This is a genomic window from Halorubrum sp. SD41 (genome assembly GCF_058630335.1).
Genome location: NZ_JBZVGZ010000016.1, coordinates 1 through 54,431, shown reverse-complemented (window position 1 = coordinate 54,431; position 54,431 = coordinate 1). Strand labels below are relative to the sequence as shown.

Annotated in this window: 57 protein-coding genes and 1 tRNA gene (1 of these 58 running past the window's edge); 28 read left to right on the top strand and 30 right to left on the bottom strand. The window is 71.0% G+C overall.

Annotation, left to right across the window (positions count from 1 at the left end; translation table 11 throughout):
• On the top strand, positions 1-253 hold the end of the coding sequence (locus AC4NMM_RS09145) for a phosphoribosylaminoimidazolesuccinocarboxamide synthase (RefSeq protein ID WP_491924133.1). The gene continues 821 nt to the left of window position 1, outside the view; 253 of the gene's 1,074 nt are visible here — the last part of the coding sequence; its start codon lies off the left edge, out of view; it ends in the stop codon at positions 251-253.
• A 414-nt stretch (positions 254-667) separates the two neighbouring features.
• On the opposite strand, the gene AC4NMM_RS09140 is transcribed toward AC4NMM_RS09145, so the two are convergent.
• Positions 668-3,388 (bottom strand): AAA domain-containing protein, encoded by a 2,721-nt coding sequence (locus tag AC4NMM_RS09140; RefSeq protein ID WP_491924132.1) that lies wholly within the window; start codon positions 3,386-3,388, stop codon positions 668-670.
• A 136-nt stretch (positions 3,389-3,524) separates the two neighbouring features.
• Here AC4NMM_RS09140 and AC4NMM_RS09135 point away from each other — a divergent pair, with 136 nt between their 5' ends.
• Both AC4NMM_RS09135 and AC4NMM_RS09130 read left to right on the top strand, forming a co-directional pair.
• Positions 3,525-4,076 (top strand): hypothetical protein, encoded by a 552-nt coding sequence (locus AC4NMM_RS09135; protein WP_491924131.1) that lies wholly within the window; start codon positions 3,525-3,527, stop codon positions 4,074-4,076.
• A gap of 104 nt (positions 4,077-4,180) precedes the next feature.
• A complete protein-coding gene (locus AC4NMM_RS09130) occupies positions 4,181-4,348 on the top strand; it encodes a hypothetical protein (RefSeq protein WP_172863962.1) in 168 nt (55 codons plus the stop codon).
• A gap of 62 nt (positions 4,349-4,410) precedes the next feature.
• On the opposite strand, the gene AC4NMM_RS09125 is transcribed toward AC4NMM_RS09130, so the two are convergent.
• From AC4NMM_RS09125 to AC4NMM_RS09100, 6 genes are all read right to left on the bottom strand, one after another.
• A complete protein-coding gene (locus tag AC4NMM_RS09125; protein ID WP_096395197.1) occupies positions 4,411-4,809 on the bottom strand; it encodes a DUF7975 family protein in 399 nt (132 codons plus the stop codon).
• An 83-nt stretch (positions 4,810-4,892) separates the two neighbouring features.
• Positions 4,893-6,083: a DUF7118 family protein gene (locus AC4NMM_RS09120; protein ID WP_491924130.1), complete on the bottom strand. Its 1,191-nt coding sequence runs from the start codon at positions 6,081-6,083 to the stop codon at positions 4,893-4,895.
• A 3-nt stretch (positions 6,084-6,086) separates the two neighbouring features.
• Positions 6,087-6,470, bottom strand: a complete 384-nt coding sequence (gene hisI / locus AC4NMM_RS09115; protein WP_096395201.1) for a phosphoribosyl-AMP cyclohydrolase — start codon at positions 6,468-6,470, stop codon at positions 6,087-6,089.
• Between the two features lie 112 nt (positions 6,471-6,582).
• Positions 6,583-7,005, bottom strand: coding sequence for a GNAT family N-acetyltransferase (locus AC4NMM_RS09110; RefSeq protein ID WP_096395203.1), 423 nt, complete (start codon positions 7,003-7,005; stop codon positions 6,583-6,585).
• Complete coding sequence (locus tag AC4NMM_RS09105; protein ID WP_096395205.1) at positions 7,006-8,340, bottom strand: DUF92 domain-containing protein; 1,335 nt, start codon at positions 8,338-8,340, stop codon at positions 7,006-7,008. It abuts the gene before it with no gap.
• Positions 8,341-8,615: 275 nt separating this feature from the next.
• Entirely contained in the window at positions 8,616-9,395 is a 780-nt protein-coding gene (locus tag AC4NMM_RS09100; protein WP_491924129.1) for an HAD-IIA family hydrolase, read from the bottom strand.
• Positions 9,396-9,460: 65 nt separating this feature from the next.
• Between AC4NMM_RS09100 and AC4NMM_RS09095 the strand changes: the two genes are divergently transcribed.
• From AC4NMM_RS09095 to AC4NMM_RS09080, 4 genes are all read left to right on the top strand, one after another.
• Entirely contained in the window at positions 9,461-9,598 is a 138-nt protein-coding gene (locus AC4NMM_RS09095; RefSeq protein WP_491924128.1) for a hypothetical protein, read from the top strand.
• Between the two features lie 29 nt (positions 9,599-9,627).
• Positions 9,628-10,401, top strand: coding sequence for a GTP cyclohydrolase III (locus tag AC4NMM_RS09090; protein WP_096396261.1), 774 nt, complete (start codon positions 9,628-9,630; stop codon positions 10,399-10,401).
• A 107-nt stretch (positions 10,402-10,508) separates the two neighbouring features.
• Complete coding sequence (locus AC4NMM_RS09085; RefSeq protein WP_004596760.1) at positions 10,509-10,748, top strand: hypothetical protein; 240 nt, start codon at positions 10,509-10,511, stop codon at positions 10,746-10,748.
• A gap of 181 nt (positions 10,749-10,929) precedes the next feature.
• Positions 10,930-11,841 (top strand): 1,4-dihydroxy-2-naphthoyl-CoA synthase, encoded by a 912-nt coding sequence (locus AC4NMM_RS09080; protein WP_096395209.1) that lies wholly within the window; start codon positions 10,930-10,932, stop codon positions 11,839-11,841.
• Positions 11,842-11,915: 74 nt separating this feature from the next.
• On the opposite strand, the gene AC4NMM_RS09075 is transcribed toward AC4NMM_RS09080, so the two are convergent.
• Positions 11,916-14,309 (bottom strand): amino acid permease, encoded by a 2,394-nt coding sequence (locus AC4NMM_RS09075; protein ID WP_096396263.1) that lies wholly within the window; start codon positions 14,307-14,309, stop codon positions 11,916-11,918.
• A 240-nt stretch (positions 14,310-14,549) separates the two neighbouring features.
• Complete coding sequence (locus AC4NMM_RS09070; protein ID WP_491924127.1) at positions 14,550-16,841, bottom strand: nitric-oxide reductase large subunit; 2,292 nt, start codon at positions 16,839-16,841, stop codon at positions 14,550-14,552.
• Between the two features lie 146 nt (positions 16,842-16,987).
• On the opposite strand from AC4NMM_RS09070, the gene AC4NMM_RS09065 reads away from it, so the two are divergent.
• A complete protein-coding gene (locus tag AC4NMM_RS09065; protein ID WP_491924126.1) occupies positions 16,988-17,443 on the top strand; it encodes a MoaD/ThiS family protein in 456 nt (151 codons plus the stop codon).
• Positions 17,444-18,234: 791 nt separating this feature from the next.
• On the opposite strand, the gene AC4NMM_RS09060 is transcribed toward AC4NMM_RS09065, so the two are convergent.
• The 4 genes from AC4NMM_RS09060 to AC4NMM_RS09045 form a co-directional block, all read right to left on the bottom strand.
• Positions 18,235-18,319: transfer RNA gene (locus tag AC4NMM_RS09060), tRNA-Leu, on the bottom strand.
• Between the two features lie 46 nt (positions 18,320-18,365).
• Complete coding sequence (locus tag AC4NMM_RS09055) at positions 18,366-18,779, bottom strand: ferredoxin (protein WP_096395215.1); 414 nt, start codon at positions 18,777-18,779, stop codon at positions 18,366-18,368.
• Between the two features lie 79 nt (positions 18,780-18,858).
• Positions 18,859-19,098 carry a DUF7508 domain-containing protein gene (locus AC4NMM_RS09050; RefSeq protein WP_096395217.1) on the bottom strand — a complete coding sequence of 80 codons (240 nt, stop codon included), beginning with the start codon at positions 19,096-19,098 and terminating at the stop codon, positions 18,859-18,861.
• Positions 19,099-19,117: 19 nt separating this feature from the next.
• Complete coding sequence (locus tag AC4NMM_RS09045) at positions 19,118-19,576, bottom strand: DUF5796 family protein (RefSeq protein WP_017344187.1); 459 nt, start codon at positions 19,574-19,576, stop codon at positions 19,118-19,120.
• Between the two features lie 178 nt (positions 19,577-19,754).
• Here AC4NMM_RS09045 and AC4NMM_RS09040 point away from each other — a divergent pair, with 178 nt between their 5' ends.
• The 5 genes from AC4NMM_RS09040 to AC4NMM_RS09020 all read left to right on the top strand — a co-directional run bounded on the left by AC4NMM_RS09040 (position 19,755) and on the right by AC4NMM_RS09020 (position 23,617).
• Entirely contained in the window at positions 19,755-21,122 is a 1,368-nt protein-coding gene (locus AC4NMM_RS09040) for a hypothetical protein (RefSeq protein WP_096395219.1), read from the top strand.
• Positions 21,119-21,580, top strand: coding sequence for a hypothetical protein (locus AC4NMM_RS09035; protein ID WP_096395221.1), 462 nt, complete (start codon positions 21,119-21,121; stop codon positions 21,578-21,580). The genes AC4NMM_RS09040 and AC4NMM_RS09035 overlap by 4 nt, the downstream gene beginning before the upstream one ends.
• Positions 21,577-22,230 (top strand): hypothetical protein, encoded by a 654-nt coding sequence (locus AC4NMM_RS09030; RefSeq protein ID WP_491924125.1) that lies wholly within the window; start codon positions 21,577-21,579, stop codon positions 22,228-22,230. The genes AC4NMM_RS09035 and AC4NMM_RS09030 overlap by 4 nt, the downstream gene beginning before the upstream one ends.
• Positions 22,231-22,322: 92 nt before the next feature.
• Positions 22,323-23,282 (top strand): shikimate kinase, encoded by a 960-nt coding sequence (locus AC4NMM_RS09025; protein ID WP_096395225.1) that lies wholly within the window; start codon positions 22,323-22,325, stop codon positions 23,280-23,282.
• A 41-nt stretch (positions 23,283-23,323) separates the two neighbouring features.
• Complete coding sequence (locus tag AC4NMM_RS09020; RefSeq protein WP_096395227.1) at positions 23,324-23,617, top strand: chorismate mutase; 294 nt, start codon at positions 23,324-23,326, stop codon at positions 23,615-23,617.
• Here the strand turns inward: AC4NMM_RS09020 and AC4NMM_RS09015 are convergent.
• The 3 genes from AC4NMM_RS09015 to AC4NMM_RS09005 all read right to left on the bottom strand — a co-directional run bounded on the left by AC4NMM_RS09015 (position 23,614) and on the right by AC4NMM_RS09005 (position 25,154).
• Positions 23,614-23,967, bottom strand: coding sequence for a type II toxin-antitoxin system PemK/MazF family toxin (locus AC4NMM_RS09015; RefSeq protein ID WP_096395229.1), 354 nt, complete (start codon positions 23,965-23,967; stop codon positions 23,614-23,616). The genes AC4NMM_RS09020 and AC4NMM_RS09015 overlap by 4 nt on opposite strands.
• A gap of 121 nt (positions 23,968-24,088) precedes the next feature.
• Positions 24,089-24,676, bottom strand: a complete 588-nt coding sequence (locus AC4NMM_RS09010; protein WP_096395231.1) for a methyltransferase family protein — start codon at positions 24,674-24,676, stop codon at positions 24,089-24,091.
• Positions 24,677-24,761: 85 nt separating this feature from the next.
• A complete protein-coding gene (locus AC4NMM_RS09005) occupies positions 24,762-25,154 on the bottom strand; it encodes a CopG family ribbon-helix-helix protein (protein ID WP_096395233.1) in 393 nt (130 codons plus the stop codon).
• Positions 25,155-25,399: 245 nt separating this feature from the next.
• Here AC4NMM_RS09005 and AC4NMM_RS09000 point away from each other — a divergent pair, with 245 nt between their 5' ends.
• Positions 25,400-26,713: an MFS transporter gene (locus tag AC4NMM_RS09000; protein ID WP_491924124.1), complete on the top strand. Its 1,314-nt coding sequence runs from the start codon at positions 25,400-25,402 to the stop codon at positions 26,711-26,713.
• Between the two features lie 67 nt (positions 26,714-26,780).
• Positions 26,781-27,740, top strand: coding sequence for a D-2-hydroxyacid dehydrogenase (locus AC4NMM_RS08995; protein WP_491924123.1), 960 nt, complete (start codon positions 26,781-26,783; stop codon positions 27,738-27,740).
• Between the two features lie 40 nt (positions 27,741-27,780).
• Here the strand turns inward: AC4NMM_RS08995 and AC4NMM_RS08990 are convergent, their stop codons facing one another.
• The 3 genes from AC4NMM_RS08990 to AC4NMM_RS08980 form a co-directional block, all read right to left on the bottom strand.
• Positions 27,781-28,941: an acyl-CoA dehydrogenase family protein gene (locus AC4NMM_RS08990; RefSeq protein WP_491924122.1), complete on the bottom strand. Its 1,161-nt coding sequence runs from the start codon at positions 28,939-28,941 to the stop codon at positions 27,781-27,783.
• A 97-nt stretch (positions 28,942-29,038) separates the two neighbouring features.
• Complete coding sequence (locus AC4NMM_RS08985; RefSeq protein WP_491924121.1) at positions 29,039-30,259, bottom strand: mandelate racemase/muconate lactonizing enzyme family protein; 1,221 nt, start codon at positions 30,257-30,259, stop codon at positions 29,039-29,041.
• Positions 30,256-31,365, bottom strand: coding sequence for a mandelate racemase/muconate lactonizing enzyme family protein (locus AC4NMM_RS08980; RefSeq protein ID WP_096395241.1), 1,110 nt, complete (start codon positions 31,363-31,365; stop codon positions 30,256-30,258). Before AC4NMM_RS08980 ends, AC4NMM_RS08985 begins: the two co-directional genes overlap by 4 nt.
• Positions 31,366-31,538: 173 nt before the next feature.
• On the opposite strand from AC4NMM_RS08980, the gene AC4NMM_RS08975 reads away from it, so the two are divergent.
• From AC4NMM_RS08975 to AC4NMM_RS08940, 8 genes are all read left to right on the top strand, one after another.
• Complete coding sequence (locus AC4NMM_RS08975) at positions 31,539-32,858, top strand: nickel pincer cofactor-dependent isomerase, group 22 (RefSeq protein ID WP_491924120.1); 1,320 nt, start codon at positions 31,539-31,541, stop codon at positions 32,856-32,858.
• Between the two features lie 118 nt (positions 32,859-32,976).
• A complete protein-coding gene (locus AC4NMM_RS08970; protein WP_096395245.1) occupies positions 32,977-33,765 on the top strand; it encodes an SDR family oxidoreductase in 789 nt (262 codons plus the stop codon).
• Entirely contained in the window at positions 33,762-34,109 is a 348-nt protein-coding gene (locus AC4NMM_RS08965) for a cupin domain-containing protein (protein WP_017344206.1), read from the top strand. The genes AC4NMM_RS08970 and AC4NMM_RS08965 overlap by 4 nt, the downstream gene beginning before the upstream one ends.
• A gap of 45 nt (positions 34,110-34,154) precedes the next feature.
• Positions 34,155-34,976 carry a fumarylacetoacetate hydrolase family protein gene (locus tag AC4NMM_RS08960; protein ID WP_096395247.1) on the top strand — a complete coding sequence of 274 codons (822 nt, stop codon included), beginning with the start codon at positions 34,155-34,157 and terminating at the stop codon, positions 34,974-34,976.
• 56 nt (positions 34,977-35,032) lie between these two features.
• Positions 35,033-35,461, top strand: coding sequence for a universal stress protein (locus AC4NMM_RS08955; RefSeq protein ID WP_491924119.1), 429 nt, complete (start codon positions 35,033-35,035; stop codon positions 35,459-35,461).
• 143 nt (positions 35,462-35,604) lie between these two features.
• On the top strand, positions 35,605-36,744 hold the full coding sequence (locus AC4NMM_RS08950; protein ID WP_491924118.1) for a TAXI family TRAP transporter solute-binding subunit: 1,140 nt from the start codon (positions 35,605-35,607) through the stop codon (positions 36,742-36,744).
• A gap of 80 nt (positions 36,745-36,824) precedes the next feature.
• Positions 36,825-38,816: a TRAP transporter permease gene (locus AC4NMM_RS08945; RefSeq protein ID WP_491924117.1), complete on the top strand. Its 1,992-nt coding sequence runs from the start codon at positions 36,825-36,827 to the stop codon at positions 38,814-38,816.
• On the top strand, positions 38,813-39,055 hold the full coding sequence (locus tag AC4NMM_RS08940) for a hypothetical protein (protein WP_096395255.1): 243 nt from the start codon (positions 38,813-38,815) through the stop codon (positions 39,053-39,055). Before AC4NMM_RS08945 ends, AC4NMM_RS08940 begins: the two co-directional genes overlap by 4 nt.
• Here AC4NMM_RS08940 and AC4NMM_RS08935 read toward each other — a convergent pair.
• From AC4NMM_RS08935 to AC4NMM_RS08925, 3 genes are all read right to left on the bottom strand, one after another.
• Positions 39,025-39,258 carry a hypothetical protein gene (locus AC4NMM_RS08935; RefSeq protein ID WP_394338331.1) on the bottom strand — a complete coding sequence of 78 codons (234 nt, stop codon included), beginning with the start codon at positions 39,256-39,258 and terminating at the stop codon, positions 39,025-39,027. The two genes, AC4NMM_RS08940 and AC4NMM_RS08935, sit on opposite strands and share 31 nt — an antisense overlap.
• A gap of 269 nt (positions 39,259-39,527) precedes the next feature.
• The gene (locus AC4NMM_RS08930; protein ID WP_096395257.1) at positions 39,528-40,445 is read right to left on the bottom strand and encodes a hypothetical protein; all 918 of its coding nucleotides are present in this window, start codon (positions 40,443-40,445) and stop codon (positions 39,528-39,530) included.
• 129 nt (positions 40,446-40,574) lie between these two features.
• Positions 40,575-41,444 carry a CheF family chemotaxis protein gene (locus AC4NMM_RS08925; RefSeq protein ID WP_491924116.1) on the bottom strand — a complete coding sequence of 290 codons (870 nt, stop codon included), beginning with the start codon at positions 41,442-41,444 and terminating at the stop codon, positions 40,575-40,577.
• A gap of 240 nt (positions 41,445-41,684) precedes the next feature.
• Here AC4NMM_RS08925 and fer point away from each other — a divergent pair, with 240 nt between their 5' ends.
• From fer to AC4NMM_RS08910, 3 genes are all read left to right on the top strand, one after another.
• Positions 41,685-42,074 (top strand): ferredoxin Fer, encoded by a 390-nt coding sequence (fer, locus tag AC4NMM_RS08920; RefSeq protein WP_004596710.1) that lies wholly within the window; start codon positions 41,685-41,687, stop codon positions 42,072-42,074.
• Between the two features lie 219 nt (positions 42,075-42,293).
• On the top strand, positions 42,294-42,695 hold the full coding sequence (locus AC4NMM_RS08915; protein ID WP_096395261.1) for an Htur_1727 family rSAM-partnered candidate RiPP: 402 nt from the start codon (positions 42,294-42,296) through the stop codon (positions 42,693-42,695).
• On the top strand, positions 42,692-43,927 hold the full coding sequence (locus AC4NMM_RS08910; RefSeq protein WP_491924115.1) for a TIGR04347 family pseudo-SAM/SPASM protein: 1,236 nt from the start codon (positions 42,692-42,694) through the stop codon (positions 43,925-43,927). Before AC4NMM_RS08915 ends, AC4NMM_RS08910 begins: the two co-directional genes overlap by 4 nt.
• A 32-nt stretch (positions 43,928-43,959) precedes the next feature.
• On the opposite strand, the gene AC4NMM_RS08905 is transcribed toward AC4NMM_RS08910, so the two are convergent.
• The 3 genes from AC4NMM_RS08905 to AC4NMM_RS08895 form a co-directional block, all read right to left on the bottom strand.
• Complete coding sequence (locus AC4NMM_RS08905) at positions 43,960-44,127, bottom strand: hypothetical protein (RefSeq protein ID WP_491924114.1); 168 nt, start codon at positions 44,125-44,127, stop codon at positions 43,960-43,962.
• A 72-nt stretch (positions 44,128-44,199) separates the two neighbouring features.
• Positions 44,200-44,850, bottom strand: coding sequence for a helix-turn-helix domain-containing protein (locus tag AC4NMM_RS08900; RefSeq protein WP_491924144.1), 651 nt, complete (start codon positions 44,848-44,850; stop codon positions 44,200-44,202).
• 55 nt (positions 44,851-44,905) lie between these two features.
• Positions 44,906-45,955, bottom strand: a complete 1,050-nt coding sequence (locus AC4NMM_RS08895; protein ID WP_491924113.1) for a disk-shape morphogenesis protein volactin — start codon at positions 45,953-45,955, stop codon at positions 44,906-44,908.
• A 168-nt stretch (positions 45,956-46,123) separates the two neighbouring features.
• On the opposite strand from AC4NMM_RS08895, the gene AC4NMM_RS08890 reads away from it, so the two are divergent.
• Positions 46,124-46,957 carry a geranylgeranylglycerol-phosphate geranylgeranyltransferase gene (locus tag AC4NMM_RS08890; protein ID WP_491924112.1) on the top strand — a complete coding sequence of 278 codons (834 nt, stop codon included), beginning with the start codon at positions 46,124-46,126 and terminating at the stop codon, positions 46,955-46,957.
• 120 nt (positions 46,958-47,077) lie between these two features.
• Here the strand turns inward: AC4NMM_RS08890 and yciH are convergent, their stop codons facing one another.
• The 5 genes from yciH to AC4NMM_RS08865 form a co-directional block, all read right to left on the bottom strand.
• The gene (gene yciH / locus AC4NMM_RS08885; protein WP_004596695.1) at positions 47,078-47,371 is read right to left on the bottom strand and encodes a stress response translation initiation inhibitor YciH; all 294 of its coding nucleotides are present in this window, start codon (positions 47,369-47,371) and stop codon (positions 47,078-47,080) included.
• 53 nt (positions 47,372-47,424) lie between these two features.
• Entirely contained in the window at positions 47,425-49,713 is a 2,289-nt protein-coding gene (locus AC4NMM_RS08880; RefSeq protein WP_096395269.1) for a transglutaminase TgpA family protein, read from the bottom strand.
• On the bottom strand, positions 49,710-50,891 hold the full coding sequence (locus tag AC4NMM_RS08875; protein WP_491924111.1) for a DUF58 domain-containing protein: 1,182 nt from the start codon (positions 50,889-50,891) through the stop codon (positions 49,710-49,712). The genes AC4NMM_RS08880 and AC4NMM_RS08875 overlap by 4 nt, the downstream gene beginning before the upstream one ends.
• A gap of 30 nt (positions 50,892-50,921) precedes the next feature.
• On the bottom strand, positions 50,922-51,968 hold the full coding sequence (locus AC4NMM_RS08870; RefSeq protein WP_491924110.1) for an AAA family ATPase: 1,047 nt from the start codon (positions 51,966-51,968) through the stop codon (positions 50,922-50,924).
• Positions 51,969-52,168: 200 nt separating this feature from the next.
• Positions 52,169-53,542, bottom strand: coding sequence for a dihydroorotase (locus AC4NMM_RS08865; protein ID WP_491924109.1), 1,374 nt, complete (start codon positions 53,540-53,542; stop codon positions 52,169-52,171).
• 155 nt (positions 53,543-53,697) lie between these two features.
• Between AC4NMM_RS08865 and AC4NMM_RS08860 the strand changes: the two genes are divergently transcribed.
• Positions 53,698-54,180 (top strand): DUF8162 family protein, encoded by a 483-nt coding sequence (locus AC4NMM_RS08860; RefSeq protein WP_096395277.1) that lies wholly within the window; start codon positions 53,698-53,700, stop codon positions 54,178-54,180.
• Positions 54,181-54,431 lie beyond the last annotated feature (251 nt).

Sequence of the window (54,431 nt, the reverse complement as noted above, 5' to 3'; positions counted from 1 at the left end):
GGTCGTCCGCCAGTGGTACAAGGCGAACGATCCCGACTGGGTCGAGGCCGTGAAGACGGCGAAGGAGTCGGTCGCGGGCCGCGACATCGACGACTGGCGCGAGCTCTGCGACGAGTCGCCCGACCCGCTGCCGCCCGCGGTCGTCGACGCCGTCTCCGACCTGTACGCCGCCGGGACGAACGCCTACACCGGCCGCGAGTGGTTCGACGTCCCCGATGTCGAGGCGGCGCTGGATTCGGTCGACGATTTATAAGGGAACGCGACCGCTGACACCGCGGCGAACGCCGCCAACGCTCCCGTCGCTCATTTATAAATGGCTGATGGTGGATCGACGGCGAACACCTCCAAAGCCCCAGCCGCGAGGCGGGCGCACGCTCGCTGCGGTCCTCGGTCGGTCGCTCGCTTCGCTCGCTCCCGCCCTGCGGTCCTTGCGTCGCCTGCGCCCGCCTCGCGACTGCCCCTTTGAGTCCCACCCGACCGCGACCGCACCGCACCTCACACCTCCCCAGCCTCGTCAGTCGCCTCCGCTTCGCTCCGGCGACTGACTCCCTCGCGCGGTGCTGCTCGGCCGCGGGGCGGCCTCGCAGGCACGCGCCACCGCACCTACGGTTTATAAATGAACAACGCCGTCGCTCACCGGTCTGAACGAGTCGAGACGACGACCCCGTCAGCGCCGCGCCCAGTCGAGCATCCGCGCGTAGAAGGGGTCGGAGCCGAGCGCGTCGGCGTCGCCGACGATCGTCAGCTGCTTTTTCGCCCGGGTGAGCGCGACGTTCACGCGGCGGTGGTCCTCGAAGATGGGGCCGTCGAGGTCGCCGGTCGCCACGAAGGAAACGAGGACCACCTCCTTCGAGGAGCCCTGGAAGCGGTCGACGGTGTCGACGGTCACGTCCGTCCGGCGACCGATCTCCGCGACCTGCGCGCGGAACGGGGCGATCACGCCGATGTCGTCCGGGCCGACGCCCGCGGTGACGTAGGCGTCGACGACCGCCGCGACGCGCTCGGCCTCGCGGACGTTCCGGTTGCCGTCGCGCTCGCCGTCGGGGTCGACGAACCCCACGCCCCCGGTCAGCTCCGGCGCGAGCGCGTCCGGGTCGACGCCGAGGTCCGCGAGCGTCTGCCCGGCCACCTCGGGGGTCGCGGGGCGGAGCGCGCCGTCGTAGAACTCCGCGGAGGCGAACGCCTGGATGCGCTGACTCATCCGGTACTGGCGGTCGAGCATGACGCTCGCGTCCGGGTACGTCTCGATGAGCCGCTGGAAGAGGGAGGTCTGGAGGTCGTTCTCCGCGCGGACGACCGGCGGGAGCTGCTCGTGGTCGCCGACGAGCACGAACCGGTCGGCGCGGTTGATCGCGGCGTGGGTCCCCGGCTCCGTGAGCTGCGAGGCCTCGTCGACGAGGGCCACGTCGAACTCGCACTCGCGCATGACGCGGGAGCCGCAGGCCGCGGTCGTGGCGGCGACGACCGGCGCGTCCCGCAGCTCGGCGGCCTTCGCGTTCGGCTCGCCGCGCTGAACGAGCCGCACGTCCTGCATGTCGCCGCGGACGCCGGTCTCGGTGCCGACCCGCAGTACGTCGTCGAACCCCTGATCGCGCAGGGCTTCGAGCGCGTTGTCGACCGCGCGGTTCGTGAACGCCGACAGCAGCACGCGGTTCCCCTCCGCCACCAGCGCCCGGATCGTCCGCGCGATGGTGTACGTCTTCCCGGTGCCCGGCGGCCCGTGAATCAGCGCGCAGTCCTCGGCGTCGACCGCGAGCTCGACCGCCTCGTTCTGGGCCGCGTTGTTGCCGATGTACGCGTCGGGCGCGTCCGGGTCGTCGGTCCCGGGGCTGCCAGGGGGACGCTCGCTCCGCGCCCGGAACTCGGGCTCTCGCCGGCCGAAGATCACGTCCTTGCGGTCGGACTCGCCCTTCAGGACCGCGTCGTGGAGCGCGGTGAGCGAGCGGTCGACGGAGATCTCGGAGGGGTAGACGTCGAGCCGGCGCACCTCGACCGGCTCGTCCGTCTCGACGACGACCTCGTCTTTCCCGAGTTCGGTGATCCGTCCGAGCTCCGCGTGCCCCGAGACCGGGTCGCCGTCGCTCGCGAGCGCCACGTCGCCCTCGCGGAGCTTCGAGACGGCGTCGCCCGGCTTCCGGGCGCTGAGCTCCCACCGGGCGTCGTCGATCTCCGTCTGCGCGACGGGCTCTAAGTCGATCAGCGCGCGGTCGTCGGCCGCCCGCTCCTCGGGGGTCTGCTCCCACAGCTTCCGGTACTCGGCGTGGGTCTCCCGGCGCTCCTCTTCGAGCGCGGTGTAGAAGCGGTCGAAGTAGTCGCGCTCCGCGTCGGGCACCGGCGTCCCGACCTGTCCCGCCTTCGACTCCTGATCGAGGCGGCCGGAGACGACCATACACGTGTCCTGCTCGAAGCAGTAGCTACACGTCGCGTCCGCCTCGTACCCCGTCGGGACGGTGGGGCGCTCGCCGCGGTCGTTGAGCGCGCGCCACTCCATCGCGGCGAGGGCGTTGCGCTCGCGCACGACGAACTCCAGGAAGCCGCGCCCGACGGTGAACTCCTTGGCGGGCGCGAGGTCGCCCGACTCCTCGTTGCGGTCGAGGGCGGTGTTCTTCGTGTACAGCAGGGTGCCGATGTCGGGGTCGACGCCGCGCTCGTCGAGCATCAGCGCGTAGCAGGCGGCCTGGACTTTGTCGTGGAACCGCGGCTCGCGCTTGGTGTTCTTCCCGGTCTTCAGCTCGACCGGGGTGCCGCGCCGGAGCGCGTCCGCGCGCCCTTTTAAACCGAAGGTGGGCGAGATGAGGGTGAACTCCGACCGCCACGTGTCCTCGTCGCTCAGGGTTCCCTGCGCGAGCCACCCTTCGACGGCGGCGGCGTTGCGGCGCACCTCGTCTTCCACCTCCTCCGTCTCGTAGCCGAGGAGGCCGAGTTCGAGCCCCGCCTCGGCGACGCGGTCCTTGACGGACTCCTCCAGCTCCATCCCCCGGAGCAGGTCTCCGAACACCTCGTGGACGATGGTCCCCTTGACGACCGGGTAGTTGAGCGGGATCCCCGAGAGCTTATTTAAATAGTACATCCGCGGGCACTGGACCCACGACCGGATCCCGGTCACGTCGACGAGAAAGTCGGGCTGGAGGACGACCCACGACTCGTCGGTCGTCGCGTACCCCGTCTCGCCGCGGTACTCCTCTTCCTCGGGGTCGGTGACGAGCAGCTCCATCCCCGGCTCCGCGTGCTCGGCCGTCTCCGTCCACTTCCCCCACAGCGTCACGTCGACCGGGTCGCCCGCGCCGCGGTCGGGCCGGACCCGCAGCTCTCGGAGGTCGCGCTCGCCGTACGACGTCGACACCGTCCGCGCCTCCCCGACGGAGACGATCGGCCCGCGAACGTTCACGTCCCCGCTCGGCGGCGGCACCGAAAAACGCTGTCGGTGGGGGCGGTCGGCCGTCGCCCCCGCGCACGACTCCGTCCGCCCCGATCCGCCGCCACCGACACGCTCTTGCGCTCGCGCGACCGACGAGTCGACCGACATGCGCGTACGAGACTGGGACGACATCCTCGCGGACGTCGCGAGCGACTCGACCGACCCCGACGGCTGGCGCGCGGTCGCCGGCTCCCGCGAGGGCGGGCTCGGCGAGGACCTCTACTTCGGCCACCCGAGCGTCGGCCTCTACCACCTGAAGACGTACGCGAAGAACCCCCGCGACCTCCGCGGCGTCGGCGCACAGGTCGCCCGCAAGGTCGACGACGACCTCGACCCGCTCCTCCCGGACGCCGACAGCGACGGGCGGTTCGCGGTTCGGTCGGCGCCCGAAGACGAGGAGCACGCCGAGGAGATGGCCACCCGGCTCACGGAGACGCTGAAGGTCCACGCCGAGGCGCCCACCGACCCGGACCACCTCTTCGAGGACGTGATGGAGGCGGTCGAGTCGCCCGCGTTCGGTCCGATGGAGTACGAGTTCGACGGCCGGCCGGACGAGCTGGACGAGCTCTCCGAGGCCTTCGAGGCGGCCGAGGAGCTGCTCACGAGCGAGCTCGACGACCTTATCGAAGACGACGACATCGACCGCGGCTTCCACTGACTCCCGGGCGACCGCCGCAACCGACCCGACCGCTCGGCCCGTACGGACCGAGTCGCGCCGAACGCCGGCGAACCGGTTTTGTCGCTCCGCCGTCAACACCGGGTATGGGACTCAAAGAAGACACGGCGAACGGCGTAATATCGCTCGGCATCGGCGTCGCGGTCACCTGGCTCACCGCCGGCGACGGCGACCACGACACGGCGGACCTCCTCGTCGCGGTCGCGATCAGCTCGTTCCTCTCGGGCTTCTTCACGAGCTACTTCGCGAAGTGACGCGCGGAGCGGCGCCGCGTGGACCGTCGCCGGCGGTCCCGTGACGGCGCTCTCAGTTCTCCTCAGATCGCTGTCACCCAGGCGCGGTACTCTTCGTCGAGCTCGTACACCTCGCGGAACGCGCGCTCGATGAACCCCGCGACGCGGTTCGCGTCCGACCGCGCGGTGACGACGGCGTTCGTCCCCTCCGCCTCCTCCGGGCTGACGAGCTCGTCGATCCGGAACTCGGGAAACTCGGAGAGCAGGTCCTTCAGGCGGTCTAACTCCTCGTCGGTACAGTCCATGATGAGCTCCGTCCCCGCGAGCTGGATCCACGGGGGCACCTCGCCGCCCTCGGTGTCGTCGCTGTCGGGGTCGACGTCGACGGTCATCACGTCACCGGAGCGCGCGCGGTGCGCGGCCGCGGCGTCGGCGAACAGCTTCAGCCGCTCCGCTTCCGTCGCGGCGTCGAATCTGGTCATACCACCGCTCGGCCGCGACGGGGCTTAAAAATCCGCACTCCGGGCCGGCGCGGCGTCCCGCCACCGACCGCGTCGAGTGGAACCTACTCTCGCTCCGTTTCCGCCAGCACGTCGTCGACGAGCGAGCGCGTCCGCTCGGCCTCGGCGAGGCGCCCGTCGGCCTCGCCGCGCTCGATCAGGGCGAGGTCGTCGCCGTCGAGCTCGTGGCGGACCTCCGCGGCCCGGCGGAGCCGCTCGTACTCGTCGCTCCGCGCGAGCTCCCGGACGGAGCGCAGGGTCGCGACGACCTCGTCGTCCGCGATCCGACCGACTAGGGGAACCAGCTCGTCGATCTCGTAGGCGAGCTCGTCGCCCGGCTTCGGCGGCCAGTCGAGCGTCAGCGGCTCGCCGTCGAGCCGTTCGAGGTACGTCCGGTGGACCGCGACCGCGGTGCGGAGCGCCCCCGGGTCGTCGACGTAGTGCTCCAGCTTGGAGTTCGTGTAGTCGGCGTACTCCAGCAGCGTCGCGGGCGGCTCCTCGCCGGCCGCGTGCGTCTCGACGTACTCCGCGAGGTCGGTCGGCGGCACGTCGACGTCGACGAACGGGGTCGCGTCCGCGCGGTCGAGGAAGTCGAACACCTCGCGGGCGGACGCCGACTTGAAGAACTCGCGGAACGCCTCCCGGACCGACTCGTCGTACGCCTCGATCGGGTCGCGGAGGCGGTCGAGGTCGGCGTCGAGGTCGGCGTCGGCCATCTCCGCGACCTCGCGGAGCTCGTCGAGCCGCGAGTCGAGGCGTTTGCGGGCCTCGCGGGCGTCCTTCCGGGCCGCCCGGTAGTCGTCGACCGCGTCGTCGTGCGCCTCAAGCAGGTCGACGAACTCCCCGGCCGGCTCCAGCGCCTCGCGGGCGGCCGCGAAGTCCGACTCCGAGAGCCGGCGCTTGTCGACCGCCTCGTCGGCCGCCTCGAAGGCGTCGGCGGCCGGGAGGTCGTCGTCGACGTCGGCCGCGTCGTCGAACTCGCCCCGGAACCGGACGTACGACTCGAAGTCGCCGGAGCCGACCGCGTCCTCCTCGTACCGATCGAGGATCCGGTGGGCGCGGCGGTAGGCGTCGGCCGTCGCCTCGACGCGGTCGCGCCCGTAGCCGTCGATCCGCTCCTCGATACGCCGGAGCTCGTCGTAGCGCTCGCGGAGCCGCGCGGCCGCCTCGCCCGCCTCGGCGACGGGGTCGTCCGCGGCGTCCGCTCCGCGCCCCTCGTCGCCTCGCCGCGCCGTCCCGCCGGCACCCTCGGCCATCGGTCAGTACACCTCGTCCGGGTCGAAGACGCGCTCACCGACGTGTTCGCCGTCTATCGTCCGGTGGAAACACGACCGGTGGCCGGTGTGACAGGCGCCGCCCGCCTGGTCGACGAGGTACAGGAGGGTGTCGGCGTCGCAGTCGACCCGGACCTCACGGACCGACTGGGTGTGGCCGGAGGTGCCTCCCTTGTGCCATAGCTCCTCGCGGGACCGGGAGTAGTAGTGGGCCTCGCCGGTCTCGCGGGTCCGCGAGAGCGCCTCGGGCGAGACGTACGCGAGCATCAGCACCTCGCCGGAGTCGGCGTCCTGGGCGACCGCCGGGACCAGCCCGTCCTCGCCGAAGTCGACGTCGATCGGCTCGGCCTCCGCGTCGGCGTCACTCATGCCTGTCCGGAGGCGTGGCGCTCGAATAGTCCTTGTGTCTGCGGTCACCGCGCGGGAGCGCCTGCCGCGAGCCGCCTCGGGCGCGCTACCCGTCGCGGGCGCCTCGGGTGCGCTATCCCAGCCGCAGGACGAGCGCGTCGCCGTCGGCGTACGCGTCCGGCCGCCGCTCGACGACCTCGAAGCCGAGCGATTCGTAGAGGGAGAGCGCCGCGTCGTTGTCCGGGTGCGCCTGGAGCGTTACCGGGCCGTCGGCGTCGGCGATGGCCGCGCGGAGGAGCCCGCGAGCGCGCCCCTCCCGGCGGAAGGGGGGCGCGACGACGAGTTCGGCGAGGTGAACGCCCGGTCGGTTCGGCGCGTCCACCGGGAGCAGGTAGCCGACGACGCGGCCGTCGGCGACGCTCACGCGGGCGGCGCCCACCGCGAGCCCGTACTCCAACAGGTCAGGGCTCGGCTGCCGGAGGTGCGACTGGAGCTCGCGGATCCGGTCGGCGTCGGCGGTCCGTCCCTGGCGGACTCGGGGGTCTCCGCCCGCCATTCACACCACCGCCCAGCACGCGACAGCGACGACCGCGCCGCCGAGCGTCGCGAGGAAGTTCACGGCCTGATTGCCGACCCGGTCGCCCTCGATCAGAGCGCCGAGGAGGCTGTCGACGGTCATCCCGGCGACGCCCGCGGCGACGACGGCCCCGCCCGCGGCGACGCCGCCCGCGGCGACCGGGTCGAGCACCGGCGCCCCGCCGGCGGCGAGGGCGCCGACGAGGAGGGCGCCGGAGAGGCCCGCCAGCTCGCCCTGCCAGGTGATCGCGCCGTCGGTGCCGGGCTCGACGCGGCGGAGCGTCGTCACCAGCCGCGGCCCGTCGTAGAGGCCGCCGATCTCCGAGGAGAGCGTGTCGGCCATCGCGGTCGCCGTCGCGCCCGCGAACGCGAACCCGAAGGGGGCGGCCGGGACGGCGAGGTGCGGCGCGGCCGCGTAGCCGACCACGGCCGCGAGCGCGACCGCGGAGTTCGCCAGCACGTTGCCGGTGCCGCGGGCCCCCTCGTTCTCCTGGGCGACCCCCCGGGCCGCCTTCTCGTCGAACCGGTACTTCGAGGCGAGGCCGCCGACCGCGTAGAAGGACATGAGGGTGAGGAACCAGCCGACGCCGCCGAGGACGACGGCGAGCAGCGCCGAGACGACGCCGGTGAGCATCCCCGCCACCGAGGCGGTGCCGATGGCGAAGGAGACGTAGCCGAGCGCGCCGGTCACCGCGAGGCCGGCGACGATGAGCGGGGCGTCGACGGTCGGCTCTAAAGCGAGGAACCCCCACGTCGCGAACGCGACGAGGATCGTCGTGATGTGCGCGTCCCGGGAGAACACGAGCGAGCGGACCAACGCCGCCGTCAGCGCGGCCGCCGCGGCGAGGAAGACGAGGAGGGGAACCGTCTCCGCGTCGACGGGGGCGCCGGTCTGGAGCCGCACCCCGACCTGTCCGGCGAGGGCGGCGGCCGTCCCGGCGGCGACGTAGCCGGCGACGAGCGGGAACTCGTCGGTCGTTCGGCGGGAGACGAGCGACCGACCGAGGCGACCGACGCCGACGGCGAGCGCCGCGGCCGCGAACGCCTCGTACGGCAGCGGCGCGCGCGGCAGCGAGGCGAACAGCGCGAGGCCCGCGCCGGCGAGCGCGAAGGAGACGAACCCGTAGAGGCGCTCTTCCTCGCGGTCGCCGGGCAGCGCGAGCGTCTCGAACCACTCCCCGTCGCGGACGCCGAAGAAGGCCGCGCCGGCGACGGCGAAGAAGGGGACGGCGGCGGCGGTCTCGAGCGACGGCGCGAGGACCGCGAGCGCGGCCACCGCGGCGAAGACGCTCGCGCGTCGGAGCCTCCGTATCACACCCTCGGCTACCCCCGACGACCACTTAACGGTCCCGACAGCCGTCGGGCGGTCGCTCGCGGACCGAAGCGGCCGCGACGCCGCTCTCAGTACCGGTACTCGTTGAACCGGACCGCGTGTCCCTCCAGCACGCGGACGGACTCCTCCGGGTCCTCCTCGTCGTCGCCGGTCCGGTCCTCGTGTGAGTCAAGCACTCCCATACGCGAGCCGAGCGGTCGCTCCCACATAACTGTTACCCACGCGGCGGAGGTTGTCGGCGGCGGTCGCGGCGCGGCTCAGCCGATGACGCGGTCGATCTCGCCGAGATGGTCGATCACGTGATCCGGTTCGATCTCCGAGGCCGCGAGGTCGTCGTCGTCGGTGACGCCCGAGCGGACGAGGACGGTCGTCATCCCGGCGCGCTCGCCGAGCGCGACGTCCGTGTCGAGCCGATCGCCGACGACGAGACACTCCTCGGCGGGGTAGGGGAGCCGCTCGCGCACCATCTCGATCGCGGTGTCCGAGGGCTTGCCGAGGACGGCGTCGGGCTCGCGCTCGGCGACGCCCGCGATCGCGTTGATCACGGCGCCGGACCCGGGTACGTCGCGCTCGGGCGCCGGGATCACTACGTCCGGATCGGTGCCGATGAACGGGATGTCGCGCTCTAAGGCCCACAGCGCGGTACAGAGGTCGTCGTAGTCGAACTCGTGGTCGATGGAGGCGACCAGGGCGTCGGCGGCGTCGACGTCGTCGGTCGTCGAGAGCCCGGCCTCTGCGAACTGGTCGAGCAGTCCCGGGGCGGCGATACAGAGCAGGTCGTCGTCAGCGTGGTGCGCTCGGAGGTACCGCGTCGTCACGCTGCCCGCGGTGAAGACGCGGTCGGCGTCGACGTCGTACCCCGCCGCGCCGAGGCGGTCGACGTACGCCGGCGGCGCCTTCGTCGGGTTGTTCGAGACGAACAGGGGCTCGATTCCGGCCTCGCGGAGCCACCGGTACCCCGCCGGGGCGCCCGGGATCGGATCGTCGCCGCGCACGACCGTGCCGTCGACGTCGATGACGGCGCCGCTGTATATCATACCTCGAATGCGGGCGCCACGGCCGTAGGGGTTGCGCCCGGGCTCGGGGACGGAGCGAGGACGGGATGACCGGGCGGGTCGAGGACGGGATGGCCGGGCGGGTCGAGGACGGGATGGCCGGGCGGGTCGAGGACGGGATGACCGGGTGGGTCGAGGATCACGAACCCGGTACCGGTTCCACCTTCGGTATAACGGAAGGGTAAAGCGGCAGCGTTCCGTATCGATGTTCACTGTGACGACGACTCAGGTGACCCTCGTCCAGATCGACAACTACGGGCCGTGGACGACGACGCCGGAGCCGCGCCGAGAGATGGACCTCCAGACGCTCCAGTCGCGGCTGTTCGCCGACGTCGCCCAGTTCCTCGGCCACCGCGACGCCTACGTCTTCTTCACCCGCTTCGACAACATGATCGCGGTGACGAACGGCGTCGACGGCGCGGCCCACGCGACCCTTCAGGAGTCGATCGGCAACCGCTACCCGGTCAGCGTGAGCCTCGGGACCGCCGTCGCCGAGCGCCCCGTGGACGCGCTCGAAGCGGCGAACCGGCGGCTTCAGACGGAGGGGAGCGCCCAAGACGAGAGTCGGACCGAGGTGCTCGCCGGGGAGTACCTCTCGGAGACGGACCGGTCGGACCTCCAGGTCGCGCACTTCGACGTGGTCAACGCGACCGGCAAGTACACCGACCGCCTCAACGAGTTCGACACGTTCATCAACATCGAACGGGCGTACGGCTCGCTGATGCGCCACCTCCGCGAGGCGCACGGCGCCCTCTCCTTCTTCGTCGGCGGCGACAACGTCGTGGCCGTCTGCCCCGACCTCCCCGAGTCGGCGTTCTCGTCGGCGGTCGCCCACGTCGCGGACGACGTCGACATCGAGCTTCAGGTCGGCGTCGGCCGCGGTGCCTCCGCCCACGAGGCCGGCTTCGCGGCCAAACACGCGCTCGAAGACTGTCGCCACGACGGGACGAGCGTCGAGCTGTTCGGCGCGCCCGCGGTCAGCGATTAGCCGGACCGGCCGCGGAGTCGGTCCGTTTCGCGGTGCCGAACGGCAGAATCAAATCTGATAATTTCGGTGCGGGGTTTTTATACACCCGCCGGGAACCCCCGGTTAGCATGTCAGAGGAGATAGTGTTCGTCTGTACGGCGGACGGCTGTGACGAGGGCCCGTGGGAGGGCTCGCACGACGCGATGGCACACTGCTCCGAGCATCCGGACCACGGCTACACCGGGATGCCGCGGTCGGAGATCGACCCGACCCGCGAGGTCATCCCCGCGACCGCGACGCGGAAGCGCGACAACCGCAATCTCCAGCACAAGGGGCACCCGAAGGGTGCGTACGCGCAGAACGACTGACGAGTCCCGACGGGCGAGCCGCGACTCCGGCGTCCGTCCCAGACGCTGGGAGCGGCTTCCCGTCCTCTCTGCGGGGCGCCACGAGGAGTCGCCCCGCTGAGCCGCGTTCTCCTCCCGCTCCGAGTGCCGATCCGGCACCGATCCGACGCCGTTTATGAGCGGGCCGGACGTAGGAGCCGGCATGGTCTCGGAGATCTTCGATCCCGACGCGTGGGAACCCGTCACCGACGAGTTCGACGACATCACCTACCACCGCGCCGTCGACGTCCCCGCGGTCCGGATCGCCTTCGACCGGCCCGCGGTCCGCAACGCGTTCCGGCCCGGCACGGTCGACGAGCTGTACGCCGCGCTCGATCACGCGCGCAAGCAGGCCGACGTGGGGACCGTCCTCCTCACCGGCAACGGCCCCTCCGAGAAGGACGGCGGCTGGGCGTTCTGCTCCGGCGGCGACCAGTCGGTCCGTGGCGGCTCCGGCTACGAGTACCGCGACGACGACGAGGCGGGCGACGACGACGACGACCTCGTCCGCGAGGCGCGCGCGGGTCGGCTCCACATCCTCGAAGTGCAGCGGCTGATCCGCTTCATGCCCAAGCCCGTCGTCGCGGTCGTCCCCGGCTGGGCGGTCGGCGGCGGCCACTCGCTGCACGTCGTCTGCGACATGACCCTCGCCAGCGAGGAGCACGGGAAGTTCCTCCAGACCGACCCCGACGTGGGCTCGTTCGACGGCGGGTTCGGCTCCGCGTATCTCGCGAAGCAGATCGGCCAGAAGAAGGCCCGCGAGGTGTTCTTCCGCGGGAAGACCTACTCCGCCGAGGAGGCCGCCGACATGGGGATGGTCAACGAGGTGATTCCGCACGAGGAGTTAGAGGACGTGGCGCTGGAGTGGGCCGACGAGATGACCCGGAAGTCGCCGACCGCGATGCGGATGCTGAAGTACGCGTTCAACATGGCCGACGACGGGATGGTCGGCCAGCAGGTGTTCGCCGGCGAGGCCACCCGGCTCGCGTACATGACCGAGGAGGCCCAGGAGGGCCGCGACGCGTTCTTAGAGGGCCGCGAACCGGAGTTCCGCGACTACCCTTGGCACTACTGACGGCAGAGCGGAGGAGTCACTGTTACTGACGGCAGAGCGGAGGAGTCACTGTTACTGACGGCCGAGCGGAGGAGTCACTGTTCGAGCGGGCTTCGGTCGGGCGTCGCCCCGCGACGCCGAGCCAGCCGTCGCAGGAACCGATAGACCGGGAAGAGGTAGTCCTCGAACCGCTCGTAGACGCCGCTCCGGCTCGCGTAGACGATCACCGGGACGTCCGCCGCCCGCGCGGTCCGAATCACCGCGTCGGGCGTGCTCCCGAACACCCACTGGCGGAACCGCCGGTCGCGCGACGCCCCGATCACGAGGAGCCCGCCGGCCTCGGCGGCCGTGTCGACGAGGCCGTCGGCGATCGTCCCGGCCTCGACGCTCATGACGCGGAGGTCCTCGACGCCGTTCAGCTCGGACACGGTCGTCGCCGGGTCCTCCGGCGGCTCCTCGCCCGCGGGGTCGACCGTGATGACGTTCACGTTCGTTCCCTGTCGGCCCAGCACTCGAACGACCGACAGCGCGGCGCGGTGGTGCGGGCCGCCGCCGGCGCCCACGTTCACCGTCTCGACCGTCTCGCCCTCGTACCCGCTCGTGAAGACGACGTCGCACGGCGCGCCGTACTCGACCTCTCTGGTGATCTCCTCGCTCTCCTCGGGGTACCCCATCAAGATCAGGTCGGATCCCTGGTTCCGGGCGGTGTTGTTGATGTCGAACGCGATGTTCCGGCAGGTGTGGGCGGTCACCGTGTACTCCACGGGGTGGTCGTCGGCCGCCAGCTCCTCCGTGATGCGGTCCGCTCGGTCGGTGGCGATGTCGCTGACGACCTCGTGAGGCGTCTGCTCCGGGATCTGCGTCACCGTGAGGACCGTGACCGCCACGTCCCGGTCGCTGCCGGACGCGAGTACGTCCGCCAGTTGGAGGTACTTCGCGGCGTTCTCCGGCCGCGCGACCGGGATCAACACCCGGAACGGCCCCGACTCACCTTCGCCGGCCGCCGTCCCGCCGGAGGCGACGGTCTCGTCGGGCGCCAACTCGTCGGATGTCGCCTCGTCGGGTGCCGGCTCGTCGGATGCCGCCTCGTCGGGCGCCGCCGCGGTGTCGGACCCCGGAACCTCCTGAATGAGGTCTTCGACCGCGGGGGCGCCGCCCCAGACGAGGTAGGCGACGACCAGCAGCCCCGACAGCAGCAGTCCGATCGCGACGCCCCGCCTCGGGAGGTTGTACACCAGCCCGAGGTTCGCGGCGACCCCGACCAGCGGCACGAGGGGGACGCCCGGAACCCGGAAGCCGCGTTCGACGTCCTCGAACCGCCGCCGATGGACGATGAGCGCGACGTTGACGACCGCGAGCGGGAGCAGCAGGTTCAGCGTCGCGAATCCGGTGAGCGCGTTGAGCCCGAGGTCGATACCCGCCAGCCCGTCCTCGGCGGGGAACACCGCGATGAACGCGACGATCAGCGCGACGATCACCCCCGTCGCGGTGGCCACGCTCCAGAACGGCGTGCTGTACTCCGGATGGATGCGGGCGAACGGCCGCGGGGCCTGCCCCTGCCGGCCCATCAGCGACCCGATCGACGACGCCGCGAGGATCGACGCGTTCGACGCGGACACCATCGAGAAGACCGCTCCCGCGACGATCAGCGACTGCCCGACGGGGCCGAGGAAGCCCTCAGCGACCCGTCCCATGGCCGTCTCGCCCTCCCGCGCGATCACCTCCGGCGGCACCGGCGAGTTGGTCATCGCGATGATCACCAGCGCGTACAGGACGGTGACCGTGACGATGCTCGCCGCGATGGCCCGCGGGACGGTCTTGCGGGGTTCGATTATCTCCCCGGCGCTCGCCGCGATCGCCGAGAACCCGAAGAAGGTGATGAACGCCAGCGCCGCGACCGAGAGGATGCCGACGACGTCCGTCGAGAACTGCGCCGCGAAGGTGCCCACGGCGGCCGTGGGGCCGCGGAACGCGAACGCCCCGGCGATGAACGCGAAGAGCACGGCGACCTTCGCGCCCGAGACGAGGAGCTGGAAGGTTCCGGACTCCTCCGTCCCCCGGCTGTTCAGGACGCCGAGGAGGACCGCCGCGGCCACGCCCGCGGTCCCGTGCGGCAGCCAACCGAGCGACTCGGGGATGATGAACCGGACGAACCACTCGTCCATCGTCGCGAGGTAGAAGGCCGTCGTCCCGGTGTAGCCGAGGAACAGCGACGCCCCGATCCCGTACGTGAGGAGGTCCCGGCCCTCGAACGTCCGGGAGGCGAACAGGTAGCCGCCGCCGTTCTCCGAGTAGATCGAGGCGAACTCCGAGTAGGCGGCGGCCGTGATCCCGGCGATCACCGCGGCGATGACGAAGGAGATCACGGCGCTCGACCCGATCCGGGCGACGGCGGCGCCCGAAAGCGAGAAGATCCCCGCCGCGATCATCGTTCCGAGCCCGATCGCGAAGGCGATCTTGAAATCGAGCGTTCGAGTGTGCTCTACCACGACGACCACTCCCGTGACGATGAGTTGCTGTTCATGATCCCGATCCGCGAGAGGAGCGCCCGGCGGTCCCTCCCGACGCCGTTCAGTCTGCCGTCCCGTAAACTACGGTCTCTGTTAAACCCCAGTGGTCTCGGCGCAGACCCGATCCACGGGCGCCGACGGTCGTCGGACTCGACCGGCGTCGACGGACGCTGGACCCGACCGACGCGCCGGCCGCCGGCTCGGACCGACGCCGACGGATCAGTCGTCGTCGCCGACGATCCCCTCCGCGACCGCCATGTCGTCGACGGTGGGGTCGTCCTCGGACGCCCGCAGGACGAACCGCTTCCGGATCAGGTCGGCGACGTAGATCGCGGTCCCGGCGATGATCAGCGTGTCGCCGGGGAGCCGCGCCCAGAACAGCGTCTGGACGATGTCCCGCTCGTAGAACGCGAGGCTGCGGGCCGCGGCGTAGCTCTCCGTGAACGCGACGTCGAGCTGGAGGAAGCCGACCGGGAGGACGGAGACGAACACCATCAGCGCGAGCCCGACGTTCCAACACCAGAACGACGCCCGGAGCCACGAGCCGTCCCAGCGCTCGGGGTCGATCGACAGCTGGAGCATGTACGTCACCATGCCGAGCGCGAGGAAGCCGAACGCGCCGAACATCGCGGCGTGCGCGTGGCCGACGGTGAGGTACGTCCCGTGCTCGTAGTAGTTGATAAGCGGGAGGTTGATGAAGAAGCCGAGCACCCCCGCGCCGACGAAGTTCCAGATCCCGCTGGCGACGATGAACATGAACGGCAGTTTGTACGGGAACCCGCCGCTCTCCGTCATCGCGCGGTACTGGCCGATCGCCTCGTAGAGGATGAAGATCAGCGGCAGCAGCTCCAGCGTCGAGAAGACGCTGCCGATCGGCACCCAGTAGTCGGGCAGCCCGATCCACCAGTAGTGGTGCGAGACGCCGATGACGCCGGTGCCCATCACGAGGAGGGCCTGTAGCATCACCGCCTTCTCCGCGCTGCGTCGCGTGAGGAGGTTCATCGACACCAGCGTCAGCCCGATGATGGCGACGATGAAGAACTCGAAGGCGCCCTCGACCCACATGTGGACGACCCACCAGCGCCAGAACTCCGTGACGGCGATGTTCGTCGAGGGCGTGAACATGAACCCGGCGACGAACAGCAGCGTGATCGAGCCGCCGGCGTAGAGGATCATGTGCGCGAGCCCGTAGGCCGGCTCGCGGTCGAGCAGCGGCTTGAGCCCGCGGATCGCGAGAATCGCCCAGAGGACGAACCCGGCGAGCAGGCCGGCCTGCCACACCTTCCCGACTTCGAGGTACTCTAACCCCTCGTTGCCGAGCAGCCACCAGAGCTCGCCCGGGAGGTAGCCGTTCGCGCCGAGCCAGATGCCGCCCATCCCGCCGACCACGACGACGACGAGCGCGCCCAGCAGGACGCTCACGTACGTCCCCTGCCGCTTCGGCTCGTGGCCGGTGAGCAGCGGCGGGAGGAACAGCCCGGCGCCGAGCCACGTCGACGCGATCCAGAGGATGCCGAGGTCGATGTGCCACGTCTTCGCGATGGAGAAGGGGAGAATCTGGAGGATGTGTATCCCGAAGATCCGTTCGATCCCGAAGAAGCCGGCCCGCTCGATGTAGAAGTGCGCGAGCAGGCCGCCGAGCAACACCTGCGCCATGAACAGCCCCGCGGCGACGGGGACGAACCGGAGCGCGGCGCGCTGGCTCGGGAAGACGCTCACGTCGCCGGGCTCGGGCACCGAGATCCCCGCCGCGGACGGCTCGGGGAGCTTCACCGATTTATAAAGGAGGATCGCGGCGCCCGCGGCGCCGACGAGCAGCACCATGGCGATCACGCTCCAGATCATCGCCGAGCCGGTCGCGTCGTTGCCGGCGCCGGGCGCGTACGGCCACTCGTTGGTGTACGAGTGGTCGGCGTTCGGCCGGTCGGTGTGCGAGAACCACGCGGTCCACAGCGCGAAGTCGGCGAAGTCCTCGGCCTCCTCCTCCGAGCCGATCATCCCGACCGGGACGCCCCGGTCGTGGTCGCCCTCGTGGTAGCGCTCGACGTACGTCTCGCGCACCCGCTCGTGGGCGTACAGCTCCGCGGCGGAGTACTCCACGACGTCGCCGCCGTCGTGCGACTGGTCGAGCTCGTCGCGCACCAAGGCGTCGACGCGCGACTGCTCTCCCGAGTCGAGGGCGTCGTACGCCGCGCCGTACTCGGCGTCGGCGTAGTACTCGCGCATGTGCCGGGTCTTCAGCTCCAGCGTCTCGGCGGTGTAGTCCTCGCCGTAGTACGCGCCGTTACCGAGTATCGACCCGTGGTTCATCAGCCCGTACTGTTGGAACGCCTCCTTCCCGTCTTGGACCTCGGCCCCCGTGACGACCGTCTCGCCGTCGGGACCGACGACCTCGTCGGGTATCGGCGGCGCCTCCTGATACGCGAACCACGCCCCGGCGCCCATCACGACCAGGTTGAGCAGGAACGCCGCGACGATCACCTTCGCGATCGTCTTTCTCGTGAGTCGCATGTGCGAACGTCCCGTCGAGACGTCCTATGCGTTTAGCGGCAACATGTTCGGTCGAATTCCCGCCGCTCGGAAGCGCTCCAGTCGGGCGGGCTCTCGCGAACATGTTCGTCCCCCGGCTTACCCGGAACGGTGCCGTACGTACGCGCATGGCCCGATCCAGCGAGATGGCCGAGCCGTCCCCGGCCGAAGCGGAGACCGAGGCGAGCCCGGACGACTCGGAGGCGACCGCGACCGAGGCGGAGACGACCGTCACCGTCCGGTGTACCGGTCACGTGCGCACGGAGCTCGACGTGTACGAGTTCGAGTACACGTTCGAAGGCGACACGCTCCGCGCATTCCTCGACGAACTGTTCGAGGACTACCCGCAGCTCCAGGACATGCTGATCGCGGAGTCGGAGTCCGACGCGACCCACAGCGGCTGGGCGCCGACGCCGGAGGAGCTGCCGGGCACGTGGTCGAAGAACCCCGTCGGCGAGCAGACCATCGCGTACGCCCGGATCCTCGTCAACGGCCACTTCAACGAGAACGAGAACGGCTTCGACACGAAACTGGAGGAGGGCGACCGCGTCGCCTTGGTCTACCCGTTCATGTTCTGCTGTTGAACGCGGTATCGGGGCCGCGGCGAACGCCGCCGCCGACTCGGGCGCTATTTATAAACGACAGACCGCTGATCGGCAGTGAACGCCACCAACGCCTCTATCGCTTATTTATAAACAACTCACCGTAGCCCGACAGCGGGCATCGCTATCGTGCGGATCGTTCATTTATAAACGGCCGGGTACGGATCGACGGCGAACACCGCCAGGGACTCAACGACCTGCTTATAAATAATCGAGCGAAGATCGACCGCGAACACCTCCAAAGCCCCAGTCGCGAGGGGGGCGCACGCTCGCTGCGGTCCTCGGTCGCTCACTCCGTTCGCTCCCTGTGGTCCTTGCGTCACCTGCGCCCCCCTCGCGACTGCCCCTTTGAGTCCCGCCCCCCTCCGCTCGCCTCCTCCCCCCTCCCCAACCTCGTCGCTGGCGGCGGGCGCCGCCAGCGACTCCCTCGCGCGGGCTCCTCGCGGCCGCCTTCGGCGGCCACTCGGAGGCACGCGCCGACCGCACCGCGGTCTATTTATAAGCAATCGTCGTCGCTCGCGGACTGCTCGCCACAGGAGTGCGGGGAAGGGATTCGAACCTCACTCACTCCGCTCGCTGCGCTCGCTCACCTCCCGCTCCCTGATTCGAATCCCTTCTGTGCCCAGTGCTGTCGCTCACGTATTGTTCGCGACAGCAATGCGGGGGAAGGGATTCGAACCTCACTCACTCCGCTCGCTGCGCTCGCTCCGTTCCCTGGTTCGAATCCCTTCCAATCCGAGACGCGGCGCTCACGGTGTGTGAGCGCCGCGACATGCGGGGGAAGGGATTCGAACCCTCGAACCTCTACAGGAGCGGATCTTAAGTCCGCCGCTTTTGGCCAGGCTCAGCCACCCCCGCGCGGATTCGGCTACCGGCGGCGGGGTGAAACCCCTTTCGGAAATCCCTACCAGTCGACCGAGAGCGTCCCGTCGCCGTGCGGGTCCGGCGCTATCTCCTCGTCCGTCCGGCGGTCGACGACGTGGATCACGCCCGCGTCCTTCTTGGCGGGGCACGCCTCGGCCGCGCGGACGTTCTCCTCGAGGTCCTCCTCGCCGATGTAGTACGCCTCCGGCTTCGCCATGCCGCTCACGACGTCCATCACCCAGTTGTCCGCGACCTCCGCGCACTTCCCCGCCCCGAAGCACTTGTTCGCCTCGAAGACGATCTTGTACGGCTTCTCCTCGACCGGCGGTCCCTCGCCGCCGATGTCGCTGGCGCGGAGCACCTCGTCGCCGCCGTCGGTCACGCCCCCGTTGTCCTCGGTCGCGGCCCTGTCGTCCTCGGTCGCGGCCTCGCCGCCGTCGGCCTCGTCGCTCATGTCGCCTCCTCGGCGGTCGCGGGACTTTCGTCTGTCGGTCGTTCCCGCTCGCTCGGGACGACCGGGGCGGACGAGTCGGTCACTCCTCGACGTGGTCCGCGAGCAGTCGCTCGGCGTGATCGACCGAGTCGGCCAGCTCCCAGCGCACCTTCGCGGCGTCGCCGTACGCGAGCGCCTCCTTCAGCTCGTCGCGGAGGACGCCCGCGCCGAACCCCACCGTTTCGCCGTCGGCGTCGCCGAGCTCGTACAGCGCGTACCGCTCCGGGGCGCTCCCGACCGTCGAGCGGTCGAGGTCGCGCCAGGGTTTCGCGAGGCTCATTTCCGTGACTGCGGCGCGGTCACCGGTGCGCGTCGAGGCCGTCTTCGGGACCCTCGACGATCTCGTAGCTCCCCTCGGTCCAGCCGTCCTCGACGAAGACGAACACGCGCCCGCCGGCGACCTCCGGGTCGGCGACGACCTCGTTGCGCTGGCCGTCCCGGCCGACGATCACGCCGGGGAACACCTCGTCGCGCTCGCCGTCCTCGACGATGACGCGGCCGACGCCGGACTCCTCGAGGATCTCGTCGTCGGTCTTGTAGTCGTTCACGTACGTCATCACGCCCTCCGTCTCCGTGGGGTCGGTGACGAGGACGTGGGTCTCCTTGCCGGGGCCGGCGGTCACCGATCCCTCGGCCGACTCGGGGACGCCCCGGTAGAGGGTCGTCCGGCCGTCGAGGTACTCGACGACGACGCCCTCCTCGCGGAGGTCGACGCCGATCGACGTCGGCGGCACGTCGCTGCGCGTTGGCGCGGACATACGCGACGCTCGGAGTGCCGGCCTCAAAAGGGACGCGCTCGGCCGTCGCGCCGGAGTGCGCCGGAACGCGCCGGACAGCGCCCGCAGACGGCCCGACCGAAGGAGTGCGTGACGGGGCGGCCTCAGCCGCGAGAATCGGCGTACCACATTTAAGTTCCTGCCGCGGGGAGTGCGTGTCATGCAACGGACGCGACGGACGCTTCTGGGCGTCGGCGCCGCCCTCGTCGGGACCGCCGGGTGTCTCGGCGTCGAGGGCGTCGAGTATCCCGACGCCCCGGAGGGGGCCGACGCGCCGGGCGACGGGGACGACCCCGGCGGCGACCCGCCCGAGGACGGCCCTCCCGACGACCCGCCCGAGCAGGCCGACGGCGACCCGCCGACGACGAACGCCGCGCTCGCGGACGCGACTCGCGCGGTCGTCGACGACGCGGTGTGGTTCGCGACCGAGTACCCGGACGCGGTCGCGACCTACCGCGACGCGATAGCCGACGCGGTCTCGACGGTCCGGTCGGTCCGCCGGACCGTCGACGAGGAGGCGGAAATCACGGCCGAACAGGTCGACGCGGTCGCGGCCGCCGGCGAGACCGCGGCCGACCGCGCGGCCGAGGCCCTCGAACCGCACTTCTCGCCCGGCCCCCGGATCCGCGCCCGGATCGACCGACACGTCGCGGTCCTGCGGGAGTTCGCGCCCCGCGGCGACGTCGACCGCGCGCTGGAGGAACTCGACCGGATGCGGACCGACCTCGCCAGCATTGGCACCTCCATCTACGTCGAGGAAGAGTTCTCTCGGAACCCGATTCACAACCGGTTGTTCCGCCGGCTGTTGGCGCCGCTGCCGCCGGACGACCCCGAGCGCGGACGCGTCACGACCGGAACGCTCGTCGAACTCGCGGTCGCGAGCCGCGGCTTCTCGACGTTCGCGCACCGGCCGTACGACCGCGACGGGGTCGACCGCGACCGGATCCCGCGGATCTACGGCGACGCGTTCGGCCCCGAGCGTCAGCGGGAACTACGGGCCCGGCTCGGCCCGATCCCCCGGCCGGAAGACCGCGTCGAGGAGCTGTTCGTCGCGTTCGCCGACCGCCCGCCGCTGGGGAACCGCCGCCGGGAAGCGTTCGAGGGCTGGGCCCGCGAACTCGACGGCGTCCCGGTCCACGTCCAGCGGTACCCTGACGCCGAGACCGCACAGGCGCGGCTGTCCGCGGCCCTCGACGAGGGCGCGACGGAAGGTCGCGCGCCGATCGACCCCGAGGCGACCCTCGCCGGCTCCGACTTTGGCGGGAATTCGTCCGACGACGGGAACGGGTCCGAGACGGACGGCGGAGCGACGCCCGAAACCGACGCCGGCCCGACCGCCTGGCACCGGTTCTACCACCGCGAGGCGGAGGGCGAGCGGTACGGCTTCGACGAGCACGCCGGCGTCCAGTACGGCTACGTCGTCCGGGCGGGCGAGTTCCTGCTCGCGACCGGCTTCTCCGGCGACGCGTGGGAGGAGCGGGTCGGCTGGCACGGCCGACTACGGCACGGGTGGGTGACCGGCGCGTGAACGCGAACGCGATCGGCCTCGTGGCCGCGGCGTTCGCCCTGGTCGGCGTCGGCGTCGGAATCGTCGCCGCGGCCGCGACGGGCTGGGCGGAGGCGGCGCTGGCGACCGCCGCGACCGGCGAGACCGCGCGGTTCGGGCCGGTGTTCGTCGCGCAGTCGTACCTCGCGGCGACCGCGACCGTCCTCGTCTCCGCCGTCCCGCTGGCCGGCGTCCTCGGCGTCCTCGTCGGCTCGCGGGCCCGCGGCGTCGTCGCCGCGGCGACGACTTGCGGGCTCGGGACCGGCCTCGGCGCGCTGGCGTACGGGCTGATCGCGGTCACGGTGATCGTCGTCTCGCAGGGCGACGCCGCCGCGCAGGCGCACGGGCTCGCGGACGCGGCCCTGCCGACGCTCGCGACGGCGTTCGTCGCCGGCGCCGTCGGCGCGTCGACCGGTGTCCTCGGGACGGTGATGCGATGACCCCCGACCGCGGCGGGCGGGACCCCGCCGACAGCGAGCGACCCGACGGGCGGATCCGACGCGCGTCGCGGCGAGGCGTCCTCGCGGCCGGCGCCGCCGGGCTACTGGCCGGCTGCCTCGTCACCTCGGAGGAGGAGGGCTCCGACGCCCGACAGGCGGGCGACGGCGCGAGCGGTAACGACACGGACGGCGACGGCGCGAGCGGTAACGACACGGACGGCGACGACGCAGACGGCGACGGCGGTGGGGAGTCCGACGGCGACGCGGGCGGCGGCGAAACGACCCCCGACGAGGTCGAGCCGGACGGATCGGGGCTCGTCGTCACCGACGCGACGGTCCTGGGAGTGAGCGACGGCGGGGGACGCACGACCGTCCGGGCTCGCTTGACCGTCGAGAACGCGGGACGGTTCGAGTACGGTGTCGTCGAGTTCCGCGTCGACGCGTACGCGACCCCGGCGGGATCGGACGAGCGCGGGGCGGTCGGGTTCGACTACGTCACGCGGCGGTTCACGGGCGACGACCGGTTCGACGGCTCGCGGCCCCGACGGTTCACCGTCGAGATCACGTTCCCGAGCCGACGGACCGGCGTCCGGCCCGAACCGGACCGGTACGCAGTCGACGCGGCGGTCAGGCGCGCCGAGCCGATCTGAGGCGGTGCGGCGGCCGCGATCGGTGTGAGTTCCCGGCAGAGAGACTCGCCGTGATCGCTACCTCTTTGTCCGCGCTCGCGAGCCGTGAACCCATGGAGGGACGGGCGGCGGCGCTCGGCGCCGGGACGGTGTTGAACGCGCTCGCGACCGGGACGGGCGCGGCGTTCGGCATCGACGTCGAGACGCGCGCGACGGTCGAACTCGACCCCGCGGCCGACGGCGTCGACGGGGAGATCGCCGAGGACGCCGACGCAGACACCGCCCTGATCGAGCGCTGCGTCGCGCTCGCGACGGAGCGCTGGGGCGACGGCGAGGGGGGCCGCGTCCGGACCGACAGCGACGTGCCGCTGGCGGCCGGCCTCAAGAGCTCCAGCGCGGCCGCCAACGCGACCGTCCTCGCGACCTGCGACGCGCTCGGGCTCGCGGTCGGCGACGGCGGCCGCGCAACTGACGACGCGGTCGGCGACGACGGCCGCGCAACTGACGACGCGGTCGGCGACGACCCAGACGACCCCGCGGTCGACGTCACCCGTTTGGCGGCCTGCCGGCTCGGCGTGCGGGCGGCCCGCGAGACCGGCGTCACGGTCACGGGCGCGTTCGACGACGCGACCGCGTCGATGCTCGGCGGCGTCACCGTCACCGACAACGCCGCGGACGAACTGCGCGTTCGCGAGCCCGTCGACTGGAACGCCCTCGTCTGGACGCCACCGGAACGGGCCTACTCGGCCGACGCCGACGTGGCGCGCTGCGAGGCCGTGGCGCCGATGGCCGACCTCGTCGCCGACCTCGCGCTCGACGGGCGGTACGGCGAGGCGATGACCGTGAACGGGCTCGCCTTCTCGGCCGCGCTCGGCTTCGACGCCGACCCCGCCGTCGAGGCGATGCCGCACGCCACCGCGGTGTCGCTGTCAGGGACCGGCCCGAGCGTCGTCGCCGTCGCCGACCCCGCCGACCCCGAGGCCGACCTCGACGCGGTCGCCGACGCGTGGGGCGACCGCCCCGGAACGCTGCGACGAACGACGACCAGGAACGACGGCGCGGCCGTCGAGTAAGCACCCGCTGGCACACCACCCACCGACCCCATCACCTACCAATGAGCGACACACCCAACACCGAGGACCGAAGCCTCGACGAACTGCGACGCGAAATCGAGGACATCGACCGCGAGATCGTCGAACTGATCGCTCGCCGCACCTACGTCGCAGACACGGTCGCGGCCGTGAAAGACGAACGCGACCTCCCGACGACTGACGAGGGCCAAGAGGAGCGCGTGATGGAGCGCGCCGGCGAGAACGCCGAGCGCTTCGACGTGGACGCCAACCTCGTGAAGGCCATCTTCCGGCTGCTGATCGAACTGAACAAGGTCGAACAGCGGGAGAACCGCTAAAGCTCTCGCAGCCCGAGGCTGTATCTGAGCGCCTCGTCGACTTCCTCCATACGGGACGCCGGCACGGAGCCGATGTTGTCCCTGATCCGGCGTCGGATCGACACCGTCCGAACCTGACTACAGAGCGCGACCGACTCCTCCCGGAGCGGCGACTCCGCCTCCTCGACCAGCACTTCGAACGGATACAGATCGTCGCCTCGCGCGGCGGTGAAGGGTACGGCGATGGTCGTCGGTGCGTTCTCGTTCCCGACGTCGTTCTGGACGACGAGACACGGTCGCGTCCCGCGCTGCTCGGACACCTCCGTGGGGTCGAGGTCGACGATGACGACGTCGCCGCGGCGAACCTCCATCGGATTACCACTCCGGAGCGTCGTCGAGGTACTCGTTCGCCTCGCGAGACGCCTCGGCCATCTCCTCGGCGAGCGCTTCCGACTCATCGGTGCGCCTCGGCGCGTCGGATCGCGTCCGAGGTCAGTCGTCGTCGTTGAGCGCGCGTGCGAACGTCCTGACCCCGACGAATCGGGGGACGCGCTCGCAGTAGGCCTCGTAGGCGTCGCCGTAGGTGTCGCGGAGCCAGGCCTCTTCGGCGAGCACTTGGAGGACGCCGAAGACGGCGACCGCGACGGCGAGTGCCCCGACGAGCGGGGAATTTGCGAGGACGGCGTACGCCGCGAACAGGAGGCCGTAGCCGACGTTCTGGGGGTTGCGGGTGTACCGGTAGAGGCCGTCTGTCCGGAGTTCGTCCTCGCGGCCCTCGGTCGCGTCCTCGCCGAGATCGACGGCGGACTTGCTGAGGACGGCGAACGCGATCAGAATCCCGACGGCGCCGACGGCGAGACGCCACGGGGCGGCGAGCGGGCCGGCGTTCCAGTCGAGGACGCCGGTCGCGAACACCGTGGGCAGCAGCGGGCGGCTGAGCGCGAGGTAGACGCAGCGCTTCCGGTCGTCGTCGCCGGCGGGCCAGGGCCGACGCTCGGGCGCGAGCAGAGAGACGACCATCAGCGTCGAGAGCCCGAAGAGGCAGCCCGCCGCGACGGCGAACGCGACGACTTCGAACACCGAACCAAGTTGGATAGACGACAGACATCAATCTGTCGGCCGGATCCGTTCCGCGTCGAGACGCGTTCGTCCGGAAACTCCGGAGTCAGTCGCCGTCGCGGATCAGCATCACCTTCACTCTGCGAACGGCGTCGAAGTCCCGGAGTCGGTACGTCAGTTCGCGGACGCGCTCGGCGTCCCCGCGGCAGAACAGCGATTCGAGACACCACTCGCCCTGGTGGGTGTGGCTCGTGTTGAGGATCACGTCCTGGTACTCGTGTTGGGTGCCGTGGAGCTCTCGGATCACCTCGTGGTGGCGGTAGTCGAAGCCGACGAGCGCGACGACCTCGCCGTCGATGTCCTCGAGCCGCGAGTGCGACTCGACGAACTCCTGCATCGCCTCCCGGACCGCCCGCGACCGGTTCTCGATCCCCTCGTCTCGCCACGCTCGGTCGAACTCCTCGATCAGCCCTTCTGGGACGTTGAAACTCGTTCGCATCACCTCGGCGTCGAACCCGCGGCCACAAGAGTGTCGTCGTGACGATTCCACCGGTTCGGTACTACCGCCCACTGAGCGGTCCCGTCCCGACCGTCGAGCGACGACGCTCTCAATCGACCTGTTCGGGCCGCTCGCCGGCGCCGTCCCGCTCGGCGCGGTCCACGGCGTCGGATCGGGCCGTCGCCGGCGCGCTGCCCCCTTCGCCGACACGTAGATTTACCACGGGCGACGGCGTGCGGCCGGTCGTGGCATCGCTCTCGTCGTTCGCGGGTGCCGACTCGGGGATCGTCCGAGAGCGACCCTTCCAGCTGCTGTTGCTCATCAACGTCCTGCCGCCGCTCGGCACCGCACTCCTCTCGCCGGTGCTCGGCAGCCTCGTCGAGCCGCTCGGCGCCTCGACGGCGAACATCGGCCTCATGATGTCGGCGTTCACCGCGCCGTCGATATTCGTGATCCCGATCGCCGGCGTCGTCTCCGACCGGTACGGCCGGCGGCCCGTCCTGCTGTTCGGGCTGGTCTGGTTCGGGCTCACCGGCACCGCCATCGCCTTCGTCTCGACGTTCGGCGCGGCGCTCGCCTTGCGCGCGCTCCAAGGGATCGGCTTCGCCGCGCTCACGCCGATCATCATCACCAGCCTCGGCGACCTGTACGCGGGCACGAAGGAGGCGACCGCCCAGGGACTCCGGTTCACGGGCTCGGGGCTCTCCCAGACGGCGTTCCCGCTCGCCGCGGGGGTGCTCGTCGGGATGGCGTGGCAGTACCCGTTCCTGCTGTACGCCGTCGCCTTCCCGATCGCCGCCGTCGTCTACGTCCACTTCGAGGAGCCGCTCGACCAGTCCGGCGGGATGGGAGGCGACGCGGGTGAGGAGGGCGGCGAGGCGGGTGAGGAGGCGGACGAGGCGGGTGAGGAGGGCGGCGAGGCGGGAGTCCGGACACAGCTCGCCGACATGCGCGGGCTCGTCGCGCAGCGCCGCGCGTGGACCATGGTCGTCGCCCGCGGGAGCGCGAACGTCGCGTGGTTCGGCTTCCTCACCTACAACTCGATCCTCGTCGTCGACGTGCTCGGTTACACCCCGGCGGAGGCGGGGGCGCTCGCGGCGCTCGCGAGCCTCACGTACGCGCTCGCGGCGACGCAGGCGGGCCGGATCGCCGACGCCTTCGACGATCGGCTCTACCCGCTCGTGGCGACGAACCTGTCGATGGGCGCCGGACTCGCGCTCGCCTTCCTCGCTCGGTCGCTCTCGGTCGCCGCCGTCGGCGTCGCCCTCATGGGGATCGGGTTCGGGCTCGTGCTCTCCATCTACCGGAGCGTCATCACGGCCCTCCCGCCCCCGGCCCTCCGCGGCGGGCTCGTGAGCCTCGGCGAGGGGAGCGGACGCGCGGCCGCGACGGCGACTCCGATCGTCATGGGCGTCGCCGTCGCGCTGGCGACCCGTCCGCTCGGGTTCGAGACGGCCGTCCGCGCGGTCGGCGTCGGCGCCGGCGTCGTCGGCGCCGGCGTCGGGATCGGCTGTCTGCTCCTGATGAGCGCGTCGCCGCCGATCCGGACCGAGGGGTAGGGCGGTCCGCCCGCTTCGATGGCCGCGACCCCCGAGAGCTTTGTCGGCCGGCCGCGACGCGGCGACCATGTCCGCCATCGACGTCGCCGTCCTCGACCACGACGCGCACGGCATCCCAGCGGCCGACTACGCGGAGCTACTCGCCCGGCGGCTCCCCGACCGCGAGGTGCGCCTCGCGGCGACGCCGGACGAACACGAGCGCTACCTCCGCGCGGCGACGGTCGTCGCGGGGAAATACATCGACGCCTCCGCGGTCGCGGCCGCCGAGAACCTCCGGCTGTTCGCGTGTAACTCCGCCGGCGTCGACCACCTCCCGCTGGACGCGCTCGCCGAGCGCGGCGTCGCGGTGACGAACGCCTCTGGCGTCCACGGCCCGAACGTCGCCGAACACGTGCTCGGCTGGGTGCTGACGTTCGCCCGCCGGCTCGACGAGGGGCGCCGCCGCCAGCGACGCCGGGAGTGGCGCCGCTTCCAGTCGTCCACCGAGCTCGCCGGCAGCTCGGTCACGGTCGTCGGCCTCGGCGCCATCGGCGAGGCGATCGTCGCCCGCTTGGAGGGGTTCGACGTCGAGACGATCGGCGTCCGCTACTCGCCGGAGAAGGGCGGCCCGACCGACGAGGTGGTCGGCTACGACGACCTCCCGGACGTGCTGCCGGGGACGGACGTGCTCGTCCTCGCCTGTCCCCTGACGGAGACGACTGAGGGGCTGGTGGGTGCTGCGGAGCTCGACGCGCTGCCGACCGACGCGGTCGTCGTCAACGTGGCGCGCGGTGCGGTGATCGACACGCCGGCGCTCGTGGCCTCGCTGCGGTCGAACGCCCTCCACGGGGCCGCCTTAGACGTCACCGACCCGGAGCCGCTCCCGAGCGATCACGACCTGTGGGGGTTCGAGAACGTCTTCCTGACTCCCCACGTCGCGGGCCACACGCCGCGCTACTGGGAGCGGCGCGCGGAGGTCCTCGTCGAGAACCTCGAACGGATCGCCGAGACCGGCGCGTACGAGGGGCTGCGGAATCGGGTGGCGTGAAAAGCGGTTCGGACGGCCCGTCGAAAACGCGGAGCGAGCGCTACTGGTACGCCTGGATCCCGGTGAGGTCCTCGCCGAGGATCAGGGTGTGGATGTCGTGGGTGCCCTCGTAGGTGTACACCGTCTCCATGTTCGTCATGTGGCGCATCGGCGAGTAGTCGGCCGTGATCCCGTTGCCGCCGAGCATCTCGCGGGCGATCCGCGACTGGTCGCGGGCGGTGCGGACGTTGTTGCGCTTGGCCATCGAGACGTGTTGCGGCCGCATCTCGCCCGCCTCCTTGAGGTCGGCGAGCCGGTGGGCGAGCAGTTGGGCCAGCGTGATCTGCGTCGCCATCTCCGCGAGCTTCTCCTGTTGCATCTGGAAGCCGCCGATCGGCTTGCCGAACTGCTCGCGGTCGGTGGCGTACTCGCGGGCCACCTCGAAGCAGTCCCGCGCGGCGCCGACCGCGCCCCACGCGATGCCGTAGCGGGCCTGCGTCAGACACGACAGCGGGCCCTTCATCCCCTCCACGTCGGGGAGGCGGTTCTCGGCCGGGACGCGGACGTTCTGGAGGCTGATCTCGCCGGTGATCGACGCCCGGAGGCTGAGCTTCTCGTCGATCTTGTTCGTCGTGACGCCGTCGCGGTCGGTCTCGACGAGGAACCCGCGGACGGGCGTCCCCTCCTCTCCGTGGTCCTTCGCCCACACGACCGCGACGTCGGCGATCGGGGAGTTCGTGATCCACGTCTTCGAGCCGTTCAGGACGTACTCGTCGCCGTCCGGCTCGGCCATCGTCTCCATCGCGGACGGGTTCGACCCGTGCTCCGGCTCCGTGAGCCCGAAGCAGCCGACGGCCTCGCCGGCGCCGAGCTTCGGGAGCCACTCCTCTTTCTGCTCGTCGCTGCCGAACGCGTGGATCGGGTACATCACCAGCGCGCCCTGGACGCTCGCCATCGAGCGGAGCCCGGAGTCGCACGCCTCCAGCTCGCGCATCAGGAGCCCGTAGGCCGTCTCGCTGACGTTCGGGAGGCCGTACCCGTCGAGGTTCGGCGCGTAAAATCCCATCTCGCCCATCTTCGGGACGAGCTCCGTGGGGAACGTGCCCTCGATCCAGTGGTCGCCCATGTCCGGCACCTCGCCGTCGACGAACGAACGGGCGGAGTCGACGAGCAGCCGCTCCTCCTCTGACAGCGTCGACTCCATGTCGAAGTAATCCAGCATAGGATCGCTTGCGATCCCAAGGATAAATAAGTATAGTTGTGTCCGCTCTCCGACCGAAACCGCCGATTCCGCCGACCGGGGGAACGGCCCCCGCGTCTCAGGCCCAGCCGTCGGTCCCGTCGAGCAGGTGTTCCTCGACGACGGCCTCGTCGAGTTCGATCCCGAGCCCGGGCGCCTCCGGCACCGCGATGCGGCCGTCCTCGATCAGCGGCTCGTCGCGCGCCAGCAGGTCGTCCCACCAGTCGACCTCCAGCGCGTGGTACTCCAGCAGGTCGAAGTTCGGCGTCGCCGCGCCGAGGTGGACGCAGGCCATCGTCCCCACCGGGCTACAGACGTTGTGCGGCGACATCGGCATGTAGTTCTCCTCGGCGCGGTCGGCGATCCGCATCGTCTCCGTGAGGCCGCCGACGGTCGTCGGGTCCGGGGTGACGATGTCGACGCCGTGGTCGTAGATCAGGTCCGACAGCTCGAACACGCGGAAGCGGTTCTCGCCGGTCGCGACCGGGGTCCGCGTCGCCCGCGTCACCTCCTTCTGAGCGTCGGCGTTCTCCGGCGGGATCAGGTCCTCCAGCCACATCAGGTCGAACTCCGCGAGCTCGTCGGCGAGCCGCTTCGCGCTCTCGACGGAGTAGTCCCAGTGGCAGTCGAAGGCGAGGTCGACGTCGTACCCGATCTCCTCGCGCACGGCCGCGACGATCTCCCGTTTCTCGCGGATCGCCGCGTTCGTCAGGCGCCCGTTGTACGGGTCGTTCTCGTTGTCGGCCGGGAGGTCGAGGTCGAACTTCAGCGCGTCGAATCCCATGTCGGTGACGCGGGCGGCCTCGGCGGCGTACGCCTCGGGGGAGTACGCCTCGGCGTCGGCGTAGGCGGTCGCGCCGTCCTCGACCGCGTACGCCTCGCCGGCGTGGCAGTCGCAGTAGAGCCGCACCTCGTCGCGGTACTTCGAGCCGAGCAGCTGGTAGACGGGGAGCCCGAGGATCTTCCCGGCCGCGTCCAGCAGCGCGATCTCGATGCCGGAGGCCGCGGTGACGACCTTTCCGGTCGTGCCGCCGTGGCCCGACATCTCTTGGAAGATGTACCGCACGAGCCGCTCGACGTCGAGCGGGTTCTCGCCGACGAGGAACCGGTTCGTGTACTCGACGAGCTCCGGGACGCCGCCGCCGCGGTACGCCTCGCCGATCCCGGTGACGCCGGCGTCGGTCTCCACTCTGATCAGGTTCCACTCGAAGTTCCCCTCGACGACGCAGGCGTCGAGGCCGGTGATCTGTACGTCTCGGTCCGGGTCGCGGGTGTCGATCTGGTCTGAGTAGTCTCTCATTCGTCTTTGAACCGCTGGAGCGCGTCTTTGTCGAGCGGGACGCCGTGGCCGGGGCGGTCGGGGAGGTCGATGGTCCCGTCGTCCCCGGGCTCGACCGGGTCGGCGACCACGTCGTCGAACGCCTTCACGTCCATGTCGCGGTAGAAGTACTCCACCCAGAGGCCGTTCTCGATGGCCCCGAGCAGGGAGGCGTGGATGTTCCAGTTGTAGTGGGGCGCGATCTGGACGTCGTACGCCGAGGCGTGGTTCGCGATCTTCAGCCACTCCGTGACGCCGCCGCAGACGGTGACGTCGGGCTGGAGGATCGTCGCCGCACCCGTGTCGGCGAGCCGGGCGAAGTTGTGCCGCGTCCCCTCCAGTTCGCCGGTGGCGACCGGGTAGTCGAGCCCGTCGTTCACCTCGGCCATCGTGTCGACGCGGTCGATCATCACCGGCTCCTCGATGAAGTACGGGTCGTACGGCGCGAACGCCCGGCAGTTGCGGAGCGCCTCGGTGCTGGACTCCCAGACGCCGTTGGCGTCGAGCAGCAGCGTGCGGTCGTCGCCGATCTCGTCGCGCACGGCGGCGACGCGCTCGGCCTCCTCGTCGGCCGAGAGGCGGCCGACCTTCATCTTCACGACGTCGTGGCCCTCGTCGAGGTAGCGCCGCATCTCGCCGCGGAGCGCCTCGTGGCCCTTCTCGTCGCGGTAGTAGCCGCCGCTGGCGTACGACGGCACCGACTCGGAGTGGCCGCCGAGCAGCTTGTGAAGCGGCATCCCCGCGGCCTTCGCCTTCACGTCCCAGAGCGCGATGTCGACGGTGGAGATGGCGCGTAAGAAGAGCCCGGTCCGGCCGATCTGGACGTTCCCCTCGTACATCTCGTGCCACAGGCGCTCGGTGTCGCGGGGGTCCTCGCCGACGAGGAGCGGTTCGAGCAGCGACTCGACCGCGTCGGCGATGAGGCCGGCCCCCTCGTACCCCAGCGAGTAGCCGACTCCCTCGTGGCCGGTGTCGGTCCGCACGTACGTGATCGCGTGGTCCCGGTAGGTCAGCGTCCGGTTGGAGAAGGAGACGGGAGACTCCAGCGGCAGCTTGATCGGGAACGACTCGACTTCGGTTATCTCCATGGGTGGTGCGGCGTCACACGGATACAAGTAGACCGCTGTATCGGCAATGCTCTCGGCCGCGGCGGACGCGGGGGCCTCGGCCGGCACCGGCCGTCGACACGGTGTCGAGGGATCCGGCTCCGACGACGCCCGGCCACCGGCAGCTTTTGTATCGTCGCCGCGAGGGGCCGCACATGGAGTTCCCCGAGCGATCCGACGTCGACGGACTCATCGACCCGCAGCCGCTCCCGGGGTTCGCGCGGGTGCGATACGAGCCGCGGACGGAGCGCCTCGACGACCCCGTCGGGACGGCGCGCGAGTCGCTCGACGCGCTCGACCTCGGCGACCTCCCGGCGGGCGCGACGGTGGCCGTCGGGGTCGGCAGCCGCGGCATCGACCGCATCGACGAGGTCGCGGCGGGGGTCGTCGACCGTCTCGACGAGCGCGGCTTCGACCCGGTCGTCGTGCCCGCGATGGGCAGCCACGGCGGCGCGACCCCCGAGGGGCAGCGCGAGGTGCTGGCGGCGCTCGGGATCACCGAGGAGTCCGTCGGCGCGCCGATCGACGCGCGCATGGCGGCCGCGGAGCTGGCGACGGTGAGCGTGGGCGACGCCGACCTCCCCGTGTACTTCTCCGAGGCGGCCCTCGAGGCCGACGCCGTGCTCGTCGTGAACCGCGTGAAGGCCCACACCAACTTCACCGGGCCGATCGAGAGCGGGCTCGCGAAGATGACCGTCGTCGGCCTCGGCAAGCAGCGCGGCGCGAAGTCGTTCCACTCGACGGCGATCGCCGAGGGGTACGTCGAGACGCTGACGGCCGCCCTCGACGTGATCGAGCGGGAGACCCCGATCGTCGGCGGCGTCGCGCTCGTCGAGAACTTCGAGGAGGAGATCGGCCACGTGGAGGCCGTCCCCGCGGGGTCGTTCCTCGACCGCGAGCCGGAGCTGCTGGAGCGCGCCTACGACGAGATGCCGACGCTCCCGGTCGACGACGTCGACCTGCTCGTCGTCGACGAGATCGGCAAGGAGATCTCGGGCGCCGGCATGGACACGAACGTCATCGGTCGCTACCGCGTCCTGAACGCGCCCGACCCGGAGACGCCGGACGTCGATCTCATCTACGTGCGGGGGCTCACGGAGGCGACGAAGGGGAACGGCAACGGGATCGGGCTCGCGGACCTCACCCGGAAGCGCGCGGTCGACCAGCTCGACCTGAAGAAGACGTACGCGAACGCGCTCACGAGCGGGTCGCTCGCGAAGTCGAAGCTCCCAGTGGTGGCGCCCGACGACGAGTTCGCGCTCCGGACCGCGCTGGCGGCGCTGGGCGGCTACGACCCCGAGACGGTCCGGATCGTCTGGATCCGGAACACGCAGGACCTCGGCGAGTTCCGCGTCTCCGAGGCCGTGGTCGAGGACCTCCCCGAGGCGGCGGCGGTGACCGACCGCGAGGCGGTGGCGTTCGACGCGGGGACGGCGGGGTTCGAGGCGGCGGCCGACGGCGACTCGGACGCGTAGCGGTCGCGTCGTCCGGTCGCCCCGTCGAGTCGTCCGGTCTGACCCGCCGCGTCGTCGGCTGAGACGCCCGGTTGCCTGTAGGGAAACGTTTTCACGCCATACTCGGGATGGGTGAGACATGGACCTACAGATCGACGGGAACGCGGCGCTCGTCACCGCATCGTCCAGCGGACTCGGCAAGGCATCGGCGAAGGCGCTCGCCCGGGAGGGCGTCGACGTCGTCATCAACGGTCGCGACGAGGAGCGGCTGGCGGACGCGAAGGAGGAGGTCGAGGCCGTCGCGACCGGCGAGGTCGTCGCCCACTCCGCCGACCTCACCGACGCGGACGAGGTCGCGGCCTTGGTGGAGGCGACCGTCGACGAGTTCGGCACGATCGACCACCTCGTGACGAGCGCGGGGGGCCCGCCCTCGGGCGCGTTCCTCGACACCGACGACGAGGACTGGCAGCACGCCTACGACCTGCTCGTGATGAGCGTCGTCCGCCTCGCCCGGGAGTCGTACCCGCACCTCAAGGAGGGCGACGGCGGCACCATCGTCAACATCACCTCCCGCAGCGTGAAGGAGGCGATCGACAGCCTCGTGCTGTCGAACTCGGTCCGGATGAGCGTCATCGGGCTGGAGAAGACCCTCTCGAAGGAGTTCGCGCCGGAGGTGCGCGCGAACGCCGTCCTGCCGGGTCCCCACGAGACGAGCCGGATCCGCGACCTCGTCGAGGCCGCCGTCGAGCGCGGCGACTACGACTCCTACGAGGAGGGGCTCGACGACTGGGCGGGGAATCCGCTCGAACGCATCGGCGACCCGATGGAGCTCGGTAACACGGTCGCGTTCCTCTCGTCGCCGAAGTCGGGGTACGTCAACGGCACCGCCCTCCCGATCGACGGGGGATCGACCGGAGCGAACCTATGAAGCCGGTCGCGTTCGACGAGGCGGAGACGTACGAGCCCGACGAGGGCTGGCGGCGCGTGTCGATGGCGGGCAGCGACCGCTTCTCCTTCGAGTGGTTCGAGAAGCCGCCGGGTCACAGCTCCCCGATGCACGACCACGAGAACGAGCAGGTGTGCCTCTGCTTGGAGGGCGAGCTGACCGTCGTCTCCGAGGACGACGAAGTGACCCTTCAGAAGAACGACTCCGTGCTCTTGGAGTCGAACGAGCCTCACAGGGTCGAGAACACCGGCGACGAGCGCGCGGTCGGCCTCGACGTGTTCGCGCCCGGGCGCTCGTTCGACTTCTGGACGGACCGGGAGGAGTGAGATGAACGGAGCGAACGAGCGGACGGCGGACGGGGTGACCGGGCGATGAAGTACCTCGCGCGCACGGCGACCGGCGAGCCCCTCCTCGGCGGCGAGGACGGATACGTTCCGCTCGGCGCCGTCGAGCCGGACCTGGAGACGGTCCGCGACGCGCTCCCGCGGGCGGCCGCGGGCGACCTGGGGGACGCGGCCGACGCGCCCGCGGACCCCGTCCCGGCGGCGGACGTGTCGTTCGGCGCGCCCCTGGAGTCGTTCGGGAAGCTGTGGGGGATCGGCCTGAACTACGAGGAGCACGCCGGAGACCTCGACGAGCAGCGCCCCGAGGAGCCGGCGAGCTTCATGAAGCCGTCGTCGGTGCTCACGGGGCCGGGCGGGCCGATCCGGCTGCCGCCGGAGTCGCAGAGCGAGCGGGTGACCGCCGAGGCCGAGCTGGCGGTCGTGATGGGCCGAACCTGTCGGAACGTCGACGAGGGCAACGTCGACGACGTGGTCGCGGGGTTCCTCCCCGTGATCGACATGACCGCCGAGGACGTGCTTCAGCGGAACCCGCGCTTCCTCACGCGGGCGAAGAGCTACGACACGTTCCTCGTCCCAGGCGCCGCCATCGCGGTGCCGGAAGGGCCGCTCGACCTCGAGGGGCTCTCCGTGCGGACGGAGGTCAACGGGGACGTGCGGGCCGAAAACGAGATCCGGAACATGCTGTTCCCGCCGGCGGAGATCGTCTCGTTCCACTCCGACGTGATGACGCTGGCGCCGGGCGACCTGTTCAGCACCGGGACGCCCGGCGCGGCGCCGATCGACCCCGGCGACGAGGTGCGGGCGGTCGTCGAGTCGATCGGGACCGTCAGCGCGCCGGTGACGCGGTAGGCGGCCGCCCCTCCCCGGCAGCTACTTTTATTACCTGCTTTCGGGTAGTGGCGGGTATGTACCGGGTACTGCTGCCGGTCGGGGGAGAGACAGAACACGCGCCGGCCGCCGCGGACGCGGTCGCGTCGCTTCCGAACGCCGCCGAGGAGGTCGAGGCGGTGCTGCTCAACGTCTACGAGGGGTTCGAGGTCAGCGGCGAGGGGGGCCGCGTCGACTCCGAGGACGTGTGGGACGAGGAGAACTACCCAGAGGCCGTCGCCGCCGTCGAAGCCCGACTGGCGGAGACCGGGGTCGCGACGTCGAAGCGGCGCGAGCACGGCGACCCCGCGGAGACGATCATCGAGGTCGCCGAGGAGCTCGACGTCGACAACATCACGATGAGCGGGCGGCGCCGGAGCCCGACCGGCAAGATGCTGTTCGGGAGCACGACGCAGTCGGTGCTGCTCGCGGCCGACCGTCCGGTGACGGTGATCTTCGACGAGTGACTCGTTCCGACGACGCCGGCCTGCGACGAGTAGCTCGATCCGGCGACATGTACCCTGAAGATCATTATAATGGATATTCCTCCGGTTTGAACTGAAATAAACAGACACATTGTTAATGATCGACCGGGAGTACTCTGTTGAGTATGTCTGAGAACTCAATCGATCGGCGGAAGTTCCTGTACGGTACCGGCGCAGTAGGCATCACCGGACTGGCCGGCTGTAGCGGCAACGGCGGTGACGGAGGAGACGGCGGTGACGGAGGAGACGGCGGTGACGGAGGAGACGGCTCCGACGGATCCGACGGGTCTGACGGTTCGGACGGCTCCGACGGCGGCAGCGAGGAACTCTCGCTCCGCGTCGGCACGTCCGCCGGCGGGACCCAGGACGTCGGGCTCGCCGTCGAACGTGCCGTCAGCCAGGAGAGCGACACTCTCGACTACTCGACCATCGAGAGCCCCGGCTACATCGGGACCATCTATCGGATGGCCCAGAACCAGTTCAACGCCGGTATCACCGACAACAACTCCCTCAACAAGGCGCTCGACGACCGCGGCCGGTTCTCCGAGCAGTCGGTTTCCCGCATCCCTCAGTACGGGTTCGGCGCGTTCCCGTACAGCATCTACGTCGTCGCCCGCGCCGACACGGACATCGAGACGTTCGACGACCTCGCCGGGAAGAACGTCTACCCCGCCGAGCCGGGGTACTCGACGCGCGCGACGACCCTCGACGTCTGGTCGCAGGATCCGACCGCGGACGTCTACGACCAGATGAACATCCAGAACATGGGCGTCGGTGACGCGCCCGGCGCGATGGAGGAGGGCACCATCGACGCGTCCATCGCGTACGGCGCGCCGGGCGTTCGCTACACCGGCTTCGTTCAGGAGATGGCCTCCCGCGTCGACCTCAGCTACGTCGAACCGACGGACGCGCTCATCGAGTCCGCGGAGTCGTACTCCGGCGCCGGCACGACCCGAACACCCTACAGCGACTGGCAGATCGCGGGCACCGACATCGGCACCGACGAGGTGTTCACCTGGGACCTCGAGGTCAACTACACGTTTAACCCCGAGGCCAACCCGGACGCCGTCTACGAGCTCTGCCGCGTCGTCCACGAGCACAACGACGTCGTCAACAACGGGGAAGCGCAGTTCAACGACTACGACTCCGCCGAGGAGATGCTCGCCTACGCGCAGGAGCGCATCCCCGTCCATCCCGGTGCAGTCCAGTACTACAAGGACAACGACGCCTGGGACGACAGCCTCCAAGAGGGCGACACGGCGTAAACCCTCTCGGCGCGACGTAGTTCCGGCTCGCGAACCGAAATCCAACTACTATTTTACCACAAACAAACCCACACCCAAACATGGATACACAATCCGAACAACAGACCGATCCCACGGGGTGGCTACGAGGCCTCGACGTCGGTGTCACGCTCATAGCCGTCCTGTTCTGGGTGACCGTCCTCTGGTGGGCGTACACCCAACAGTGGTCGCCGGTCAAGTACGCCGTGCTGTTCGTCGGCGGCATCATGACGGTGTACGCCCTCAACGAAACCCGCGAATCGCTCGAAGAAGGCAGTCGGATAGACGCCTTAGTGTTGCTACCGTCGGCCGGCGTGCTCATCACAGCGTCCTTCTACTTCTTCCTGAACTTCGAGACGGTCTATCTCCTGCGTCAGGGGTTCGCCAGCGAACACGAGTACATGCTCGCGCGGCTCATCATCATCTCGCTGCTGTACCTCACGTGGCGCGAGTTCGGGAACCTGTTCCTCGGGCTCGTCATCGGCGTGATGCTGTACGCGATGTTCGGCGACGCCGTCCCCGGCGTCCTCGGGCACGCCGGGATGAGCCAGCTAACCCTCCTACAGGCGACGGTCACGGACCTGTACGGGTTCTACGGCTCGCTCACGCAGCTGACCGCGTCCTGGATCGCCCCGTTCCTCCTGTACGCCGGGCTGCTGTTCGCGTACGGCGCGTTCGATCTGATTCTCCGGCTCGCCATCGTCGCGGCCGGACGCATCCGCTCGGGCGTGGCACAGACGGCCGTGCTCTCCTCGGCGGTCATCGGCTCCATCAACGGCTCGTACACCGCGAACGCCGCCATGACTGGGTCGTTCACGATTCCGACGATGAAGGAGAGCGGGATGTCCGGCCACCGCGCGGCCGGCATCGAGGCCGTCGCCTCGACCGCGGGGCAGGTGCTCCCGCCGGTTATGGGGGCCTCCGCGTTCGTGATGGCGTCGTACCTCGGCGTGGCGTACCTCAACATCGTCGTCGCGGGGCTGGTTCCCGCGGCGATCCTGGTCGCGTCGATCGCCATCGCGGTCCACTACACCGCGATCAGCGACTCCAGCGACCAGGACATGGAGTTCTCGGAGTTCTTCGACGAGACGCTCTCGCGCAACGAAAAGGTCGCCGAGGCGCTCCGGTTCGGCGTCCCGTTCGGCGTCCTGATCTACTACCTCGGCTTCGCCCAGTACACGGTGATGACGTCGGCGATGTACACCGTGTTCGCGATGATGCTCACGGGCGTTCTGATGCCGCCGCTCCAGCGACTCGTCGACGGTTCGGGCGTCTCGCCGGTCTCGGAGTTCGTCACGCAGATCAAGAACACGATTCACGGCTTCCGGCGAGGGGCCATCATCCTCGCGCCCATCGCCATCATCCTCGTGGTCATCAGCGGCGTCGTGAACCTGTTCTCGACGACCGGCGTTCCCGCGAAGATCGCGCTGCTGATGATCAACCTCTCCGGCGGCGTGCTGCTGTTCGCGGTGCTGCTCGGCATGGCCGTCGCCATCGTGATGGGCGTCGGGATGCCGACGGTCGCAGCGTACGTCATCGTCGCCATCCTCATCGTCCCGACGTTCGTCTCCGAGTTCGGCGTGGCGGAGATCACCGCTCACTACACGATGTTCTACGCGGCCATCTTGGCGGGCATCACACCGCCGGTGGCGACGGCGGCCGTCGTCGCGGCGGGCATCGCGGAGGCGAACTTCTGGCGGACCTGCGGAGCGGCGCTGAAGATCGCCGCCCCGCTGTTCGTCCTCCCCGTCGCGTTCGTCTACAACCCCGGTCTGATTTCGATGTCTCCCGGCCTCAACACGCTCTTGGTCGGCCTCCTGGTCGTGATTGGCGCCATCTCCATAATCTACGGACTGAACTACCCGTTCGAGATGTCCGTCGGGCGCATAATCCTCACTCGGAGTGCGCTCACGGTGCTCGGCGTACTCATTATGACGTACCCGATGATGATCGTGAAGGTCGCAGGCATCGCCGTCTTCGTCGCCGTCTTCGTCGCCGAGAAGGTGATGGTTCGCGGTCTCGAGAGCCCGTTCGTCAGTGAGGTGAAACAATGAGCCCGAGCAAAGAAGCCCCGGAAGACCAGGTCGACACGTCAAGCGTGGGCGGCCTCGAAGAAGTCATTCCGAAGCCGCTGATGCCGGTCTGGCGCCGCATCGAGCTGATTCAGGAATTCCGGAAGACCCACGGGAACACCTACGTCACGGTCTTGGAGGTACTGACGGCGACCGCGCTGGCCGTCGGCTACGTCTGGTGGGTGTACCTCTACTTCTTCGGCGGCGGCGTCAGCCTGTAGTTGCCGCCCCGCCACTCGATTCTCTCGGACTCGCTCGCGGCTTCCGGCCCGCCGGCGTCGAGCATGTCGAAGAGGCCGTCTTGGATGAGCCCCCCGAAGTACACCCCCTCGCGGTCGCCGAAGTCGAGCGCCTGTAGCTCGCCCATCAGGGCGTCGCCGAGCGAGCCGACACCGAACTGGAGGTGGACCGCGTCGTCGAACACCGGGGGGCGCTCCGGATCCTCCCGACGCAGCCGCCGACAGCGACGTCGTGCCGCCGGCGCCCGAGCAGACCGCCTCCGTATTTCCTGACCGTTCAGCCGGCCGGACGCGACAGACGCCGCCTCGTCGAACTGCGTTCGACCGCTGGTCCCCGCGCCGTTTTCGCGGCCAGCGACCCGTTCGCCCGGACCTGTGGCGTGCCGCCGATTGGCGAGCGAGAAAGCGTCGTCGATCGAAACGTGTGCGGGGTCCGAGCGGGGCCGCGACCGCCTCAGCGCCCGCCGTCGGTCATCGCGACCGGTTCGTCGGCGTCGACGTCGCCGGGCGCCTCCGCCGCGGACTCGTCGCTCGACGCGGGGTCGGTCGCGGTGTCGGCGACGCCGAACTCCGTCCAGAGCGTGGCGACGACGACCGCGTACGCGACCAGGTCGTAGTGGACCGCCCCCGCCAGCCCCGTGAACGCGGTGAGCGTGCTGTATCCGTACAGCGCGACGACGCCCCCGACGAACGCGACCTCGTTGGTGAACCGGCCGTCGCGCACGGCGGCGGTCGCGCGGCGGATCGTCGGCCCGCAGGCGACGAGGAACGCGATCCCGGTGAGCGCGCCGAGGTTGACGAAGAAGTGCGTCGTCATCGACGAGGCGAGGATCGACTGGAGGTACTGGACCGTCACGGGGTCGTAGAACAGCCACTCGACGCGGGTCGGGTACAACACCGCGACGTACGGCGTCGCGACCATCAGTCCGAAGAGGACCGCGACAGCGACGCGGGCCGACGCGAACTGCGACGCCCGCCGCGCCTCGAACGCCTGGTCGCCGGGCGCGACGACGAGCCCGCACGATTCGAGGGTCCCGCGGAGCGCGTCGCGCGACAGCGACGGGTCGTGGTGAACGCCCACCGTCCCGTTGCGCCGGGTCGCCGAGGCGTCGCTGACGCCGTCGACATCGCGCAGGACCGCCTCCAACAGCCCCTCGCGGCGGTCGGTGTCGATCCCGTCGACCGAGAACGTGTCGTGGTCGTGGTCCGCCGGCACGCGGGCCGTTCGCGGTCCCGAGTCGACGCCGTCGCTCGGGACGGTCTCACAGCCGGCCGCCTCGGCCTCTCCCGTCCCCCCGGGCGCGTCGATTCCCCGTTCGCGGACCACGGCGTCGAGCGGCGTCTCGCCGCCGCGGTGGTCACTGTCTCGCATGAGAGATACCTACGGTTACAGGAGCTTGAAACTTCCCCCCGGGCCGATGCGTCGCGTTCGGCCTCGAACGCGACGGACCCGGCCTTCGACCGCGGCAGGCCCGACCCTCGACCGCGCCGCGTCCGGCCGTCAGGCGTTCACCGATTCGAGGTAGGAGCTCACGATCATCTGTCCCTTGCGGGTGAGCGCGGCCCCGCTCTCGCCGTCGGCGACGAGGCCGGCCTCCCGGAGCGTGTCGAGGATCATCGACGTCTGGGTGACGTCGCCGGTGACCACGTCGGCGATGTTCGCCTCGCCGCCCGCGGAGTAGATGGAGACGAGAACCTCCAGCTGCTCTTCGGTCGGGTCGAACGAGTCGAGCTCCTCCATCGCCTCGTCGTATTCGATCTTGATGTAGCGGCCGAGCACGTTGAGCGCGCGCTCGTTCGGGACGGTCGCGATCGACGTGACCGTTCGGCCGTCGGCGACGTGACGGAAGACGAGCGCCGGCCGCTTCGTCCCGCCCACGGTGCGGTCGGTGCGCTCGTAGTCGATCACCGCGGAGAGGTCGACGGTGAACGGTTCCGGGCAGTTCCCGAACTGGATCTCGCCCGGCGACACCGACACCGAGGCGCGGTGGTCGCTCGCGTCCGTGACGCGCCCGCCGACCTTCGCCGGGTGCCGCACCGTGACAGTGACGTTCCGCAGCAGGGACTTGAACAGGAGCCGGACGAACTTGTCCATGTCCTCGGACTCGCCCTCCACGAGCGCCGTGCGCCGCGACCCGTCGCGCTCGTACGCGACGGTGACGCTGTCGTTGAAAAACGAGCGCAGGTCGCCCGGGACGCTCCCGACGACGACGTCGAACACCCGCGAGAGCGGGACCGTCTCCTTCCCGTCGTCCGTCGCGAGGACTAACCGCCGCTGGCTCAGCAGGACGCGGCCCGTCACCGGCTCGTCGGTTCCGAAGCTCGCCGCGTGGACGCGGCCGACGAAGTCGGCGACGACGGACTCCCCCATCGACCGTTCCTGAGTGCCGTACGCTATTTATTGTTACTCAAGCCGTATCAATAGTGATAACGATCTGTCACGCGAGCGGCCGCGGACGAGTTCCCGCGGCGAACGGCACCGTCGGCGCGTTTCGACACGCGTCGCGGCCGCCGAAACGAGTCGAACGTGTTCGGTCGGCGGCGGTCGCTCGTGAGGCGATCGGGTGGGGAACAGCAAAGCCTAATGAGGTGGGCATCAAATCGGCAGGTGATGCCCACAGTAGAATACCTCAACTACGAAGTGCTCGACGACCACGGCTGGTCGATGGACGACGACAACCTCTTCGAGGAGGCCGCCGACGCCGACCTCGACGCCGAGGACTACGGCACCCTCGAAGTGAACCAGGGCGAGTACATCCTCGAATCGGCCGAGGCGCAGGGCTACGACTGGCCCTTCTCGTGCCGCGCCGGCGCCTGCGCGAACTGCGCCTCCATCGTCAAGGAGGGCGACATCGAGATGGACATGCAGCAGATCCTCTCCGACGAGGAGGTCGAGGAGAAGAACGTCCGCCTGACCTGTATCGGGAGCCCGGCCACCGACGAGGTCAAGATCGTCTACAACGCGAAACACCTCGACTACCTGCAGAACCGCGTCATCTAAACGGGTCTCTCCTGCGGTGACAGGCCGTTCTCACGCGGGATCGCGCCGCTCGCGGTCCTCGCATCTCTCCCCGTTTCGGCAGCGGTCGATCCGCCGGTCTCTGCTCACTCCTCCCGGCCGGTAACCGCGCCGCCCCTCATCGCCCGAACCTGTTCGGGCGAGTTTCGCGGCCGTGAGAACGCGCGAAACCCCGTTCGGGGGACCGTCCGTATCGGGGGTATGGTCGAGAAGACGGACCGAGGCGAGGACGCGAACGGGCCCCGGTCGGCCGACGGTCGCCGGTTCGAGGTGTTCGTCCGCGAGGCGGAGTCGGACCCGCTCCGCCACGTCGGCACCGTCGCCGCGCCGACGCCGGACGCCGCCCACGAGGAGGCGAGCAAGCTCTTCGCGTGGTACGCCCGCGACGTGTGGGTGTGTCCGGCCGGGGAGGTGTCCCGGTACTCCGCCGAGTCGCTCGCTGGCGACGCGGACGGGGCGGACGGTGATTCCGAGTCGTCCGAGAACCCCGACGAGCCGCGCGTCTACGAAGAGACCGAGGGGACGCCGACGGTCGCGTCCGGCAGCGCGTCGGTCGACGGGGAGGAAGACGCCGCGGAGCCGTCCGCGGAGGGGTCGCGATGATCTCCGTCAGCAAGCTGCTGTGCGGGCTCGACGCCGAGAGCGACGGGCTCCGCTACGACGCGGCCGACGGCTCGAAGGAGCCGCAGATCACGGAGGAGAAACAGCGGCGGCCGGTCGTCGTCTGGAACACCACCAAGCGGTGCAACCTCTACTGCGAGCACTGCTACGCGGGCGCCGACGCCGAGGGCGCCCCGAACGAGCTGTCGACCGCGGAGGGGAAGGCGCTCGTCGACGACCTCGCGGAGTTCGGCGTCCCGGTCCTCCTCTTTTCCGGCGGCGAACCCCTCGTCCGCGAGGACCTCCCGGAGCTCGTCGCGTACGCCGACGACAGCGGAATCAGACCGGTCCTCTCGACGAACGGCACGCTGCTCACCCGCGAACGCGCCCGCGAACTGAAGGAAGCTGGGCTCAAGTACGCCGGCGTCTCCGTCGACGGGCTCCCCGAGCGCAACGACCGCATCCGCGGCGAGGAGGGGGCGTTCGACGCCGCGGTCCGGGGGATCGAGGCCTGCCTCGACGTGGGGCTCAAGACGGGACTACGCTACACGATCACCGAACACAACGTCGACGACCTCGCCGGCGTCGTCGACCTGCTCGTCGACGTCGGCGTCGACCGCTTCTGCTTCTATCACCTCGACTACGGCGGCCGCGGGGCCGACATCTCGAACGTCGACCTGAGTCCGGAGGCGACCCGACGGGCGGTCACGGACCTCTGTGACCTCACCCGCGAGTACCACGAGCGGGGCGAGGAGATAGAGACGCTGCTCGTCGGCAACTACGCCGACGCGGGCCACCTCGTCGAGTACGCCGACCGCGAGATGGGCACCGACCGCGCCCGGCTCATTTATCAGTATCTCCGGCGCAACGGCGGCGACCCGACCGGCGAGCGCGTCGCCGACGTCGACCCCGTCGGCAACGTCCACCTCACGCAGTTCTGGCAGGGGTACTCGCCCGGCAACGTCCGCGACCGCTCGTTCGGCGCGATCTGGACCGACGAGTCGAACCCGCTCCTCGCCGGACTCCGCGACCGGGAGGACCGGCTCACCGGCCGCTGCGCCGACTGCGCGTACCGGTCTATCTGCCGGGGCGGCTCGCGGCTTCGCGCGCTCTCGGCGCACGGCGACCCGTTCGCGCCCGACCCGAAGTGCTACCTCACGGAGTCGGAGCGCGCCGGCGAGGAGGCGCTCGCGCGGATCGACGGCGCCGGGTCGTCGGCGCCCGCCGACGACTGACCCGCTCCGGGCCCCGCGGTCGTCGCGGTCGCCTACTCCCCGTCGTCGCCGACCGTCCTCGACTCACCTCCCGTGCCGTACTTCGCCGAGAAGCGCTCCGCGGGCACCTCGCCGCGGGCGACGCCGATCGCGTCGCGCACGAGCTCGACGGCCGCGTCGTCGTGGACCGGCTCGACGGCCGGCGGGTCGTCGTCGCTCATGGAGTGACAGACGGGAGCGGACCTCCTCGGCGTCGCGCTTTACCGGTGTGTTTCTTTAAAAGGCGTCAGCGCTCACCGCTCGGCGCCGTCGAAGACGTCCGTCACCAGCTTCGCCTGCGCGGTGCGGAGCCGCTGGGAGAGCGCGGACTTGCTGATCCCGAGCTCGTCGGCGAGTTCGCTCAGGCGCACGTCGCGGTCGTCGTCGAAGTAGCCGCGGAAGACGGCGAGCTCGAGCCCGCGGCGCTGCTTCGGCGTCAGCGCGGAGAGGTCGAAGGTGACCTGTTCGGTCGCGTCCGGCCCCTCGACGACCGCGAGCCGCACGAGCCGCACCCGGTCGACGACCCCGCGGAGCTCCTCGACGAGCCGGCGGACCGCGGCCCGGTCGTCGATGTACGCGGTGACGAGTATCGTCCCGTCCTCCACGCGCCGGAAGTGCGGGACGCAGCCGAGCCGCCCGAACGCGTGACAGAGGCAGTCCTCGTCGACCGCGCCGGTCCCGCGGCGCACGTCGCCGTCGGGGGTCGTCACGTCGACGACGCACTCGTCGCCGACGGCGTTGACCGCGACCTCGGCGGCCTCGTCGGCCTCGGAGACGATCGGACAGCCGCGGTCGCCGGTCGGATCGACGTCGAGGTCGACCCGCAGGCGACGGTCCCCCTCGGCGCCGGCGGCGTCGGACATATCAGTCGCTACGGACGGCGTCGGTTTTACTTTTCGGCGGATTCCCGCGATCCGGCGCGCCGGTCGGTCGGTCTAAAAAATCGGCGGCCGATCGCCCTCAGTCTTCGGATTCGGGGGCGGCCTCCTCGGCCGCGGGCTCGTCGGCTGTACCGCCCGACTCGGCCGCTTCGCCCTCCTCGGAGCGTGCGGCGACGAGGGCGCCGCTGGCGACGCTGTACATCGGCTCGTCGGCCGAGCGCACGCCGCTGATCGAGAACGGAATGTTCGCGTCCGCGAGGTGGTCGGCGAACAGGTCCTCAAAGCCGTTTGGGCTGGAGGTGCCGCCGGTGACGACGACGGGCACGTCGAGCCCCTCCTCGACGTCCTCCTCGTCCACCTCGCGGGTGATGTTCTCGATGACGTAGTCGAGCAGGTTCTCGTAGTAGATGGCGAGCGCGCCCTCGACGCCCCCCACGTCGGTGCGGAAGTCGAGTTCGAAGTCGTCCTCCTTGATGCTCGTCACCTTGTCGACGGGCGTGCCCGTCGCCTGCGAGGTCTGCTCGTCGATCCAGTCGCCCCCGCGGGCGATGGAGAACTTCATCACGGGGACCGCGTAGTAGGCGAGGCAGACGTTCGTCATCCCCGCGCCGAAGGAGATCCCGAGGCCGGTGAAGTTGTTGTCGGCGAGCTCGGAGTAGATGACCGCCATCCCCTCGTTGATCGGCTCGGGGTCGTACCCCATGTCGCCGAGCATCGATTCGAGGGTCTTCTCGTGATACAGCGTCGTCAGCCCGGAGTCGATCGGGTCCGCGGGGCTGGAGTAGAACAGCCGCTCGTTCGGCTTCGAGGGCTCGCCGACCACCTGCTCGGTGATCAGCTTGATCATCGGGATGGCCGACGCCTCCTCGCTGGAGAGGATGCCGTGTTGCATCGGCCGACGGGTCTCCTTGTTGAAGATGTTCGCGAAATTCAGGGCGTCGTCGCCGACGACGTACACCTTGTCGTCCTTCCGGATGTGGAGGACCTCGCTGCGCGAGAGCATCTGCTCCGCCATGTCGCTGTACTCGATCTCGACGAACGAGTTTCGCTGCTGTACGAACACCGTCTCCGCGCCCTCCTGCCGTCCGGAGAGGATGTTCATCGTGCCGACGTCTAACCCTTTAGCCATACACTACCGTTTCATTTCGGACCTGATAAACGTTCGTGGCAGACCGCACGAGGCCCGGCGAACGTCTTCGGGGCGGGGCGTGGCGACTTCGCAGTCCGTCGCCGACCGGCGAGGCCCCCGACCGATCCCGCACCGTTTATTCCTCGCGGGCGGGAGTACGCGGACGACGTGCGAGACACGCTCCGCGGCATCGTCGAACTCGCGCGCTTCGGCAACTGCGTCGCGGCCGGGGCCCTCACGGCCACCGGCGCGTTCGTCGCGGGCGCGAGCGGCGCCGCCCTCCCGACCGCACTCGCGGCCGCGACGACCGCCTTCGCGGTCGCCGCGGGCAACGCGATAAACGACTACTTCGACCGTGAGATCGACGCGGTCAACCGCCCCGACCGGCCCATCCCGCGCGGCGCCGTCTCCCCGCGGGGCGCGCTCGCGACCGCGACCGTCTGGTTCGCCGTCGCCGTCGCGGCCGCGGTCTCCCTCCCGCCGCTCGCGATCGCCATCGCCGCGGTGAACCTCGTCGCCTTGGTCACCTACACGAGCCTGTTCAAGGGGACGCCCGGCCTCGGCAACGCCTTGGTCGCCTACCTCGTCGGGTCGACGTTCCTGTTCGGCGGGGCCGCCGTGGGGAACCCGAACGCGGTCCTCGTCCTCGCCGCGCTCGCCGGCCTCTCGACGTTCACCCGCGAGGTGATCAAAGACGTCGAGGACGTGGCCGGCGACCGCGAGGAGGGGCTCGCGACGCTGCCCATCGCGGTCGGCGAGCGCACGGCGCTGTGGATCGGCGCCGCCGCGCTCGTCGTCGCCGTCGCCGTCAGTCCCCTTCCGTACCGCGCCGGAACGCTCGGCGCGGCGTACCTCGCGGTCGTCGCGGTCGCCGACGCGGTCATGCTGTACGCGACCTACGAGAGCTTCTCCGACCCCGCCGCCGCGCAGCGACGGTTTAAATACGGCACCTTCCTCGCGGCGGCGGCGTTCGTCGTCGGGCGGGCCGCCGTGGTCGCGTGAGCGGGCGATCCCGCGGCGATGGCGCTCGGCGGACGCGGCGGCGGCCGCTCGTCGGCTAATCGGTCTGAAAAAGCGGTCTCGGCTCGAAGCGACGCTCGACGCCGGACGGTCAGGTGACGGTCACGCGACGTTGAAGCCCTTGTCGCGGAGGAAGTCCTCCACGCGACCCGAGTGGTTCCCCTGGAGTTCGATGGCGCCGTCCTCGACGGTGCCCCCGCAGGCGAACTTCGACTTGAGATCCGACGAGAGGGAGCTCAGGTCCACGTCCTTCGGGTCGAATCCTTCGATGACCGTTACCTCCTTACCGTACCTGCGCTCGTCGATGCGGATGCTGATCTGCTGGGACTCCTTCGCGACGTCCTCGCAGACGCAGAGTTCCTGGGGCAGTCCGCACGTCGAGCAGACTTCCGACATTACAGCCCGAATCTACAGGACGCCCGTATTAAATAGTGTCGGGAAGCCCCCCATCAGCGGACGAACCGCCCGATGAGCGGTAGTCGTTCGAGCGCGAGCCGGCGGACGGTCCGGCGGGCCGCGTCGGCCTCGTCGCGGGTCACCGACTCGGCGTACGCGGCGCGCTCGTACGCCGCCGCGACGGTCTCGACGCGCTCGTCGGCGCCGAGCGTCCGGACCGCGTCGACGTAGCGCCGCGGGGTCTCCCCCGGTCGCCGCTCGCGGTAGCGCCCGGCGAGCAGCCGTTCGAGGTCGGCGAACGCCCGCTCGGCGTCCGCCTTCGGGTCCCCTCGCCGGCGCGGAAGCACCGGCCCGATACGCCGGCTCGCCCGGCCCGCGAGTCCGGTCCGCCGAGCGCCCGCGACGCCGAGCCCCGCGACGAGCAGCCAGTAGAGCGCGGTCTCCGGGTCGGGCAGCGATCCGAGCGGACCGCCGTCGCTCCCGCTCGCTTCGGACCCCGCCGCCGGACCGGTGGCCGTCGACGGCGCGGTGCCCGTCTGGGTCCCGTCGAGCCGCGCGATGCCGCCGGGACCGAGCGTCCCGCCGCCGCTCGCGTTCCCCGCCGTCGAGTCGTTCGCTCCCTCGGTCGTCTGCGCGCCGTCGTCGGTCGCCTCCGGATCGGTCTCGTCCGAGTCGGCGTCAGTCTCAGGCGTCCGATCGGGCGCGGACGCCTCGGTGTCGACGTCTTCGGCGCCGTCGGCGCGCGCCTCCGCGAGCCGGGTGTCGCGCGCCTCGTCGCGCGGGCCCGAGGGAGTCGGGTCGAACGCCACCCAGCCGTGGTCGGGCACGTATATCGACACCCAGGCGTGGGCGTTCTGCCCGCGGACGACGTACTCGTCGTCGCCAACCCGCTCGCCGGAGGTATAGCCGGTCTCCATCCGGGTCGGGATCCCCTGCGACCGGAGCATCGCCGCCATCGTCGTCGCGAAGTAGACGCAGTAGCCGGCGTCCATCTCGAAGAGGAACGCGTCGGCGACGTCGCCCTCGGGCCGCTCGACGGTCAGCGAGTAGTCGTACTCCGAGCGCAGGTACGCCTCGACCGCGGCCGCCTGCTCGTAGGGCGACACCGCGTCCGCCGCGGCCACGATCTCCTCGGTCCGCTCGCCGACCCGGTCCGGCGTGCTCTCGGGCAGCTGGGTGTACCGCTCCTCGATCGCCGCCGGGTAGTCGGTGCTAGCGTTCCGGAGCGCCGCGGGGTCGGCGTCGAGCACGCGGCTCTCGACGGTCACCGTCTCGCCCGCTTCGAGCGGTTCCGCGAGCCGGAGGCTGCCGCGCTCGTCGACCTCGACCGCGCCACCGCCGGAGGCCGCGACCGGCTTCCACGGCGCCGGGAGCGCGCTCGACTCGGTCTCCGCGGTGATCGTCACGTCGATCGCCTCCGCCTCCCCCGGCGGCCCGGACAGCGTGCCGTTGACCGCGGACCGGTCGCCGCTCCTGACCCAGCCGTCGCCGGTGTAGGTGTCGTACGCCCCGGTGTGCCAGTTCCGCTCGACGGGGCTCTCGATCGTGTACCGCACCTCCGGGGAGAGCCGCGTCGAGCCGACCACCTCCAGCTCGTCGTCGCCGCTCAGGCTCGACTCCAGCGTCGTCGTGCCGCGGTCGAGCCCCAGCGGCGCCGCCGCGCCCGCCGGGATCACGGTGACGGTCGCGCTCGCGACGACCATCGCCGCCACCACCAGCGCGAAGGTGCCCGCGTGGCCGCGGCGACGGCTCGGCGTCGACAGCGTGGAGAGCCCCACCGCGAGCGCGAGGCCGACGACGCCGGCGACCGCGGCGCCCGTCCCGGCGTCGCCGGTGAGCACGAGGAAGCCGAGCGTCCCGCCCGCCACCGTCGCGGCCGCGACGTGGCGCCCGCGCCCCGCGAAGTAGCCGACGAGGAACGTCGGCACCGGCGCCACCGCGAGCACCCAGACGTCCGCGAGCGCCAGCCGCAGCACGGAGAGTCCGGTCGACAGCGCGAGGAGGTCCAAGGCGACGCTCCGGACCGTGAACAGCGCGCGCTGGCTCGCGGGGATCGCGAGGAAGTAGCCCGCGAGCCCCGCGGCGAACAGCAGTCCCGCTAGCCACAGCGCGGTCCGCTCGCCGACGGCCCGCGCCAGCGCGACCCCGCCGACCCCCGCGAGCGCGACGACCGCCGCGGTCCGCCCCGTCCCGCCGACGACGTTCGTCACCTCGAAGAACACGGCGAGGTACGCCGCGGCGACGACCGCGACGCCGACGACCGCCGGGTCGGTCGGCCGTCGGTCGCCCTCGCCGGAACCGCTCTGCGAGAGGCGCGCGCGGACGGACGAGTCCGGGCTCACGGCGACGCCACCTCCCGTCCGTCCGCCGCCCCGTCGGCCCGTCCCCGCTCGGCGTCGTCGTTCGCGGTACGCTCTCCCTCCGCCTCGCGGCGCAGGTCGGCGAAGGATTCGGACCGGTCGCCCGTGTGGAACCGAGCGCCGTCGGCGTCGGCGACGACCGTCACGTCGACCTCGTCGTCGGTCGCCGCTCCCGGACCGGTCAGTGCCGCGAGTTCCAGCACCTCGCGCCGGCCGCGGCCGCCCGGGGCCGCCGAGACGCGCCCGCCGGGCAGCCGCACGTCGACCGGGACGCCGTCGTCGAGCAGGGCCAGCGCGAGGCTCGCCGTCGCCCGCGCGAGCTCGTCGGCCGCGGCCGCGCCCGCGGAGCGCTCGTCCGCGTCGTCGCCGCGCCCGGCGGCGCCGAATCCCGAGCGCTCCCCGCCGCTGCGACCGCCGCGACCGCGCGCCTCGCCGCCGCTGACCTCCGTGCCGCCCGCGATCGTCACCCGGTTCCGAGCGGTCTCGGCCGCGAACTCCTTGACGACGATCTCGTCGCGCTTGGCGGTCGTCGCCCAGTGGACGTCCCGGACCGCGTCGCCGCGGGTGTACTCGCGGAGGCGGTCGAACTCCTCGCGTTGGCGGCTCACGTCCACCGCGTCGGCCGCGTACAGCGCCCGGCGGAACCGCGTCGGGACCGGGTCTCGGGGCGGATAGACGGTCACCGCGGCGGTCTCGTCGACGCGAATCTCGCGTTCGAACAGTCCGAACACGTCGGTGGCGGTGAGATCGACCGGGCCGAGCGTCCGCTCGCCGCGCTCGCGGTACGTGACGTGATACGACACCGGCTCCGTGCCGACCGCCGCTCGGATCGGCGCCGTCGGCCCGTCGAGCCCCTCGCCGACTCGGACTAGAACGTCGGCGAGGAACGAGGGGTCGTCCGCGTCGCCGTCCCGCGCCGCCTCGGGGCCGAACTCCAGGCGGACCTCCCTCGTCTCCCCGACGAACCCGTCGGGGGGCGTCACGTGTCGGACCGCGGGGACGTCGACGCGCGACACCTGAACGTAGCCGGCCGCGAGCGCGATGGCGACCGGGATCACGATCGCGTCGAGCGCGCGCCCGCCGGCGGCGAGCGCGCTGGCGGCCGCGACGAGGCCGACGAGGCCGGCGACGCGTCCGCGGCGGGTGAGTTCGGGCGTCATCGGGACGAGGGCGGCGTCGGCGTCATCTCGTCACTCCACGCGGATCCGGTCGAGCGCGTCGTCGACGACGTCCGCGCCGTCGGTCCCGCCCGACTCGGTTCGGATGCGATGCGAGAGCACGGTCGGCGCCTCCGCCTGGACGTCGTCGGGGACCACGTAGCCGCGGCCGTCGAGCGCGGCGCGGGCCTGCGACGCGCGGACCAGCGCGAGGCTCCCGCGCGGGCTCGCCCCGAGCTTCGCGTTCCGTCGGGTGAACACCGCGAGCCGGGCCACGTACTCCCGGACCGCCTCCGAGGCCTCGATCTCGCCGACGATCCGGCGGGCCCGCCGGACGTCCGCGATCGTGGCCACGGGCTCGACCGCGTCCACCGGGTGGTCGCCGGCCAGCCGCCCGAGGATCGCGGCCTCCTCCTCCGTGTCCGGGTAGCCGAGCCGGATCTTCTTCGTGAAGCGGTCGACCTCGGCGACCGGCAGCTCGTAGGTCTGTCCGGGCTCCACGTCGTTCTGGGTCGCGATCACGCAGAACGGGTCCGGCAGGTCGCGGGTCGTCCCGTCGGTCGTCACCTGGTTCTCCTCCATCGCCTCCAGCAGCGCCGACTGCGTCTTCGGCGGGGCGCGGTTGATCTCGTCGCCGAGGACGACGTTCGCGAACACCGGGCCGGGCTGGAAGTCGAACTCGTCGGTCCGGCGGTTGAACACGTTGACCCCGGTGACGTCGGAGGGCAACAGGTCCGGCGTGAACTGGACGCGCTTGAACGAGCCGTCGATCGAGCGCGCCACCGACTTCGCGAGCGTCGTCTTCCCGACGCCCGGCACGTCCTCGACGAGGAGGTGACCGCGCGCCAGCACGGTGACGAGGACGTGTTCGACGGCGTCGCGCTTGCCGACGATCACCTCCTCGACCTCGCTCACGATCCGGTCCGCGAGCGCGGCGACGTCGGCGGGGGTCTCGGGCTCGACCGCCGCGCCGGCCGCGGCTCCCGTTCCCGCCCCCTCGCGGCCGGTCGATTCCGCCTCGCCGTCCGCCGACTCCGCCGGACCGGCCCCCACCGGTCCCGACTCCCCGGGGGCCGTCATGTTCGGTCGGCCTCGTCCGGGCCGGGTTCCCGTCCGGAGACGACCGTGCGAATGCTCCCCGTGATCATGGATATGACACGGTTACGGCGGGAAGCGTCATATGCGTTCCGCCGCCGGCGGTCCGTCCCTCGCGGGCGAATTCGGCGTTTCGGGGCTTCGCCGCTCCGGCGGTGACCCCACGGGCTCCTCGCGGTCCGCGGCTACTGTTCCCTGACGTTCCGTCCGACCGGCTCGCCGAACGACGCCGCCCCGGTCGCCGGGTCGCGCTCGTAGACGACCTCGCCGCGGACGAGCGTGAGCTCGGGGAAGACGCCGCGGAGCCCCTCGAAGGGAGTCCACGCGGGGGCGCTGTGGAGCGCGGCGGCCTCTATCTCCCGCGGGTCGGCGGTGTCGACTAAGACGAGGTCGGCGTCGCGCCCCTCCGCGATCCGTCCCTTCCGGTCGAGGCCGAATATCTCCGCGGGGTTCGCGGCGACGACGTCGCGGACGCGTTCGAGCGACAGCTCCCCCTTCCGGGCCGATTCGAGCAGCAGCGGGTACAGCGTCTCGACGCCCGGGACGCCGCTCGGCGCGTCGACGAGCTCCCGGCGCTTCTCTCCGACGGTGTGCGGCGCGTGGTCGGTCGCGACGACGTCGACGTCGCCCTCGGCGAGCCGGGCGAACAGCGCCTCGCGGCGCTCTTCCGAGCGGAGCGGCGGATTCATGCGACCGAAGGTTCCGAGCGATCGCGCCCGCTCGCGGGAGAGGTACAGGTGGTGGGGCGTCACCTCGCAGGTGACGCGGGGCGCGTCGTCGGTCTGGGCCTCGTCGCCGTCGCTCCCCTCCGACTCGCCCTCGCGGGCCTCGCTCACGGCGTCGACCGCCTCCGGCGTCGAGGTGTGCGCGACGTGGACCCGCGCGTCGCGGTCGGCGGCCGCCGCGAGCGCGCGCTCGACCGCGGCGATCTCCGCGTCGGCCGTCCGGTAGGCGGACCACGCGTCGACGGTCGCCGCCGTGCCGACGCCGCCGAGGTCGCCGTCGAGCGCCGACTCGTCGAACAGCGTCGCGTCCTCGGCGTGGACGGTGACGGGCACGTCGCGCGCCGCGGCCGCGTCGAGCGCGTCGGCGAAGAGGTCGGCGTCGATCCCCATGTCGCCGGTCGAGTCCGCGAGGAACACCTCGCCGAGCGCGAACAGGGGGCGCTCGAAGAGGCTCTCCGGGTCCCAGTCGGGGGTCACGCCGCCGTTGATCCCGTAGTCGACGAGCGACTCCGCGGCGAGCGCGGCCTTCTCGTCGAACGCCGCGCCGTCGACGGTGGGCGGCGAGGTGTTCGGCTGGTCGACGACAGTGGTGACGCCGCCCGCGGCGGCGCTCCGCGAGCCCGAACGCCACGTCTCCTTGTGGCTCCCGCCCGGCTCGCGGAAGTGGACGTGGACGTCGACCGCGCCCGGCAGGAGGTGTCTCCCGCGCGCTTCGAGGACGCGCTCGCCGGCGTCGGCGCCGAGCCCCTCGGCGACCGCGGCGATCCGTCCGTCGTCGCCGATCCGCACGTCTCGAACCCGGCCGTCGGCCAGCGTCGCGCCCGTGATGAGCATCGTTGTCGGCCGGTCGCGGCGCGCGGGATAAACGCTGGTGGTTCCCGGCCGCGGGATCGGCTGGGAGGCGGCGGAGCTGCGGGGCGGCGACCGCGACCGACGACCCGTCCCGCGCCACCACAAGACGTTTGCCGGTACCGGCGAATCGACCGGGCATGGTCCCTGCGCTCGTCGACACCGCGGTCGGCTGGCTGTGGACGGTCGCGCTGCTCCTCTTCCCCGGTCTCGTCGCCGCCGGACTGTGCGCGCCGTTCCTCGCCGCCGACCGGATCCGGGCGCTGTTCGACGCGCTCCCGCCGGCGGGACGCGTCTTGCCCTCGTACCTCGGCGTGTCTGTGGGGCTCTCGGTCCCGTACGTCGCCGGCGTCGCGCTCACCGTCGCGTACGCCGGCGAGGCGGGTCCCGCCTGGAGCGAGGGGTTCCTCACGACGGCGCTGTTCGGCGCGGTCCTCGTCGCCCTCGTCGCGCCGGCGGTCGCCGTGATCGGTCTGCCGCGGCTCGGCGTCGACTGGGATCCGACGGGGTACGGCTACTCGACGTGGCTCCTCCTCGTCGGCGCCGGCCTGTGGTACGCGCTCGTCGCCGCGGTCCCGCTCGTCGCGCTCGCCGTCGGGATGGCGCTGCCGGGCGGGTACTGACGATTCAGTCACCGGTCGTCGATTTATAAATGGACGAGGCGGTCGGCGCGTGCCTCCGAGTGGCCGCCATCGGCGGCCGCGAGGAGCACGCGCGAGGGACGCCGCGAACGACCGAAGGGAGTGAGCGGCAGCGAGGCGCGACGCGCCTCTGGCAGCCCCGGGGGCTGCCCCCGCGGCGGGGGCCGGGGGGGGGGGAGGGGGGGGGCGCGGGCGGGGGGGGGGGGGGGCCCAAAAGGGAGGAGCGGCGGGGG

Excerpts from the sequence above, each read along its gene's own strand:
- AC4NMM_RS09135 (WP_491924131.1), top strand. The coding sequence starts at position 3,525 with ATGCGCGTACGAGACTGGGACGACATCCTCGCGGACGTCGCGAGCGAC.
- AC4NMM_RS09130 (WP_172863962.1), top strand. The coding sequence starts at position 4,181 with ATGGGACTCAAAGAAGACACGGCGAACGGCGTAATATCGCTCGGCATC.
- AC4NMM_RS09125 (WP_096395197.1), bottom strand. The coding sequence starts at position 4,809 with ATGACCAGATTCGACGCCGCGACGGAAGCGGAGCGGCTGAAGCTGTTC.
- AC4NMM_RS09120 (WP_491924130.1), bottom strand. The coding sequence starts at position 6,083 with ATGGCCGAGGGTGCCGGCGGGACGGCGCGGCGAGGCGACGAGGGGCGC.
- hisI (WP_096395201.1), bottom strand. The coding sequence starts at position 6,470 with ATGAGTGACGCCGACGCGGAGGCCGAGCCGATCGACGTCGACTTCGGC.
- AC4NMM_RS09110 (WP_096395203.1), bottom strand. The coding sequence starts at position 7,005 with ATGGCGGGCGGAGACCCCCGAGTCCGCCAGGGACGGACCGCCGACGCC.
- AC4NMM_RS09100 (WP_491924129.1), bottom strand. The coding sequence starts at position 9,395 with ATGATATACAGCGGCGCCGTCATCGACGTCGACGGCACGGTCGTGCGC.
- AC4NMM_RS09095 (WP_491924128.1), top strand. The coding sequence starts at position 9,461 with ATGACCGGGCGGGTCGAGGACGGGATGGCCGGGCGGGTCGAGGACGGG.
- AC4NMM_RS09085 (WP_004596760.1), top strand. The coding sequence starts at position 10,509 with ATGTCAGAGGAGATAGTGTTCGTCTGTACGGCGGACGGCTGTGACGAG.
- AC4NMM_RS09080 (WP_096395209.1), top strand. The coding sequence starts at position 10,930 with ATGGTCTCGGAGATCTTCGATCCCGACGCGTGGGAACCCGTCACCGAC.
- AC4NMM_RS09070 (WP_491924127.1), bottom strand. The coding sequence starts at position 16,841 with ATGCGACTCACGAGAAAGACGATCGCGAAGGTGATCGTCGCGGCGTTC.
- AC4NMM_RS09065 (WP_491924126.1), top strand. The coding sequence starts at position 16,988 with ATGGCCCGATCCAGCGAGATGGCCGAGCCGTCCCCGGCCGAAGCGGAG.
- AC4NMM_RS09055 (WP_096395215.1), bottom strand. The coding sequence starts at position 18,779 with ATGAGCGACGAGGCCGACGGCGGCGAGGCCGCGACCGAGGACGACAGG.
- AC4NMM_RS09050 (WP_096395217.1), bottom strand. The coding sequence starts at position 19,098 with ATGAGCCTCGCGAAACCCTGGCGCGACCTCGACCGCTCGACGGTCGGG.
- AC4NMM_RS09045 (WP_017344187.1), bottom strand. The coding sequence starts at position 19,576 with ATGTCCGCGCCAACGCGCAGCGACGTGCCGCCGACGTCGATCGGCGTC.
- AC4NMM_RS09040 (WP_096395219.1), top strand. The coding sequence starts at position 19,755 with ATGCAACGGACGCGACGGACGCTTCTGGGCGTCGGCGCCGCCCTCGTC.
- AC4NMM_RS09030 (WP_491924125.1), top strand. The coding sequence starts at position 21,577 with ATGACCCCCGACCGCGGCGGGCGGGACCCCGCCGACAGCGAGCGACCC.
- AC4NMM_RS09025 (WP_096395225.1), top strand. The coding sequence starts at position 22,323 with ATGGAGGGACGGGCGGCGGCGCTCGGCGCCGGGACGGTGTTGAACGCG.
- AC4NMM_RS09020 (WP_096395227.1), top strand. The coding sequence starts at position 23,324 with ATGAGCGACACACCCAACACCGAGGACCGAAGCCTCGACGAACTGCGA.
- AC4NMM_RS09015 (WP_096395229.1), bottom strand. The coding sequence starts at position 23,967 with ATGGAGGTTCGCCGCGGCGACGTCGTCATCGTCGACCTCGACCCCACG.
- AC4NMM_RS09005 (WP_096395233.1), bottom strand. The coding sequence starts at position 25,154 with ATGCGAACGAGTTTCAACGTCCCAGAAGGGCTGATCGAGGAGTTCGAC.
- AC4NMM_RS08995 (WP_491924123.1), top strand. The coding sequence starts at position 26,781 with ATGTCCGCCATCGACGTCGCCGTCCTCGACCACGACGCGCACGGCATC.
- AC4NMM_RS08990 (WP_491924122.1), bottom strand. The coding sequence starts at position 28,941 with ATGCTGGATTACTTCGACATGGAGTCGACGCTGTCAGAGGAGGAGCGG.
- AC4NMM_RS08985 (WP_491924121.1), bottom strand. The coding sequence starts at position 30,259 with ATGAGAGACTACTCAGACCAGATCGACACCCGCGACCCGGACCGAGAC.
- AC4NMM_RS08980 (WP_096395241.1), bottom strand. The coding sequence starts at position 31,365 with ATGGAGATAACCGAAGTCGAGTCGTTCCCGATCAAGCTGCCGCTGGAG.
- AC4NMM_RS08975 (WP_491924120.1), top strand. The coding sequence starts at position 31,539 with ATGGAGTTCCCCGAGCGATCCGACGTCGACGGACTCATCGACCCGCAG.
- AC4NMM_RS08970 (WP_096395245.1), top strand. The coding sequence starts at position 32,977 with ATGGACCTACAGATCGACGGGAACGCGGCGCTCGTCACCGCATCGTCC.
- AC4NMM_RS08965 (WP_017344206.1), top strand. The coding sequence starts at position 33,762 with ATGAAGCCGGTCGCGTTCGACGAGGCGGAGACGTACGAGCCCGACGAG.
- AC4NMM_RS08960 (WP_096395247.1), top strand. The coding sequence starts at position 34,155 with ATGAAGTACCTCGCGCGCACGGCGACCGGCGAGCCCCTCCTCGGCGGC.
- AC4NMM_RS08955 (WP_491924119.1), top strand. The coding sequence starts at position 35,033 with ATGTACCGGGTACTGCTGCCGGTCGGGGGAGAGACAGAACACGCGCCG.
- AC4NMM_RS08950 (WP_491924118.1), top strand. The coding sequence starts at position 35,605 with ATGTCTGAGAACTCAATCGATCGGCGGAAGTTCCTGTACGGTACCGGC.
- AC4NMM_RS08945 (WP_491924117.1), top strand. The coding sequence starts at position 36,825 with ATGGATACACAATCCGAACAACAGACCGATCCCACGGGGTGGCTACGA.
- AC4NMM_RS08940 (WP_096395255.1), top strand. The coding sequence starts at position 38,813 with ATGAGCCCGAGCAAAGAAGCCCCGGAAGACCAGGTCGACACGTCAAGC.
- AC4NMM_RS08930 (WP_096395257.1), bottom strand. The coding sequence starts at position 40,445 with ATGCGAGACAGTGACCACCGCGGCGGCGAGACGCCGCTCGACGCCGTG.
- AC4NMM_RS08925 (WP_491924116.1), bottom strand. The coding sequence starts at position 41,444 with ATGGGGGAGTCCGTCGTCGCCGACTTCGTCGGCCGCGTCCACGCGGCG.
- fer (WP_004596710.1), top strand. The coding sequence starts at position 41,685 with ATGCCCACAGTAGAATACCTCAACTACGAAGTGCTCGACGACCACGGC.
- AC4NMM_RS08915 (WP_096395261.1), top strand. The coding sequence starts at position 42,294 with ATGGTCGAGAAGACGGACCGAGGCGAGGACGCGAACGGGCCCCGGTCG.
- AC4NMM_RS08910 (WP_491924115.1), top strand. The coding sequence starts at position 42,692 with ATGATCTCCGTCAGCAAGCTGCTGTGCGGGCTCGACGCCGAGAGCGAC.
- AC4NMM_RS08905 (WP_491924114.1), bottom strand. The coding sequence starts at position 44,127 with ATGAGCGACGACGACCCGCCGGCCGTCGAGCCGGTCCACGACGACGCG.
- AC4NMM_RS08895 (WP_491924113.1), bottom strand. The coding sequence starts at position 45,955 with ATGGCTAAAGGGTTAGACGTCGGCACGATGAACATCCTCTCCGGACGG.
- yciH (WP_004596695.1), bottom strand. The coding sequence starts at position 47,371 with ATGTCGGAAGTCTGCTCGACGTGCGGACTGCCCCAGGAACTCTGCGTC.
- AC4NMM_RS08875 (WP_491924111.1), bottom strand. The coding sequence starts at position 50,891 with ATGACGCCCGAACTCACCCGCCGCGGACGCGTCGCCGGCCTCGTCGGC.
- AC4NMM_RS08870 (WP_491924110.1), bottom strand. The coding sequence starts at position 51,968 with ATGACGGCCCCCGGGGAGTCGGGACCGGTGGGGGCCGGTCCGGCGGAG.
- AC4NMM_RS08865 (WP_491924109.1), bottom strand. The coding sequence starts at position 53,542 with ATGCTCATCACGGGCGCGACGCTGGCCGACGGCCGGGTTCGAGACGTG.
- AC4NMM_RS08860 (WP_096395277.1), top strand. The coding sequence starts at position 53,698 with ATGGTCCCTGCGCTCGTCGACACCGCGGTCGGCTGGCTGTGGACGGTC.